The organism is Gordonia sp. IITR100, from assembly GCF_002009645.1.
In the GTDB taxonomy this organism is placed as follows: Bacteria; Actinomycetota; Actinomycetes; order Mycobacteriales; family Mycobacteriaceae; genus Gordonia; species Gordonia hongkongensis.
Genome location: NZ_MVKV01000004.1, coordinates 115,344 through 172,558, shown reverse-complemented (window position 1 = coordinate 172,558; position 57,215 = coordinate 115,344). Strand labels below are relative to the sequence as shown.

53 protein-coding genes and 1 pseudogene (2 of these 54 cut by a window edge) are annotated in these 57,215 nt (G+C 66.9%); 22 read left to right on the top strand and 32 right to left on the bottom strand.

All coding sequences use genetic code 11. The features are described from left to right. Positions 1-287, bottom strand: the 5' end (the start) of a protein-coding gene (locus tag B1818_RS09345; RefSeq protein ID WP_368275486.1) for an aldehyde dehydrogenase family protein. The gene continues 1,255 nt to the left of window position 1, outside the view; 287 of the gene's 1,542 nt are visible here — the first part of the coding sequence; the start codon lies at positions 285-287; its stop codon lies off the left edge, out of view. 213 nt (positions 288-500) lie between these two features. Between B1818_RS09345 and B1818_RS09340 the strand changes: the two genes are divergently transcribed. Genes B1818_RS09340 through B1818_RS09330 form a run of 3 tightly spaced genes read left to right on the top strand, consistent with a single transcriptional unit; the run spans position 501 to position 4,748 of the window. Continuing rightward, a complete protein-coding gene (locus tag B1818_RS09340) occupies positions 501-1,127 on the top strand; it encodes a hypothetical protein (RefSeq protein WP_078112548.1) in 627 nt (208 codons plus the stop codon). Further along, positions 1,124-3,667: a putative PEP-binding protein gene (locus B1818_RS09335; RefSeq protein ID WP_078112547.1), complete on the top strand. Its 2,544-nt coding sequence runs from the start codon at positions 1,124-1,126 to the stop codon at positions 3,665-3,667. Before B1818_RS09340 ends, B1818_RS09335 begins: the two co-directional genes overlap by 4 nt. Positions 3,668-3,677: 10 nt before the next feature. Beyond that, positions 3,678-4,748 carry an acyl-CoA dehydrogenase family protein gene (locus B1818_RS09330; RefSeq protein WP_078112546.1) on the top strand — a complete coding sequence of 357 codons (1,071 nt, stop codon included), beginning with the start codon at positions 3,678-3,680 and terminating at the stop codon, positions 4,746-4,748. Between the two features lie 572 nt (positions 4,749-5,320). On the opposite strand, the gene B1818_RS09325 is transcribed toward B1818_RS09330, so the two are convergent. From B1818_RS09325 to B1818_RS09300, 6 genes are read right to left on the bottom strand one after another with little or no spacing between them, the layout of a single operon-like run. Next, positions 5,321-6,583, bottom strand: coding sequence for an acyl-CoA dehydrogenase family protein (locus B1818_RS09325; protein ID WP_078112545.1), 1,263 nt, complete (start codon positions 6,581-6,583; stop codon positions 5,321-5,323). A gap of 11 nt (positions 6,584-6,594) precedes the next feature. Continuing rightward, positions 6,595-7,746, bottom strand: a complete 1,152-nt coding sequence (locus B1818_RS09320) for a thiolase family protein (RefSeq protein ID WP_078112544.1) — start codon at positions 7,744-7,746, stop codon at positions 6,595-6,597. Beyond that, positions 7,743-8,123, bottom strand: coding sequence for a Zn-ribbon domain-containing OB-fold protein (locus tag B1818_RS09315; protein ID WP_078112624.1), 381 nt, complete (start codon positions 8,121-8,123; stop codon positions 7,743-7,745). Before B1818_RS09315 ends, B1818_RS09320 begins: the two co-directional genes overlap by 4 nt. An 11-nt stretch (positions 8,124-8,134) precedes the next feature. After that, a complete protein-coding gene (locus tag B1818_RS09310; protein ID WP_078112543.1) occupies positions 8,135-9,580 on the bottom strand; it encodes a dihydrolipoamide acetyltransferase family protein in 1,446 nt (481 codons plus the stop codon). Positions 9,581-9,582: 2 nt separating this feature from the next. Beyond that, complete coding sequence (locus tag B1818_RS09305; RefSeq protein ID WP_078112542.1) at positions 9,583-10,623, bottom strand: alpha-ketoacid dehydrogenase subunit beta; 1,041 nt, start codon at positions 10,621-10,623, stop codon at positions 9,583-9,585. 18 nt (positions 10,624-10,641) lie between these two features. Next, positions 10,642-11,673: a thiamine pyrophosphate-dependent dehydrogenase E1 component subunit alpha gene (locus B1818_RS09300; protein ID WP_269434038.1), complete on the bottom strand. Its 1,032-nt coding sequence runs from the start codon at positions 11,671-11,673 to the stop codon at positions 10,642-10,644. A 258-nt stretch (positions 11,674-11,931) separates the two neighbouring features. On the opposite strand from B1818_RS09300, the gene B1818_RS09295 reads away from it, so the two are divergent. From B1818_RS09295 to B1818_RS09280, 4 genes are all read left to right on the top strand, one after another. Then, positions 11,932-13,488, top strand: a complete 1,557-nt coding sequence (locus B1818_RS09295; protein WP_078112541.1) for an AMP-binding protein — start codon at positions 11,932-11,934, stop codon at positions 13,486-13,488. 18 nt (positions 13,489-13,506) lie between these two features. Continuing rightward, complete coding sequence (locus B1818_RS09290) at positions 13,507-14,154, top strand: histidine phosphatase family protein (protein WP_078112540.1); 648 nt, start codon at positions 13,507-13,509, stop codon at positions 14,152-14,154. Beyond that, positions 14,151-14,819 (top strand): histidine phosphatase family protein, encoded by a 669-nt coding sequence (locus B1818_RS09285; RefSeq protein WP_078112539.1) that lies wholly within the window; start codon positions 14,151-14,153, stop codon positions 14,817-14,819. Before B1818_RS09290 ends, B1818_RS09285 begins: the two co-directional genes overlap by 4 nt. A 90-nt stretch (positions 14,820-14,909) precedes the next feature. Next, the gene (locus tag B1818_RS09280) at positions 14,910-15,707 is read left to right on the top strand and encodes a maleylpyruvate isomerase family mycothiol-dependent enzyme (protein ID WP_078112538.1); all 798 of its coding nucleotides are present in this window, start codon (positions 14,910-14,912) and stop codon (positions 15,705-15,707) included. 65 nt (positions 15,708-15,772) lie between these two features. On the opposite strand, the gene B1818_RS09275 is transcribed toward B1818_RS09280, so the two are convergent. Together B1818_RS09275 and B1818_RS09270 are read right to left on the bottom strand one after the other, a co-directional pair. Further along, entirely contained in the window at positions 15,773-16,786 is a 1,014-nt protein-coding gene (locus tag B1818_RS09275) for an NADP-dependent oxidoreductase (RefSeq protein WP_078112537.1), read from the bottom strand. Further along, a complete protein-coding gene (locus B1818_RS09270; protein WP_078112536.1) occupies positions 16,783-18,525 on the bottom strand; it encodes a PEP-utilizing enzyme in 1,743 nt (580 codons plus the stop codon). Before B1818_RS09270 ends, B1818_RS09275 begins: the two co-directional genes overlap by 4 nt. A 159-nt stretch (positions 18,526-18,684) precedes the next feature. Here B1818_RS09270 and B1818_RS09265 point away from each other — a divergent pair, with 159 nt between their 5' ends. Then, complete coding sequence (locus B1818_RS09265; protein WP_058252850.1) at positions 18,685-19,461, top strand: SDR family NAD(P)-dependent oxidoreductase; 777 nt, start codon at positions 18,685-18,687, stop codon at positions 19,459-19,461. A gap of 476 nt (positions 19,462-19,937) precedes the next feature. Here B1818_RS09265 and B1818_RS09255 read toward each other — a convergent pair whose 3' ends face one another. The 5 genes from B1818_RS09255 to B1818_RS09235 all read right to left on the bottom strand — a co-directional run bounded on the left by B1818_RS09255 (position 19,938) and on the right by B1818_RS09235 (position 24,471). Beyond that, positions 19,938-20,708, bottom strand: coding sequence for a ThuA domain-containing protein (locus B1818_RS09255; RefSeq protein WP_058252851.1), 771 nt, complete (start codon positions 20,706-20,708; stop codon positions 19,938-19,940). Between the two features lie 16 nt (positions 20,709-20,724). Beyond that, positions 20,725-22,125 (bottom strand): dihydrolipoyl dehydrogenase, encoded by a 1,401-nt coding sequence (gene lpdA, locus B1818_RS09250; RefSeq protein ID WP_058252852.1) that lies wholly within the window; start codon positions 22,123-22,125, stop codon positions 20,725-20,727. Between the two features lies 1 nt (position 22,126). Continuing rightward, the gene (locus B1818_RS09245) at positions 22,127-22,888 is read right to left on the bottom strand and encodes an SDR family NAD(P)-dependent oxidoreductase (RefSeq protein ID WP_058252853.1); all 762 of its coding nucleotides are present in this window, start codon (positions 22,886-22,888) and stop codon (positions 22,127-22,129) included. 63 nt (positions 22,889-22,951) lie between these two features. Further along, on the bottom strand, positions 22,952-23,659 hold the full coding sequence (locus tag B1818_RS09240) for a histidine phosphatase family protein (RefSeq protein WP_058252854.1): 708 nt from the start codon (positions 23,657-23,659) through the stop codon (positions 22,952-22,954). A gap of 104 nt (positions 23,660-23,763) precedes the next feature. Then, complete coding sequence (locus tag B1818_RS09235) at positions 23,764-24,471, bottom strand: TetR/AcrR family transcriptional regulator (RefSeq protein ID WP_238994969.1); 708 nt, start codon at positions 24,469-24,471, stop codon at positions 23,764-23,766. Positions 24,472-24,561: 90 nt separating this feature from the next. Here B1818_RS09235 and B1818_RS09230 point away from each other — a divergent pair, with 90 nt between their 5' ends. The 5 genes from B1818_RS09230 to B1818_RS09210 all read left to right on the top strand — a co-directional run bounded on the left by B1818_RS09230 (position 24,562) and on the right by B1818_RS09210 (position 28,456). Then, positions 24,562-25,431: a TetR/AcrR family transcriptional regulator gene (locus B1818_RS09230; RefSeq protein WP_058252856.1), complete on the top strand. Its 870-nt coding sequence runs from the start codon at positions 24,562-24,564 to the stop codon at positions 25,429-25,431. Between the two features lie 67 nt (positions 25,432-25,498). Then, positions 25,499-26,245, top strand: a complete 747-nt coding sequence (locus B1818_RS09225; protein WP_058252857.1) for a ThuA domain-containing protein — start codon at positions 25,499-25,501, stop codon at positions 26,243-26,245. Continuing rightward, positions 26,224-26,661, top strand: coding sequence for a hypothetical protein (locus B1818_RS09220; protein WP_238994970.1), 438 nt, complete (start codon positions 26,224-26,226; stop codon positions 26,659-26,661). Before B1818_RS09225 ends, B1818_RS09220 begins: the two co-directional genes overlap by 22 nt. After that, the gene (locus B1818_RS09215) at positions 26,658-28,052 is read left to right on the top strand and encodes an SRPBCC family protein (protein ID WP_078112533.1); all 1,395 of its coding nucleotides are present in this window, start codon (positions 26,658-26,660) and stop codon (positions 28,050-28,052) included. Before B1818_RS09220 ends, B1818_RS09215 begins: the two co-directional genes overlap by 4 nt. Positions 28,053-28,267: 215 nt before the next feature. Further along, entirely contained in the window at positions 28,268-28,456 is a 189-nt protein-coding gene (locus B1818_RS09210) for a hypothetical protein (protein ID WP_223259029.1), read from the top strand. Positions 28,457-28,521: 65 nt separating this feature from the next. On the opposite strand, the gene B1818_RS09205 is transcribed toward B1818_RS09210, so the two are convergent. Together B1818_RS09205 and B1818_RS09200 are read right to left on the bottom strand one after the other, a co-directional pair. Next, positions 28,522-29,745, bottom strand: coding sequence for a S9 family peptidase (locus B1818_RS09205; protein WP_058252861.1), 1,224 nt, complete (start codon positions 29,743-29,745; stop codon positions 28,522-28,524). Positions 29,746-29,787: 42 nt separating this feature from the next. Beyond that, complete coding sequence (locus tag B1818_RS09200) at positions 29,788-31,218, bottom strand: MFS transporter (protein ID WP_223259028.1); 1,431 nt, start codon at positions 31,216-31,218, stop codon at positions 29,788-29,790. Here B1818_RS09200 and B1818_RS09195 point away from each other — a divergent pair. Further along, entirely contained in the window at positions 31,187-32,086 is a 900-nt protein-coding gene (locus B1818_RS09195) for a TetR/AcrR family transcriptional regulator (protein ID WP_223259027.1), read from the top strand. The two genes, B1818_RS09200 and B1818_RS09195, sit on opposite strands and share 32 nt — an antisense overlap. A gap of 182 nt (positions 32,087-32,268) precedes the next feature. Here the strand turns inward: B1818_RS09195 and B1818_RS09190 are convergent. After that, a pseudogene (locus tag B1818_RS09190) lies at positions 32,269-32,856 on the bottom strand (LysR family substrate-binding domain-containing protein); the annotation flags it as partial. 8 nt (positions 32,857-32,864) lie between these two features. Between B1818_RS09190 and B1818_RS09185 the strand changes: the two are divergent. Beyond that, on the top strand, positions 32,865-33,086 hold the full coding sequence (locus B1818_RS09185; RefSeq protein WP_058252865.1) for a hypothetical protein: 222 nt from the start codon (positions 32,865-32,867) through the stop codon (positions 33,084-33,086). An 11-nt stretch (positions 33,087-33,097) separates the two neighbouring features. Here B1818_RS09185 and B1818_RS09180 read toward each other — a convergent pair whose 3' ends face one another. Together B1818_RS09180 and B1818_RS09175 are read right to left on the bottom strand one after the other, a co-directional pair. Then, a complete protein-coding gene (locus B1818_RS09180; RefSeq protein ID WP_058252875.1) occupies positions 33,098-34,378 on the bottom strand; it encodes a nitrate/nitrite transporter in 1,281 nt (426 codons plus the stop codon). Between the two features lie 104 nt (positions 34,379-34,482). Next, entirely contained in the window at positions 34,483-35,655 is a 1,173-nt protein-coding gene (locus tag B1818_RS09175; protein ID WP_223259026.1) for a helicase-associated domain-containing protein, read from the bottom strand. Between the two features lie 336 nt (positions 35,656-35,991). Here B1818_RS09175 and B1818_RS09170 point away from each other — a divergent pair, with 336 nt between their 5' ends. Further along, positions 35,992-36,984, top strand: coding sequence for a hypothetical protein (locus B1818_RS09170; protein ID WP_058252876.1), 993 nt, complete (start codon positions 35,992-35,994; stop codon positions 36,982-36,984). Then, positions 36,977-38,437, top strand: coding sequence for a hypothetical protein (locus tag B1818_RS09165; protein ID WP_058252877.1), 1,461 nt, complete (start codon positions 36,977-36,979; stop codon positions 38,435-38,437). The genes B1818_RS09170 and B1818_RS09165 overlap by 8 nt, the downstream gene beginning before the upstream one ends. A 188-nt stretch (positions 38,438-38,625) precedes the next feature. On the opposite strand, the gene dnaB is transcribed toward B1818_RS09165, so the two are convergent. Next, positions 38,626-40,854, bottom strand: a complete 2,229-nt coding sequence (gene dnaB, locus B1818_RS09160; protein ID WP_058252878.1) for a replicative DNA helicase — start codon at positions 40,852-40,854, stop codon at positions 38,626-38,628. A 569-nt stretch (positions 40,855-41,423) separates the two neighbouring features. Between dnaB and B1818_RS09155 the strand changes: the two genes are divergently transcribed. Beyond that, positions 41,424-42,086 carry a hypothetical protein gene (locus B1818_RS09155; RefSeq protein WP_068972301.1) on the top strand — a complete coding sequence of 221 codons (663 nt, stop codon included), beginning with the start codon at positions 41,424-41,426 and terminating at the stop codon, positions 42,084-42,086. Between the two features lie 279 nt (positions 42,087-42,365). Here the strand turns inward: B1818_RS09155 and rplI are convergent, their stop codons facing one another. The 4 genes from rplI to rpsF all read right to left on the bottom strand — a co-directional run bounded on the left by rplI (position 42,366) and on the right by rpsF (position 44,102). Beyond that, positions 42,366-42,821: a 50S ribosomal protein L9 gene (gene rplI / locus B1818_RS09150; protein WP_058252880.1), complete on the bottom strand. Its 456-nt coding sequence runs from the start codon at positions 42,819-42,821 to the stop codon at positions 42,366-42,368. Between the two features lie 19 nt (positions 42,822-42,840). Continuing rightward, on the bottom strand, positions 42,841-43,098 hold the full coding sequence (gene rpsR / locus B1818_RS09145) for a 30S ribosomal protein S18 (RefSeq protein WP_004020662.1): 258 nt from the start codon (positions 43,096-43,098) through the stop codon (positions 42,841-42,843). Positions 43,099-43,184: 86 nt separating this feature from the next. Further along, positions 43,185-43,706, bottom strand: a complete 522-nt coding sequence (locus tag B1818_RS09140) for a single-stranded DNA-binding protein (RefSeq protein ID WP_058252881.1) — start codon at positions 43,704-43,706, stop codon at positions 43,185-43,187. Positions 43,707-43,820: 114 nt separating this feature from the next. Further along, the gene (gene rpsF / locus B1818_RS09135; protein ID WP_058252882.1) at positions 43,821-44,102 is read right to left on the bottom strand and encodes a 30S ribosomal protein S6; all 282 of its coding nucleotides are present in this window, start codon (positions 44,100-44,102) and stop codon (positions 43,821-43,823) included. A gap of 167 nt (positions 44,103-44,269) precedes the next feature. On the opposite strand from rpsF, the gene B1818_RS09130 reads away from it, so the two are divergent. Beyond that, positions 44,270-45,754 (top strand): hypothetical protein, encoded by a 1,485-nt coding sequence (locus tag B1818_RS09130; RefSeq protein ID WP_078112532.1) that lies wholly within the window; start codon positions 44,270-44,272, stop codon positions 45,752-45,754. Next, positions 45,751-46,323: a GNAT family N-acetyltransferase gene (locus B1818_RS09125; RefSeq protein WP_078112531.1), complete on the top strand. Its 573-nt coding sequence runs from the start codon at positions 45,751-45,753 to the stop codon at positions 46,321-46,323. The genes B1818_RS09130 and B1818_RS09125 overlap by 4 nt, the downstream gene beginning before the upstream one ends. 3 nt (positions 46,324-46,326) lie before the next feature. Here B1818_RS09125 and B1818_RS09120 read toward each other — a convergent pair whose 3' ends face one another. The 5 genes from B1818_RS09120 to B1818_RS09100 all read right to left on the bottom strand — a co-directional run bounded on the left by B1818_RS09120 (position 46,327) and on the right by B1818_RS09100 (position 52,233). Continuing rightward, entirely contained in the window at positions 46,327-46,734 is a 408-nt protein-coding gene (locus B1818_RS09120; RefSeq protein WP_058252885.1) for a hypothetical protein, read from the bottom strand. Between the two features lie 36 nt (positions 46,735-46,770). Continuing rightward, positions 46,771-47,709 carry a hypothetical protein gene (locus tag B1818_RS09115; protein ID WP_058252886.1) on the bottom strand — a complete coding sequence of 313 codons (939 nt, stop codon included), beginning with the start codon at positions 47,707-47,709 and terminating at the stop codon, positions 46,771-46,773. 52 nt (positions 47,710-47,761) lie between these two features. Continuing rightward, positions 47,762-49,303 (bottom strand): glycosyltransferase family 87 protein, encoded by a 1,542-nt coding sequence (locus B1818_RS09110; protein ID WP_254859628.1) that lies wholly within the window; start codon positions 49,301-49,303, stop codon positions 47,762-47,764. A gap of 61 nt (positions 49,304-49,364) precedes the next feature. Beyond that, a complete protein-coding gene (locus B1818_RS09105) occupies positions 49,365-51,713 on the bottom strand; it encodes a transglycosylase domain-containing protein (protein ID WP_078112530.1) in 2,349 nt (782 codons plus the stop codon). 127 nt (positions 51,714-51,840) lie between these two features. Beyond that, positions 51,841-52,233, bottom strand: coding sequence for a DUF5318 family protein (locus B1818_RS09100; RefSeq protein ID WP_065629491.1), 393 nt, complete (start codon positions 52,231-52,233; stop codon positions 51,841-51,843). A gap of 273 nt (positions 52,234-52,506) precedes the next feature. On the opposite strand from B1818_RS09100, the gene B1818_RS09095 reads away from it, so the two are divergent. Both B1818_RS09095 and B1818_RS09090 read left to right on the top strand, forming a co-directional pair. Further along, positions 52,507-53,268: a PadR family transcriptional regulator gene (locus B1818_RS09095; protein WP_078112529.1), complete on the top strand. Its 762-nt coding sequence runs from the start codon at positions 52,507-52,509 to the stop codon at positions 53,266-53,268. Then, positions 53,261-54,352: an inositol-3-phosphate synthase gene (locus B1818_RS09090; protein ID WP_078112528.1), complete on the top strand. Its 1,092-nt coding sequence runs from the start codon at positions 53,261-53,263 to the stop codon at positions 54,350-54,352. Before B1818_RS09095 ends, B1818_RS09090 begins: the two co-directional genes overlap by 8 nt. A 135-nt stretch (positions 54,353-54,487) precedes the next feature. Here the strand turns inward: B1818_RS09090 and B1818_RS09085 are convergent, their stop codons facing one another. From B1818_RS09085 to B1818_RS09075, 3 genes are all read right to left on the bottom strand, one after another. Beyond that, positions 54,488-55,108 (bottom strand): bifunctional 2-polyprenyl-6-hydroxyphenol methylase/3-demethylubiquinol 3-O-methyltransferase UbiG, encoded by a 621-nt coding sequence (locus B1818_RS09085; protein WP_171011644.1) that lies wholly within the window; start codon positions 55,106-55,108, stop codon positions 54,488-54,490. Next, the gene (locus tag B1818_RS09080; protein ID WP_176455905.1) at positions 55,095-56,765 is read right to left on the bottom strand and encodes a M13-type metalloendopeptidase; all 1,671 of its coding nucleotides are present in this window, start codon (positions 56,763-56,765) and stop codon (positions 55,095-55,097) included. Before B1818_RS09080 ends, B1818_RS09085 begins: the two co-directional genes overlap by 14 nt. 119 nt (positions 56,766-56,884) lie before the next feature. After that, positions 56,885-57,215: the 3' portion of a hypothetical protein gene (locus B1818_RS09075; RefSeq protein ID WP_137810158.1), read on the bottom strand. Its footprint extends 1,475 nt past the window's final position; only the last 331 of its 1,806 coding nucleotides appear in the window; its start codon lies beyond the right edge, outside the window; its stop codon occupies positions 56,885-56,887.

Genomic DNA, 57,215 nt, shown 5'->3' with positions numbered 1-57,215 from the left:
TGCGACCAGGTCTCGAAGGCGACCGATGCCGCCTCCACCGCGGCGTCGCAGTCGGCGGTGTCCCCGTCCGGCACCCGGGCGAGGATCTCTCCGGTCGCAGCCTCCCGGACGTCGATCCGGGCGTCGGACGACGACGCCACCCAGCGCCCACCGATGTAGAGCTCGTCCCGATCCGGGACCCGGCCGGCTCCCGGCCCACCTCCGGGGACGGCCCCCGGGTTGCCTGCGATCGTCGCCTCGCTCATGTCGCGCCTCTCAGCCGTCGGCCGCTCAGTGGCGGCGGTCACAGGTGAACTGTAGCGGCAAAAGCGTATGTGGTGTCAAGTAAGTGCCTCAAGGGCTAACTCTGTTCACAGTTTGGCCAACTTTCTTGACATGAACTACTATTTGGGTAGTTTATGAGCAGCGTCACAGCAATGGAGTACCCGGTTGTCCGGTCACCCACCGGTCAGCACAGACCCGCCCCGACCCGGGGCCCGACCCTCGCCTGCAGGAGCACCATGAACGACCTAGCGATCAACATCTCGGCGCCGACCACCGCAGCAGACGCGCTGGTCGGACTCGTGATCAAGGGCATGTACCGCGGACCGGTCAGCGCGGAGCTGCAGGCGGTCGTCGATGCCGGGCAAGCCGTGGCGAAGGGCCCGATGGTCATGCCGACCCCGGCCGGCATCGCCGAGGCGGGCCGCCTCGTGCGCCTCCCGGAGGGCAGCGAGCAGGAGCAGGCGCTGATGGACTTCCTCCGCGCGTTCCTGCCGGTCAACCGCCGACTGCGCGAACTGTGCACCGCATGGCAGTGCCGTCCCGACGGCTCGGCGAACGATCACTCCGACGCCCAGTACGACGCACGGATCCGCGACCAGCTCGAGGACATCCACACCGATGTCTCCAAGCTCCTGCGTCGGGCGGGCAAGACCACGCCCGAACTCCTCGACCACCGGGACCGGCTCCGCGTCGCCCTGGAGCGTTTCGACGACGGGGACACCGCCTCGCTGACCTCACCGATGACGGACGGGTACCACACCGTGTGGATGTGGCTCCACCAGCACGTTCTGATGCTGCTCGGTCTCACTCGCGCGCAGGACGAGGCCCTCGAAGAGGAGCTCGTCGCGGGCGCCGCGGGATGACCCTCTCCGAGAGTGCGGTCCACACGCTCACCCGGATCGCGGTACCGCACGGCCAGGGTCGCGCGCGAGGTCTCGGCGCGGCCGACCTCGGCGTCCACGGCGTCGAGATGGACAACCTCGTCGGACTCGGCCTTCCTGTCGTACCCGGTCTCACCATCCCCGTCGGCGCCGGTGAAGAGCTCGCCAACCGCGAGACCGCAGGCGTCGCCATCGATCTCCTCGAGAAGCTCGCCGTCCGCGGGATCTGGCCGGCCGTGCGCACCGAGCGCCGGCCCATGCTCATGCATCTGCGGTGCAGCGCACCGGTGCCGGTGTCGGCGCTGCCGCCGGCCATCTCGGTGATCGGCCTGTCCACCCGCAACGTCGATGCCCTCGTCGAGGTCATCGGCCGAGACCGCGACATCTTCGACTCGTGGGCGGAGACGCTGCGCTTCGTCGCCGAACACGCACTCGACGTCGATCCCGACGACCTCGACGACGTCGTCGACGACCACCGCGACAGCCGCGCCCGGGTACCCGCCCTCCTGGAGCTGATCGAGGAGTCGACGGGAGTGGCCTATCCCGCCGATCCGGCCGAACAGCTCGGGCTGGCCGCGCGGGCCATGCTCGCGCGCTGGGCCTCGCCGCGTGGTCAGCGAGCCCGTCGGTCGCTGTCGCTCCCCGAGGATCTCGGCATCGCCCTGCACCTCCGTGCCCTCCGCCTGGGGTCGTGGAACGAATCGGGGTACGGATCGGCGACGAGCCGTGATCTCGAGACCGGCCGTTACGCACCTCATGGCGTCTTCCATCTCGGTGTCCGGCGCACCGACCCCGACCCCGGTCCCGGCGAGCCGCTGGGTTCGATGCCGGGTGGGACCGCCATCCTCGACCAGATCTTCGCGACCCTGGAGCCACACCTCCGCGGGGTCCCTCACGTTGAGTTCGAGGTGCGCGACCGCCAGCTGGCCCTGCTCAGCGCCGGAGCCGTCGAGCACCCCGGACCTCGAGCCGTCACCACCCTGGCCGTCGACCTGGTCAACGACCACGCCATCGGCCGCCGCGAGGCCGTCGCGATGCTCGACCCGGATCTGATGCAGGACCTGTTGCATCCGCAGATCAAACTGACCGGCTCTGAACAGCTGCTGGCGCAGGGACTCCCGGCGTCACCCGGTGCGGCCACCGGAGAGATCGCCCTCAGCGCCGACACCGCGCTGCAGTGGGCGGCCCAGGGCCGCAACGTGATCCTCGTGGCGTCGGAGACCAGTCCCGCAGACGTCCCCGCCTTGCTGGCGGCCACCGCCGTCCTGACCTCCAACGGTGGACTCGCCTCGCACGCCGCCGTCGTCGCGCGCGGCGCCGGGCGTCCGGCGGTCTGTGGCGCCACCTCCCTCCGGATCGACCGGGCCGCAGGCACGGTCACCAACGGCGACCTGACGCTGACCGAGGGCGAGATCGTCTCCCTCAACGGCCGCACCGGCCACGTGTACCGCGGCGCCGTGACGATCCGGCCCGCCGAACCGTCGGCCGAACTGGACCGGTTGCTGGGCTGGGCCGACGACATCCGGCGCCTCGGCGTGCGCGCCAACGCCGACAACGCGGAGGACGCGGCGACCGCGTTTCGCCTCGGGGCGGAGGGAATCGGTCTGTGCCGCACCGAACACCAGTTTCTCGGCGACCAACTGCCACTCGTGCAGCGCCTGGTTCTCGCCGACTCCGAGGCCGAGGAGATCGAGGCCATCGCCGCGCTGACCGCGGCGCAGGAAGCGGACTTCACCGAGCTGTTGCGCGTCGTCGGTGACCGGCCGATCACGGTGCGACTGCTCGACGCCCCCCTGCACGAGTTCCTGCCCGCCGACGGGCAGTATCGCACCGAGGAGGAGGCGCGACGCGCCGCCGACACCCACGAGTCGAATCCGATGCTGGGGTTGCGCGGCGTACGTTTCGCGATGGTCCAGAAGCGGCTCTACCCCGCACAGGCCGAGGCTCTGTTCCGGGCCTGGGTCGCCGTCGCCGCCGAGGGCCTGACTCCGCAACTCGAGGTGATGATCCCGCTCGTGTCGCTGCCCGGAGAGCTGGGCCGAGCCATCGCCCAGGTCCACGAGGCGGCCGCGGCGGTCACCGCCGACACGGGGGTCACGGTGCCCTACAAGGTGGGCAGCATGGTCGAGACACCCCGCGCCGCCCTGCTGGCGGGATCACTCGCCGACGACGCCGACTTCCTGTCCTTCGGCACCAACGACCTGACCCAGCTCACCTATGGCTTCTCGCGCGATGACGTCGAGAAGACGATGCTCACGCATTACCTCGAACACGGGCTGTTGACCGACAGTCCCTTTGCGGTCCTCGATCCCGAGGGTGTCGGTGCCCTGGTCTCGCGGGCCGTACTCCTCGCCCGCAGCACCAAACCCGAGATCAAACTCGGCGTGTGCGGCGAGCACGGTGGCGATCCGTCGTCGATCGAGTTCTTGAACTCGGTCGGGTTGCACTACGTGTCGTGCTCACCGCGCCGCGTGCCGGTCGCCCGCCTGGCGGCCGCGCGGGCGGTGCTCAACGCTGACTGAAAGGTCCTTCATGGCAACCGAACTCGACGACCTGCGATTGGCTGTCCGGGACGCCGTCGATTCGCTGGGCGGGCCGGCGCTGTGCCGCGACCTCGACCCCGACGGGCCGGGATGGGATGCCCGGGCGTGGTCGGTGCTCGCCGAACAGATCGGCGTCGCCGCGATCGGCATCCCCGAAACCCTCGGCGGGCTGGGCGGACTCGCCGAACTCGTCGTCGTCGCGGAGGAACTGGGCGCCGGACTGCTGCCGGTCCCGTTCCTGTCGACGGCGCTGGCCGCCCAGGTGCTGATCCGGTCGGGCGGCGCCGACGACGCTCTCGAGCAGATCGCCGAAGGCGCCCCCGCCGCGCTCCTCGGTCTCGACCGGCATGGCTGGTACGACCCCGACGCCATCCCGTTCGAGATCGAGTCGGGCACTGCCGGTGCAACGGTGAGCGGTGTGGTCGCCTCGGCTCTCGGCGCCGCCCGCGCGCGCTGGTTCGTCGTACCCGCGCACACCCCGGACGGACCCGCGCTGTTCCTCTGCGACGCAACCCATCCGGGGTTGTCGGCCACCCCGTTGCCCACGCTCGACCTGTCCCGCGCGCACGCCGCGGTCACGCTGTCCGAGGTGCCGGTGCGCCGGCTCGATTCCGTCGGCTCGCCGGAGGACGTCATCCTGCCCGCCCTCGACGCCGCATGCATCGTCCTCGCGACAGAACAGGTCGGGGGCGCGCAACGGATTCTCGATCGCACCGTCGACTACGTCAAGGAGCGACGGCAGTTCGATCGCGCGATCGGCAGCTTCCAGGCCGTCAAACACACTCTGGCCGACCTCCTCGTCCTCGTCGAGTCGTCACGGTCCGCGGTGACCCGCGCCGTCGATGCCGACGATCTCGCCGAGGCGTCGTCCCTCGCTCGGGCCTGGTGCAGCGATGCCTATCGGACCGTCAGCGCCGAGGCCCTGCACCTCCACGGCGGCATCGGTTTCACCTGGGAGCACGACTGCCAGCTGTACTTCCGCCGGGCCCGCGCCGACGCACAACTGCTGGGGACCAGCACCTTTCACCGCGAGCGCCTCGCGGTCACCCTGGGTTGGTGAGACAGCGCTCCGGAGCTTGCGGAGGGCGCGCCCTTTCCGCTCCCTGATCCGAAAGAAGCGGTCTTCCGTTGCTCCCCAATCGGAAAGAAGCGGTTTCTCACTGCTCCGCAATCCGAAAGACGCGGTCTCCCACTGCTCCCCAATCCGAAAGACGCGGTCTCCCACTGCTCCCTGAGGTGTGAGGAGCGATAGCGACGAGCCACGAAGGGTTTCGCGACGCATCTCACCAGGACCCTTCGTGACGGCCTCCGCAAGCTCCGGCCTCCTCAGGGAGCATGAGTTCGGACGCCCAGGAGTGTTCTTTCGAAGCCCACGACGTCCGTCAGTCCGCGCGGTTACTGAGGAGCGGCCGGAGCTTGCGGAGGGCGCGCCCCTTACGCTCCCTGAGGAGCGCCCGGAGCTTGCGGAGGGCGCGTCACGAAGGGTCTCGCAGGGCGTCTCACCAGGCCCTTCGTGGCTCGTCGCTTGCGCTCCTCGCACCTCAGGGGGCAATGGTTATGTCGTTCTTTCGGATTAGGGAGCACGGGGTGGCGGCGCGGCCCTACCTCACACCCTCGTGAGCGGGTCCCACCTCACCGGCGGTCGCGCGCGGAGAACGGCCAGTCTTTGTCGACCCGTGGTTCCGGCGGGAGTCCGAGTACGCGTTCGCCGATGATGTTGCGCTGGATTTGATCCGTCCCGCCGGCGAGACGGTAGCCGGGACTGCCCAGCAGGTGCTCGGTCCACGCGAACCGGCTCGGGTCGGTGTCCACCGCGATGTCGTTGCCGAGCAGGTCGGCGGCGATCTCGCCGATTCGGACCAGCACGTCCGACGCCATGAGCTTGCCGACGGATGCGGCCGGGCCGGGCGATCGTCCGGCGGCCGCCGCGCGCGCCACCCGGTCAGCCGTTGCCTTGCGGAGTTCGGCCCGGATGTAGACGTCCGCGAGTTGCTGACGGACGACCGGGTCGTCGGCGACCCCCACCTGCTGCGCGAGCTCGACGAGTTCGGCGACGGAGCCGCCTTTCTTGCGGGTGACCGATCCCGACGCCGTCCGCTCGAATGCCAGTGTCGCACCGGCGATCTTCCAACCCTGGCCGATGTCGCCGAGGCGAGCGGTGTCCGGCACCCGCACGTCGTTGAGGAACACCTCGTTGAACGAGGCCCCGCCGCTCATCTGGCGGATCGGCCGGATCTCCACGCCCGGAGCGTCGAGCGGGATGAGGAAGGCCGTGATGCCCTTGTGCTTGGGCAGGTCGGGATCGGTCCGCGCCAGGAGCATGCCGAGGTCGGCGAAGCGGGCTCCGGACGACCAGACCTTCTGCCCGTCGATGCGCCACCCGTCGCCGTCGCGAACCGCGCGGCAGGACAGCGACGCCAGGTCCGAGCCGGCGCCGGGTTCGCTGAAGAGCTGGCAGGCCAGCAGGTCGGTGCGCAGCAACGGCGTCGCGTAGTCCGCGCGCTGTCGCCCGGTTCCGAACATCGCGACCGCGGGGCCGACCAGTCCGGTTGTGACACTGATCAGTTCGGTTGACGGCGGGACCTCGAACTCGAGTTCGGCGCGGGCCACCTCGGACGCGTACGACGCGGGCAGCCCGCGGCCACCGTGCTCCGGCGCCAGGGTGAGGGCACCGTATCCGGCGTCGAACCGCTGTCGTCGATAGTTCCGCGCCGCATCCAGCAGCTGCCGTTCCTGCTCGTCGGACAGGTTGCGGAACACCGCCAGGTCGGCGGGCCCTCGCGCAGTGGCCGAGCGCGGCGCGGCCACCGTGGCGAGCCAGTCGCGGACCTCCGCGCGGAACGCGTCGAGATCCGATCCGGCCGCGTCGACGGCCGTGTGTGCCGGAGCCGACATCGGCTTCCTCCTCAAACAGTCAGGACGGTGCACGCCGAGAGGCCCGGCGCGCCATAGACGTGTGTGAACCCGACTTCTGGACCGCCCGGCACCTGCCGGCCCTCGGCGCGGCCCTGCAGCTGACGCACGACCTCGTGGACCTGCCGGAGGCCGGAGGCCCCGATCGGTTCACCGTTGGCGAGGCAACCGCCGTCGGTGTTCACCGGCATGCGGCCGTCGAACTCGGTTCCGCCGGAACGGATCAGCTCGTCCTGTTCGCCGTGACCACACAGGCCGGTCTCGGCGAGATGGATGACCTCCGAGCCACTGTCGGTGTCCTGTACCTGCGCGACAGCGACGTCGGCAGGTGCGACGCCGGCCGCGGCGAACGCGGCTGCCGCGGCGTCGATGCTGGGACTGTGCACCGGCCGTGGAGCCAACCACGGCGAGAACACGTCGAACGATCCGAACCGTCGGGTACGCACCTCCGCCGCGGCCAGTCGCACGGGCTGGTCGCAGAGATCGCGAGCACGCTCGCCGGACGCGAGGATCAGGGCGACCCCGCCCTCGCCGGGCGAACAGAACATGAACTGGGTGAGCGGACTGTTGACCGGAGCCGCGGACAGGATCTCCGCCTCGGACAGCGGCTTTCGACGCCACGCCATCGGATGCGCGGCACCGTTGGCGAAGGCACGTTCGGCGACGGCGCCCAGCAAGGATTCGTCGAGACCGTGTTCGGCGAAGTACCGGCGGGTCTTCATCGCGAAATACTGGGTGGTGACCATCATCCCAGACCGGGCGTACCACGGCCCCAGACCGTAGGCCGCCGGGTCGGAACCGAAGGCACCGCGCTCGTGTTTGTCGAAGCCCACGACCGCGACGATGTCGGCGCGACCGGAACGGATCATGTCCGAGGCGGTCGCAAGCGCCACACCACCGGTGGCACAACCGTTCTTGACGGTGACGAACGGGATCCCGGTGAGGCCGAGACGGCTGACCAGCGAATCCGGTTTGCCGGAGACATTGCTGCCGCCGACCGCGGCGTCGACGGACCCCCACCCCAGCCCGGTGTCGGCGAGCGCGGCTCGCAGGGCGTGTTCGCCCATGTCCATGCCGCTGATGTCCCCGTGCCGACCAAAGGCGTGCATCCCCGCGCCGACGACGTACACATCCGCCCGCGTCATGCCGTCACCTTCTCGAACGCGAAGGTGGTGCAGTCGTCGAGTTTCGACAGCCGCAGCTCGACCTCATCACCGATCGCGACGTCGGAGAGCACCCGCGACTCCACCAGCACCGACCCCAGGTCCACATAGGCGACCACGAACGGCTCGAAGCCCGACTCGGGCACTCGAAACGGTGGCTTCGGTGCGAACGCCTGCTCTGTCCAGGTCCACACGGTGCCGCGGCGCGGCAGAGCCACACGTGACACCGCGGTGCCGGCGCAACCGGGGCAGCGGGTGGCGGCGGGAAAGACGACGACATCGCAATCCGCGCAGTCGGAACCCGCCAGCACCGGCGGATCGAGCTGCGCGAACAGCGACTCGTCGACGAGGGGTGTCATGGATCCCACGGTCAGTTCCCGGACAGCAGGGTGAGCGGTCGTCCCAGGATCTGCCCCACCGTCCGCAGGTACTCGGCCGCCGGCGCCCCGTCGACCGCGCGGTGGTCGAACGTCAGGCTGAGCGTGAGCACCTGGGTGCGCACCGGAGTATCTCCGTCCCAACGGAATCCGTCCTTGACGCGGCCCACGCCGAGGATCGCGACATTGCCCGGGTTGATGACCGGGGTGAAGAAATCGACCCCGTACGCCCCGAGCGTGCTGACCGAGAAGGTGGCCCCTTCGAGATCATCGAGTCCGAGCGTGCCGCCGCGCGCCGCGTTCGCCAACTCCCGGGTCCGCTCGGCGATCGCGGTCACCGACAGACGGTCCGCATCACGGACGACCGGAACGACGAGTCCGCCGTCAACGGCCACGGCGAGACCGACGTCGACGCGTTCGGCGAGAACGATCTGGCCGTCGATGATTCCCGCGTTGAGCAACGGGTGCTCACGCAGGGCGAGGGCCGCGGCCCGGACGATGAAGTCGTTGAGACTCGGTGCGCCGCTGCCGGTGTCGGCCGCCTCTGCCTTGAGCGCCGCACGTGTGGCGACCAGTTCGGTGACGTCGACCTCGTAACCGTGGGTGAGCTGCGCCATCGAGTGCAGGCTGTCCATCATGTTCCGGGCGATGGCGCCTCGCATGCCGCGCAGGGGGATCACGTCGCCGGGCCGTGGCCCGTCCGGTGTCCGGGCGGTTCGCGGCGCTGTGGCCGGAGCGCTCGAACGGCCGGCGGCGGACCTGGTTTGGCCCGCAGCGCGCTCGACATCGGATCGGGTGATCCGTCCGCCGATTCCGCTTCCGGTCACGGTCGCGAGATCGACACCGAGGTCGGCGGCGAGCTTGCGCACCACGGGACCGACGAATCCGGCTGTCGCGCCGGGTTCGACGGGAGCGGACGGCTTCTCGGCCGCGGATTCCAGCGGTTGCGGCCGCGCCAGGAAGTCTTCGATGTCCTCGGACACGATCCGACCGCCGGGGCCGGTGCCGGTGAGCGTGTGCAGATCGACGCCGGCCTCCGCCGCGACTCGTCGAGCGTTCGGTGAGGCCTTCAGGCGTCCGCCCGTAGAGCCGACCCCGTTCACCGGCACGGCCGCCGGTGTCGGTGTCGGGGCCGCGGTCGAAGCGGCTGACCCCTGTCCCGCATCACCGTCGGGCGACGCGCCGCCCTCGGGCACGGACTCACCGTCGGCGAGCAGCCATCCGACGACGGCACCGACAGGCAGCACAGCACCCGCCTCCGCCGCGGTGGCCAGCACCCCCTCGCTCTCGGCCTCGACGTCGACGTCGACCTTGTCCGTCTCGACCCGGAACAGGGTGTCGCCCAGGGAGACCCGCTGACCCGGGGTGGCCACCCAGCCGCCGATCACACCTTCCTGCATGGTGAGACCGAGTTTGGGCAGCACGATCTGGAAGGCCACGATCAGTTCCTTTCCAGGAGCCGACGGGCTCCGGCGACGATGCGGTCCGAGTCGGGGACGTAAGACTTCTCGAGCGGGGTGCTGAACGGCACCGGTGTGAAGGGCGCACCGATGCGCAGCACCGGGGCGTCGAGATGATCGAACGCCTCTTCCTGGATCTGGGCGGCGACCTCGGCCCCGATCCCGCCGAAGGTCACGGCCTCGTGGACCACCAGGATTCGGTTGGTCTTCCGGGCGGACTCGACGATCGTGGCGGTGTCGAGGGGCTGCACCGACCGGGGGTCGATGACCTCGGCGGAGATGCCCTTCTCGGCCAGCGCATCCGCGGCCTTGAGCGCCTCGGCCACCATGCGGCCGAACGCCACGATGGTCACGTCGTCACCGGTGCGCGGCACGGCCGCCTCGCCGATGGGGATCTCGTAGATCTCCTCCGGAACCTCACCGCGCGAACCGAGCAGCACTTTGTTGAGCATGAACACGACCGGGTTGTCGTCCCGAACCGCGGACACCAGGAGACCCTTGGCATCCCGCGCATTCGACGGCATGACGACCTTGAGCCCCGGAGTATGCGCGAGCCACGACTCCAGGCTCTGCGAGTGCTGCGCGCCGGCGCTGACGCCCGCACCGTAGGCCACGGCGATGACCATGGGCACCTTGACCTCACCGCCGTACATGAACTTCATCTTCGCCGCCTGGTTCACCACCTGGTCCAGGGCGACGGCGAGGAAGTCCATGAACATGATGTCGACGATCGGCCGCAGACCGCGGGCCGCCGCTCCGACGCCCAGACCGATCAGGCCCATCTCGGCGATGGGCGTGTCGACCATGCGGCGTTCGCCGAACTCGGCGAGCAGGCCGTCGTACATGTGGAAGACGCCACCGTAGGCGGCCACGTCCTCACCGATCACGAAGACGTCGTCGTTCTCGCGCATCACCTGCGCGACGCCCTCATTGAAGGCCTTGACGTAGGTGGTGGACCGCGCTGCCGGGGCCGCGTTGTCTGAGCCGGATTCGGTGGCGATGGATTCTGTTGCAGTGGACATGTTCTCGGCTTCTCCGGGTCAGACGCTGTAGACGTTGAGCGCGATGTCGGCGGGATCGGGATACGGACTGTTCTCGGCGAACGCGACGGATTCGACGATGTCGGCGTCGACCTCGGCCCAGATCTGGGCGAACTCGGCCTCGGTCGCCACGCCTTCGGAGACGGCGCGCGCTTCGAGCAGCTTGATCGCGTCGCGCTCCTTCCAGGCTTCGACCTCCTCCTGGGTCCGGTAGGTCTTGCGCAAACCCTTCACGCCCTGGTGGTCGTAGTAGCGGTAGGTCTTTGCCTCGACCAGCGACGGTCCGCCGCCGTTGCGGGCCCGTTCGACGGCCCGACCGACTGCCGCGCGCACCTCGATGGCGTCCATGCCGTCGCAGATCTCGCTCGGCATCGCGTAGGCGGCGGCGCGGTCGGCGACGTTCTCCAGCTTCATGTGGTTACGCAGCGCGGTGAATTCGGCGTATCCGTTGTTCTCGCAGACGAACACGACCGGCAGTTCGAGGATGCCGGCCAGGTTGGCGGCCTCGTGGAAGGCGCCGATGTTGCTCGCGCCGTCGCCGAAGAACGGGATCGCGACCGAGTCGTCGCCGCGGTACTTGGCCGCGAACGCGGCTCCCACCGCGATCGGGATACCGCCGCCGACAATTCCGTTGGCGCCGAGCATGCCGATCGAGAGGTCGTTGATGTGCATCGACCCGCCACGGCCCTTGCAGTATCCGTCCACACGCCCGAACAGCTCGGCGAACATCTGCCGGAACTGCGCGCCCTTGGCGACGGCGTGACCATGCCCTCGATGGGTCGAGGAGATCTGGTCGTCGTCGCGCAGGTTGCTCATGGCACCGGCGGCGACAGCCTCCTGGCCGACGTAGAGGTGAAGGAAGCCGGGCAGCTTGCCGCCCTCCATCAGCTTTCCCGCCTCGGTCTCGAACTGCCGGATCCGCACCATGCGGCGGTGGAGGTCGAGGACGACATCCCGTGCGGGCATGGGCTCCGGGGGCCGGGTCGGCCGGTCGGTCGCGGCCGCGACGCTGGTCTCGGTGGTGGTCACCATGACACCTCTCTGTGCTGACTGTGCAGGTGGGGCGGCTGATGGAACTGCGCGCAACCGCGGACTTAGTTGATCTCGCCTGCAGTATGTGTCACCACTGTAGACGATTGTTAGTAGAATCACTATCAAGTTAGTCGATCAGATCCGCACGGTGCAGACTGTTACTTGACTTGGTCTCCAGTTAACCCCACGATGATTGCGCAGGACAACATGTTCAGGCCGCGCCCGGAAAGCGGGCCGACGGAGAAGGAGTGGTGATCGATGCTCGACCGGATCCGCGATCGGGCGTCGGCCGATCCCGACGGCCTCGCACTGGCCGACGACATCATCACCCTGACCTGGCGAGACGTTCGCACAACACTCGAACGGCTGACCGGTGCGCTGCGCTCGGTGGCCCCCTCCCCCGATGATCGCGTGGCCATCATCGGAGAGAACCGGGTGGAGACCCTGCTCGCCCACGTCGCCGGCATCGGGGCCGGCGTCGGTACCGTCGCGGTGTCCCGCCAGCTCACGGCACGCGAGATGGCCGACCAGTTCGCCGATGCCGGGTGCGTCGCCGTCATCACCGGGCCGGCCGGCCTCGACGCCGCCGCCGAGGCCGCAGTCGGGCCGCTGACCACGGTGATCACCCACAACGTCGACCGGCCGGTCCGCGTTCCGGAGAACGCCGCGCACCTTGACTGGCAGGACCTGATCGCGACGTCGGCCGACCCCCCGACCGATCTCACCGAACGTCCGGCACGGCCGCCGCTGGTGTACACCTCCGGGACGACCGGCCGGGCGCGCGGCACCGAGGTCCGATGGCTGCCCGGCCGGGCGCCGGATGCGGCCGCGCTCCAGTCCGCGGTGGCCGCGCGGTCGGGCTACCCGACCGGCCCCCATCTGGTCGTCGGGCCGCTGCAGCACAACGGGCCGCTCACCTCCATCCGGCACCTGCTGTCGGGCGAGCCGGTCGTCATCCTCGGCCGCTTCGACGCCGAGCGGGTACTGGAGCTCATCGACACGCACCGCGTCGCCTCGACACTGATGGTCCCGACACATTTCCAGCGTCTTCTCGCACTGCCCGCGGAGACCCGGTCGTCGTACGACATCGGGTCCCTCCGCTATGTGGCACATACCGGTTCGGCGTGCCCGGCCGAGGTGAAGCGCGCGATGATCGACTGGTTCGGACCGGTGTTGATCGAGTCGTACGGCGGGAGCGAGATCGGCACCGTCTGCAAGATCGACTCGCACGAATGGCTCGCCCACCCGAGTTCGGTCGGTCGCGTCGTCGACCCGTTCGAGGTCGTGGTCGTCGGTTCGGACGGGGAGGTCCGGGGGCCGGGCGAGACCGGAATCCTCGGTTTTCGCACACCTGCCGGACGTGAGGTCACCTATCACGGGGACCCGGAGAAGACCGCCAAGGCCTACATCCTCCCCGGCGTCGCGACGCTCGGCGACGTCGGGCATGTCGACGACGACGGCTTCGTCTTCATCACCGACCGGGTGGCCGACATGGTGGTGTCCGGTGGCGTGAACCTGTACCCGGCAGAGAGCGAGCAGGTGCTGCGCGGGCACCCGGACATCGCCGAGGTCGCGGTGATCGGGGTACCGGACGCCGACCTCGGCGAGGCGCTGCTCGCACTCGTCGTGCCGACCGCGGGCACCGAGCCCGACGTCGACGCGATCCGGGCCTTCGCCAGGGAGTCGATGGCGTCGTACAAGTGCCCGAAACACTATGTCGTCGTGGATGATCTGGCGCGCAACGCGATGGGCAAGCTCGACAAGAAGGCGCTGCGGCGTCCGTACTGGGACTCCGACCGGACCATCGCCGGCTGAGCACACCGAGAGGCATACATGATCGAGATCCTGTTCGTCCGGCACGGCCAGCCGGTCTCCGGAATCCGCAACCCGGAACTGGCACCCGCGGGCATCGCCGATGCCCGACGACTGGCGACCTGGTTGCGGCACGACGAGATCGACCTGATCGTCGCGAGCCCGTACTCGCGGGCGCTGCAGACCGCCGAGGTGATCGCCGCGGAACTCGGCCGCGACGTGGATCATGTCCTCGAGGACCTCCGCGAGTGGGACGACGACATCTCGCCGGAGGACTACACCGCGGTCGAGGACATGGCAGCCGACGATCCGAGGCTCCTCGCCGTCAGTTCCGGACGGTACGAGGAGTATGTACCGTCCCTCGATCTGCCCTCCTTCCGGCGACGCGCACGTTCCGCGCTCGAGGAGATCCTCGCGCTCCGGGAGAGTGGACGGATCGTCGCCGTCGCGCACGGCGGGATCATCAACGCCGCGCTGGCAGATGTGCTGGAGATGCCGAAGACGTTCTGGCACAACCCGGCCTACACCAGCGTCGCGCGGGTGCGCCGACTCGACTCCGGGGTCCTCGTCGTCGATTCCGTCAACGACACCGCACATCTGCGCGGCGTGCCGTTCGACTCCGACTCCCGGATCACGGATGCCGAACTCGACGGCGAGCTCGCCCGATGACCGCCATCTCCTCACCGGATGTACCGGGACGCGATGCCACCGAGACCATTCGCCCCGCGACCCTCGACGGCCACGAGACGGTGGCCGCGGCCAGCAAGATCATCCTCGTCCGGCATGGGTTGCCGGGCGGGCCGGCGGGCCCGGATCCCGGCCTGGGACCCGAGGGCGTCGACCAGGCGCGGCGACTCGGCACCTGGTTGCGCGGACTCCCCGTCGTGCAGGTGGTCGCGAGCTCGTACATGCGCGCACACGAGACCGCACGGCATGCCGCCGAACCGCTCGGACTCGACGTCCGGGTCGACGAGCGGTTGCGCGAATGGGACAGCGACCGTGCGGTCTACGCGACCCCGGAGGCCATCGCGGCCACTGAGCGCGGCCGCGCGTTCGCCGAGGGCCGGTACGACGACTTCGTCCCCGACTACGACCGCGACGCCACGGCAGCCCGGATGCGTTCGGCGGTACTCGATGCCGCGGCGGCCGCACCGGGCGAGCTGTCCGTCCTGGTCTCCCACGGAGGCGTCATCAACACTCTCCTCAGCGATATCCTCCGGGCGCCGTCGCCGTTCTTCTTCAACCCGGGCTACACGTCGGTGTCACGCATCGCGGTCACCCTCTCCGGCCGCCTCGTGGTGCAATCGGTCAACGAGACAGCGCATCTCGGCTGATTTCTGGGTTTCTTTATACGAAACCCTGTTACTCTTCCGGTATCGCAGTGATGTGCAACACATCCCGATCAACGATTCCAGGAGAACCTCATGAGCCATGCCGGCGTGGCGGCGAGCCGAACACTTGCCGACGAATATGCATCCCTCATCCGAGGTCTGACCCCCGCCGAGTGGTCGGCACCCAGCCGGTGCGCCGGCTGGTCGGTCAAAGATCTGGTGGCACACACGGGTTCGAACTTCGCCGCGATCGTGAACCCGGCCGAACCCGATCCGTCCGCCCCACCCCCGACGACCGCCGAGGAACTCCAGAACCGTCTCGTCGACGCGCGACGGGACTGGACCCCTACCCGGGTCGCCGACGAGTTCCTGTCCACGGTGGGCCCCGCCATGGACGCACTCGCGGCCATGCAGGACCCCGCCATCGCGTCCGCGCCGATGACGCTCACCGACCTCGGAACCTATGAAACGCATCAGCTCTCGGATGCCTTCGCCTTCGACATGTGGTGCCACATGTACGTCGATCTCCTCGCGCCGGAGGGCCCGGTGACCCGCCCGCTCGACGGTGGCCAGGAGGCTCTGCTCGACGCGGCGATCGGCTGGATGCTCGCCGGGCTGCCGCAGATGTGCCCGACGGTGAACACCGCACTTGACGGACGCACGATCGGCCTGCGCCTCACCGGGCCGGGGGGTGGTGAATGGTCGCTGCGCCCCGGCGAGAAGCTGCTCTCGGTCGACTCCGGTCTCGAGCGCACCGACACCGTGATCACCTCGTCGGCAGCCGATTTCGTCCTCTGGGGAACAACCCGGTCCCCCTGGCGCGACCACGTGAGCATCCACGGCGACGACACCCATGCCGCACGAGTCCTCGACACCCTCGACATCGTCTGAGCGGTCAGCACGACGAGAGAGCCCGGAACGCATCGCGTTCCGGGCTCTCTCGGCATCAGGGTCGGTCAGTTGAGTTCGACGAGCATCTTCCCGACGTTGCCGCCGTCCAGCATCGCCAGGAACGCCTCGACCGCGTTGTCGATGCCGCGATGGATCGTGGACTCGGCCACGAGGTCACCGGCCGCAAGCCAACCGAGGACGCGCTCCTCGAACTCCGCACGGAGATCCTCGTGGTCGCGAACGATGAACCCGGTCAACGTGATCCGCTTGAGGATGGCCTGCATCAGGTGATCGATGGGCGGCCGGTCGTCGCCGACGGCCGAGATCATGCCGCACATGGCAACCCGACCGCTCATCCGAAGACTGTGCAGTGCGGCGATCAGATGATCACCGCCGACGTTGTCGAAGTAGAGGTCGATCCCCTTCGCCACCCGACGCAGACCCTCGGCGATCGGTTCGGCCCGGTAGTCGATCGCCGCGTCGAAACCCAGCCGCTCGGTCAGTAGCGCCGCCTTCGTCGACCCACCGGCACTGCCGATGACGCGACTCGCACCCAGCAGTTTCGCGAATTGCCCTGCCGCACTGCCGACCGCGCCCGCGGCCGCGGACACGAACACCTCATCGCCTTCACGTAACCCACCGGCCCGCAACAGGCCGCAGTAAGCCGTGAACCCCGTTTGCCCCAGGACGCCGAGCCAGTGATGCAGATCCGCTCCACGCGGATCGATCACGGTCGCGGCGTCGACATCGACGACGGCGAGTTCGCGCCAGCCGAGGCGGTGCCGCACACAGGCGCCCGCCGGGATGCGGTCGTTGCCGCGGATCACCACGCCGATCGCCGAACCATCGAGTGGCGCATCCTCGGCGAAGCTGGTGGTGTAGTGCATCTCCGAGGTACCGAGGCGGCCCCGCATGGACGGATCGACACTCATGTACCGGTTCTCGACGAGGATCTGATCACCACGCAGGGGACCGACGTCGGTCTCCCGAACCTCGAAGTTCTCCGGTCTCGGCACACCGTCGTCGGGTCGCTTTCGGAGGAAGACCGCCCGGGTCGTGGTCGCCACGCCGCTGGTCATGAGTTATCCGCCGCGGCCGGCAGTTCGAGGATGGTGACGGTGCCCTTCGACCCGTCGACCTCGACCAGCGTGCCGTCGGGAATCCGGCGGGTCGCGGCGGGAACGCCGGCAGCACAGGGAATACCGAGCTCGCGGCTGACGATCATCGCATGTGACCCCATCGCGCCGACGTCGGTGATGGCGGCGGAGGACACCATGAACAGCGGCGTCCAGGACGGATCGGTCTGGGGCGCCACCAGCACTTCGTCCACCTCGAAACTGTCCAGATCTTCCATCGAGGTGATGGTGCGGGTGCGTCCCCGAACCACACCGGGCGATGCCCCGGACCCCTGCAGGACCTCGCCGGAGGTCACCCCATCCACCTCGACCTGGTCCTTGCGACGCAGACTCGACAGCGGCGGCAGCGGCTCTCGGGTGTCGAGGAAGGTCGGCAGGTCCAGACCGAACAGGCCCTTCCACCCGCGATGCCGTTCGGCGAGGGTGTCGGTGAGGGCGGACGGTTCACTGGCCAGGAGATCCAGCTCTTCGTCGACCGCCATGAAGACGTGGTCGGCAGAAGCCAGGTGTCCCTGTTCGTGGAGCCGTCGACCGAGCTCGGCCAAGGGCACCCGCGCCTCGTGCAAGACCTTGATGCAGTTGGTCTTCGCCCGTTCGCGCCAGGCCGCGAACCGACGTGCCGAGGCAAGCGCGGCGTCGAGCGTCGCCCGGGCCTCCGCGTCGTCGCCGACGATCGCGCGTGCCCGCTCGAGCGCGGCATCGGTGTCTCCCGCATGCTCGGCGAGGCGGGCGGTCGGTGAGGCGGAGTCGTCCTGCAGGCGCAGACGGTCGACGAGCCCGAGCACCAGTTCCGGCTTGGTCTCCCACGATGTCGAACCGAGGTCCCATTCGTTCGGCCCCCGGTAGCCGAACTCGGCGAGGAAGTCGGCGAACGAGGCGTCGAACTTCGGGTCCACCCCGGCCACCCGAGCCGCGAGGCCCTCGATTCCCTGATCGAACGCCGCGGTCAGGCGCTCGTCGGCGCGAACCATCCGTCCCAACTCCCAGAGCGCGAACGACGGCAGAGCCGAATCGACGTCACCCGCCGAACCCACGAGGGTGACGACGAGGTCCTGGTTGTCGGGCCCGAGAAGCTGACCGAGCACCGACGGGCCGACGGCCGCACCGTTGGTCGCCGCCACTTCACCACGCCATGCGGCGCGCTCGAGCGGCATGACCGAACGTGCGCGTGCGACGAGTGCAACCGGGGTCAGACTCGACAGATCGGGGCGTTCCGTGCGCAACTTGTCGGCCAGTTCACGGTCCTCGTCGAGTTCGGGGAAGGTCTCGGTCGACATGATCCAGGCATTCCGAGCGGCCAACCGGGCGCTGGCATCGGCATTCTCGTCATCGGGATGCCCGACGTACTCCGGGATGTTCGGATCGCCACCGTAGAAGAGCTGGTCGACGAGCTCAACCGACAGGCCACCACGTATACCCACGAGCCGCGACATCGACAGATTGATGTACAGGTGTCCGTAGAAGATCCCCGACGATGCCGCCACGTCCGGCTTCTCCACCAGCGAGTAGCTGCCGTGGAAGGCGTAGCCGGCGTTCCACCCGGGCAGGATGTTCTGAATCCACCCGAGGTCGGCGCCCAGTGGTGTGATCGGATCGGACAGCACATCGCTGGCGTTGAGCCGCGTGTAGATGGGCAGACGTGCACTCGGTTCGGTGTCGACCAACCAGCGCTGTTCGGACATGTCGTTCTCGTCTCTCCTGGGACCGCTCGGGATAGGCGGCCATAGTTTCTTTACAGGGTATACACGTGGGCTGTGATGTGTGACACTCTACCTGCAAGACTGTAGGCGTTGGCAAGTAACTCGTCTCGGTCTCTCGTTCAGGAATCAAGGAGACGTTCGATGAAGTTGCAGGACAAAGTAGTTGCCGTCACCGGCGGGACCCAGGGAATCGGCCGCGGGATCGCCGAGGCCGCCCTCGCGGAGGGCGCGAAGGTCGCCCTCAACGGCCGATCCAAGGAGAAGGGCGATAAAGCTCTGGCCGATCTCGGCGTCGGCGACCGGGCCGCGTTCTTCCAGGGCGACGTGACCGTGCAGGCCGATGTCGAGGACTTCATCGAGCAGACGGTGGCGACTTTCGGCCGCATCGACGTCCTGGTGAACAACGCCGGCGGTGCGAACGATCTGCAGCCCACCGCGCAGCTGTCCGACGAGGAGTGGAACCTCGTGCTGAACTGGAACCTGAACTCGAACTTCTGGGCGACGCGGCGCGCACTGCAGCACATGATCCCCAACTCCTACGGGCGGATCATCAACATCTCCTCGGTCGAGGGCAAGCAGGGCAAGCCGGTGTTCACCGCTTACGTCGCCGCCAAGCACGCGATCAACGGGATGACGAAATCCATTGCGCGCGAGGTGGGTACACAGGGAATCACGGTCAACGCGATCTGCCCCGGGCTCGTGATCACCGACATCATCAAGAACAACGGCCCGCAGACGGCGGCGGCGATGGGCATGAGTTTCGACGAGATGGTCGACCTGTTCTCGCAGGAATCGTCCATCAAGCGCCCCAACACCGTCGAAGAGGTCGCCGCAATGGCGATGCTGCTCGCCTCCGATGCGGGCGCCGGCATCACCGGTGCCATCCTCAGTGTCGACGGTGGTACCGCGTCGTACTGATCGAGATCGTTGCTCCCTTATCCGAAAGAGCCATACACCCCTTGGTCCCTGAGGTGCGAGGAGCGCTAGCGACGAGCCACGAAGGGCCTGGTGAGGCACCTTGCGAGGCCCTTCGTGGCTCGCTTCGCTCGCACCTCAGGGAGCATGGAGTTTTGGCGCTCACGAGCGTCTTTCGTGGTCCACGACGGCCGCCAGGCCGCGGATGCTGAGGAGCGAGCTTGCGACCGTCACGAGGGGTCTCACCACCTCGGTCGCCGGACCCTTCGTGACGCGCCCTCCGCAAGCTCCGGGCGCTCCTCAGGGAGCGGAGGGTTGGACGCGCCCTCCGCAAGCTCCGGGCGCTCCTCAGGGAGCGGAGGGTTGGTCGGGCCCGTGACCGGCAGACCTCAACTCGACCGATGGACTTCGATCGAGGTCTAGGAGTCGAGTTGAAGTCTGCCGGTCACGAAACGGGGCACTGGGGAATGCTCTGAACCTCAGAACGTCCCGCGTACCGCCCACGCCACGCAGCGGCCGAGGATGGTCCGGTACTCCGGCACCTCCCAGCTCCCCCGGTCGACCCGTCCGAGATCGTCGATACCCAGGTCTTGGACATCGAACCGGCCGCGGCAGTGCCCGAGCGTGAAGTAGCAGACGGTTCCGGCGTCATGTCTCTTGAGATAGAGCACCGGCAGCGGATCGTCGGAGGTGGTGTGTCCCTCCGCGAAACCCGTTGACTCGCCGACAAACCGGGTGTGCGCGAGAACCTCTATCGGCTCGAAGAGTTCGCTGACGTAGAGCTCGTCGACGGCGTCGAAGGCCTCGACACCGTCGACAAGCGGATGGTCGGGGTCCGTGATCTCGACCCGGTACGGCGCGATCGGCGGATGACCCAGGAACTGGCTACCTACCAGCTGCGGCAGCACGCCCATGGTGCGTGGGGTGACGTACTTGCTCGGCGACCCCGGTGGCGTCGGCTCGATCGCGGAGTTGGTGGCGTGCAACGCCAGCCATCGACCGCCGCGTGCGAGGAACTCGGTGAGCGACCGCTGCGCGGCCTCGTCCGGAATCCGGTTGCACGTGTAGGTGATCAGCAGATCCGCGTCGTCGATGGCCGGGATCGCACCCGCGTAGTCGTCGAAGACTCGCGTTCGCACCACTTCGTGATCGGCCAGCAGCGTGAGGATCTGCAGTCTCGCGTAGTCGAAGTCGTGCCATTGCCCACCGCAGATGACGACCGCGTCAAGGCGGCCGGCGGGTCCGGACATGTCGCTCCTCGAGATCTCAGGCGTGTGCGTGCAGGGGTTTGCCCGCCAGCGCGAGGTGGGCTTCGCCGAGCGCCTCGGCCTGGGTCGGATGCGCGTGCACCAGGTTCGCGACGTCGTCGGCGGTCGCCTCCCAGTTGTAGATCAGCTGTGCCTCACCGATGAGCTCACCGACCCGATCACCGACGAGATGGATTCCCACGACGGGTCCGTCGGACCCGGCGCGAACAAGCTTCACCCCACCCGACGTCTGGAGGATGCGGCTCTTGCCGTTGCCACCCAGGTCGTAGACGGCGGTGGTGACGTCCCCGTACCGGTCGACGGCTTCGGCCTCGGTCAACCCGATCGACGCAACCTCGGGGTGGGAGTAGGTGACACGTGGAATCCCGCTGTCGGCGACCGGCACACAATCGAGGCCGGCCAGTTGCTCGGCCACGAAGATACCGTTAGCGAAGCCGCGATGGGCGAGCTGCGGACCCGGCACGATGTCACCGACCGCGTAGACCCCCGGCACAGTGGTCTGCAGCGCATCGTCGACCTCGACGAACCCGCGGTCGAGTCGGATGCCCGCCTCCTCGAGCCCGAGACCGGACGTCCGCGGACCACGCCCTACCGCCACCAGCAGGATGTCGGCGTGCAACGGTTCCGACTCGCCGGCGAGATCGACGGCGACCCCGGCATCGGTCACGCGCGCGGCGGACAGCATGGCCGCAGTCCGAATGGTGATGCCGCGCTTGCGGAACGCTCGGGTCAACTGCTTCGACGACCACTCGTCCTCAGTCGGGACCAGTCGTGGTGCCGCCTCCACGGTGGTGACCTCGACGCCGAGCGACGCCCACAGACTGGCGAACTCGCAACCGATCACGCCGCCGCCCAGGACGATCGCCGACCTCGGGATCGAATCCAGCTCCAGCGCACGGTCGCTGGTCATGATCGGACCGCCGATATCGATGCCCGGCAGGGTCCGCGACTGCGATCCGGTGGCAAGGACAAGGGCCTCACCCCGGTGTCGCGAGGTCCCCCCGTCCGCGAGATCGACTGCGACCGTTCGGTCCCCGACGACGCGGCCGTGACCACGCACCACGCGGATCGCCCGCGAGGCGATCAGTCCCTCGAGGCCGCGGTACAGACCGTCGACGACCTTCTGCTTGTACGCGTGCACCGCGGTGATGTCGACACCGTCGAGCGAGGCCTTGATTCCGAAATCGGCCGCAGAGCGCACGGAGTCGACGATCTCCGCGGCATGCAGCAGCGCCTTGGTGGGGATACAACCGTTGTGCAGGCAGGTACCGCCGAGCTTGCCGGACTCCACCAGGACGACCGACATGCCGAGCTGCGCGGCGCGCAGAGCACACGAGTATCCGCCCGAACCGCCGCCGAGGACGACGACGTCGGCGGTCTCGGTGGAGTCCGCGCTCATCTCAGAAGTCGAATCGGTTGGTGAAGCCGCCGTCGACGACCAGGTTGGTGCCCGTGATGTGACCGGCGGCGGGCGACGCCAGGAAGGTCACCGCGTTGGCGACATCCTGGGCGGCGGCCAGCTTGCCCAGCGCGGCGGACGACAGCGCCGCGTCATAGAGTTGCGGGCGCTGCTCCTTGATGGTGTCCCAGGGTCCGCCTTCGAAGTAGACCGGACCGGGCGACACCGCGTTGACGCGAATCCCCTTGGCTCCCAAGACACGTGCCTGCGCCGAGGAGTGTTGCAACACGGCGGCTTTGAGCGCGCCATAGCTGTTGGCGGTGGTGATCGGGCCGGCCTCGATGGCCGATGTCGTACTGATCGTGACGACCGACGCGGCCGAGCTCTTCTCCAGGTGCGGTGTGGCCGCCTCGATGAAGCCGACCAGGCTCATCAGATCGACGTTGAAGCTGTTCTCCCACGCCTCGCGCCCCTTGCCGGTCATGGCCGATGCGTTCACGATGACGATGTCGATCCCGCCGAGCGACTCGGCCGCGTCGTCGACGAAGGACGTCACAGCCGCGGAGTCGCCGACATCGACGGACTTCCAGAACACCGTGCCGGACTCGGACAGCTCGTCGGCGACGGTCTTGAGTTGGGCTTCGCCGCGGGCGCAGATGCCCACCGATGCACCCTCGGCGAGGAGCGTCTTGGCGATGGCGAGGCCGATCCCCTTGCTCGCGCCGCTGATGAGGGCGCGCTTTCCGGTGAGGTCGAGATCCATGTCGGGTCCTTCTTCTTTCGGTCGTGCTGGCGGTTCGGGGCTGGTTGTTCTGGCGGGGTCGGACTAGAGGTTCATCGCGCCGACGGAGGTCTGGAAGTCGAGCACGTGTGTGAAGTCGTTGACGGACTGCACCGCACGGCGGGTGTCCGCACCGCGCAACACGTTGACCGACGTGTGGTGAACGCGGACCGGCATGTCGAAACCGCTTCCGAGCGCGTCGGCGAGCACGGCATTGATCACCCCGCTGTGGCAGGTGACCACCACGCGCTCGCCGAGGTGCGCGTCGACGATCCGGCCGATCTCGCCGAGCACTCGCGCACGGAAGGCCACCGGGTCCTCGGCGTACGGGAACGGTTCGTAGCTGCGGGTCCTGATGTGTTCGCGGAAGATCCGGGATATCTCGTCGTGCGGAAGGGTCTCGAACGGCGATTCGTCGGCCGGGAAGGACTGCCACGGCTCGTACTCGGTCAGGGTGTCGCGGACGATCGGTTCCAGACCGTGATGGGCGGCGATGGCCCGGCCGGTGTCGAGGGCCCGGCGCAGCGGCGAACTGTAGACGACATCAACGGTGTGGGTGGCGAGCCGGTCGGCCACGGCGCGCACCTGTCGCTGCCCGAGGCCGGACAGAGGCGGATCGACGGTCTCAGCTGCGCTGAGCTCCTTGCTCAGCGCCTGCTCGCCGTGGCGGATGAGCACGAGTTCGCACAGTCCGGCCAGCGGCGCGAACGGGTTGTCGAGATCGATCGAGCGCGCACGAGTCTGGTTGGGCACGGCTCCAGTGAACCACAAACTAGGTTCTCTATAAAGATACTATCGCGAACCGCCTGCTCAGGTGAACGATCAGACGTCGAAGCTATAGGTTCGAGGGTGTCACATCACACGCTGGCGATGTCGGCGGCGAGCTCACGCACTTCGTCGGAGAAGCGCCGGCGCCCCAGGTTCGCGAGGACGACGTCCTCGGTGAGCCACGACGACGCGGACACCTCGAGGAGGCTGGACAGTGCCGTTGCCGCAGCGGCCTGCTTGGCCTTGGACGTGATGCGGTCCCGCGCCCGCAACTCGGCGGAGAAGATCGCGAGCATCTCCAGACGCACCTCCCGGCGCAGCGCCTCGATCGACAGACTCCATCCGGGCGACCGCACGAAGTAGACCAGCGACGCCGCCCGGTGGGCGTCGGTCCACTCGAGAACCGAGATGATCACGTCGCCGAGCGAGGCGTCGGGATCGGCGTCGATCTCCGTGCGCAGTTGGGTGAGCATCTGATCGGCGAAGATCCGCAGTCCGCCGAGGAGTACCTCCTCCTTGGAGGGATAGTGGTAATACACTGCCGCCGAGGTCATCTGCGCCTCAGCGGCGATGTCGGCGACGGTGACGTCCTCGATCGACCGCATCGAGTACAGGTGCATCGCCGCCTCGACGACGACGTCGCGTCGAGACGGCCGGTGCGCGGCCCGCTTCGCGCCGCTGCCGCCACTCGGAGCGCTCGCCGACGCGCGCCCGGCGTTGCGTCGGCCGGAAGTGCTTCGTCCTGAGGGATTCTTGCCCGCCATGCGATAGATCATGACAGCATCGGGGGCTGCCACGGGCTGTGCCATCCTGATGGCACGCCGTGAACGGAACCGGGAGGTCTGCGCCACGGCGGATCGGAACGGGGAGCACGGCGAGGAGGACGTATGGCGAGATCGAGGCGAGACAACGCCCGGCCGGCCGACGGCATGTCGGAGTCGGACGCCGACTGGCTCGGCTGGGATTCGACCCCGGCTGCCGACGACATCGCACTGGCGGCCGCGGACCCGGGGGCGGGCAGCGGCCCACAGGAGGACGTCGATCCTGACGCCGCACCCGACATCTCGCCGATGGAACACGAGGCCGGCGCCGAGGGCGCACCGCCGGACTCACCGGTCCAGAACGGATCGGGCGCAGGCAACGGCACGACCGCGCACCGTCCGTCGCGGCGGCATCTCATCGTGAAGGCCGCGGTTCGCGTGTTCTCGCGAAAGGGGTTCGCGGAGGCCTCCATCCAGGAGATCGCCACCGAGGCGGGAATGGTCCCGACCGCGGTCTACTATCACTTCGCCAGCAAAGAGGAGCTCTTCGAGAGCGCACTCGGCTATGCGATGGACGCGAGTTCGGCCGCGGCGCAGTCGGCTCGACCGGACGATGTGTCCGCGAGCGCGGACTCGTTCAAGGACGTCGTCGCCGCGGTCTGGGACTGGACCGCCGAGCACCCCAATTCCGCCCGCATGCTGTTCCTGCAGATGGCCGGCGGCGCGACCCCCGGGACCCGGCTGCTGACGAAGGAGTACGAGGAACGGCACATCCGACGTGCGTTCGACTACTTCCCGGCCGGTGAGGACCCGCCCAACCGGCGTGCGGCCACCGCACAGCACGCGGCGCGCACCCTCCGGGTCCGGACGATGATCGCGATGACCATCGCCATCCAACCCCTGCGTATCGAGGGTGGGCCGCTGTCGGACATCCCGGTACCCAGTCTGCGCACCGCGACGACCGACGTCTGCACCAAGATGATCGAAGGCCGCTGACCCGAGCCGAGCCCGTCGAGTAACTTTAATTCCGAAACAGTTACTCCGATGCAGGTTGGACTCGAACATGCGCATCCTCGCGATCACCGGCGGCCACTCCTTCGACCGAGCCGCCTTCGCCGATCTCCTCGACGCCCTTCCCGGTGAGGTCACCTGGCGCGAACATCCCGACGCCGCGATCGGGCCCGACGACCTCGCCGACCACGACGTGTCCCTTCACTACGACATGCCGGGCACCCTGCCCGAACCGTACGACCCGCCGGAGTCGTTGCGGGACTGTCTGCGCGCGGCCCGCGAGACGGGGCACGGATACGTCGTCCTGCATCATGCGATCGCGAGCTGGGCCAACTGGGACGAGTGGTCGGAGTTCGTCGGCGGCCGCTACCTGTACCAGCCCGGAACCGTGCGCGGGGCACCGCGCCCCGACTCCGGCTATCGGCATGCGGTGGAGCAGCGGATCACCATCGAGGACAGCACCCACCCGGTGACCGCGGACCTGCCGGCACATCTCGACCTCGTCGACGAGACCTATCTCTGCGAGGTGTTCGAGGACTCCGTGACGCCGTTGCTGCGGACGAACGCACCGATGACCGACGACGTGCACTTCTCCACCGCACTGGCCATGTCCGGGCGGCGGGATGAACGAGAGGGGTGGCAGCACGCCGAGGGATCGTCGCTGGTCGGCTGGTGTCGCACCAACGGTGCATCCCGCCTCGTCTACCTCCAGCCCGGCGACACCGCGGCCACTCTCGCCCACCCGGACTATCGGTCCCTGATCGCCAACTCGCTCCGGTGGGCAGCCCGTTCCATCTGAACTTTTTTTACAGCGAATACAGTTCGATGTGTTGCCGCTCACTCTCGGTGCTACAGTTAGTGAATACGCTGCCAAGTAAGAGGCGCGCCAGCCCCACCGAGGAGAACCCGATGCGTCAGATCCAGCATCCGATGAGTCGAGCCATCTACGAATTCGATGAGGACTTCAACGTCCTCGTGACCACCAAGGACGGCAAGACCGGCACCTTCGACCCCGAAGGCCGGTATCTGCACGGCGAAGTGAAATCCGTTGACCCGGAGATGGCCCGCTGGGTCGGTCTCGGTCCGCGCGAGCCCGTTCCCATCACCCAGAACCGTCGCTTCATGGGCGCTGCCAAGCTCCTGGAGAAGATGCAGGCGGACCGACTCGCCGACGAAGCCCGCAGCAATCGCCTGGCCGAAGGAGGCAAATTGTGACCGAGATCGACACACGCACCCCCGGATCGTCGGCATCCGACGACGAGCAGGCCGACTACGTCGCCAGCTACCAGCGACTGCTCGACACCGACACCCACCCGGTCCCGCAGGTCCTGCGGGAGGAGACCCACGACCTCTACGAGGATCAGAACTTCATCCCGGTCTCGCGGTACATCAGCCGCAAGTATCACGAGCTCGAGCGAGATCGTATGTGGTACAAGGTCTGGCAGATGGCGTGTCGTGAAGAGGAGATCCCCGAGCCCGGCGACACGCACATCTATGAGATCTGCGACAAGTCGATCCTCGTCGTGCGCGGCAAGGACATGTCCATCCGCGCGTTCTACAACTCGTGCCTGCACCGCGGCCGGATGCTCCGCGAGGAGAGCGGTCCCGCGGGCAACGACCTGCGTTGTCCGTTCCACGGCTTCTGCTGGAACCTGGACGGATCGCTGAAATCCATGACGTGCGAATGGGATTTCCCCCACGTCGACAAGGATGCAATGAACCTTCCGCAGGTCAAGGTCGACACCTGGGGCGGCTTCGTCTTCATCAACATGGACCCGCAGTCGGAGTCGCTTGCCAGCTTCCTCGGCGACCTGGGCAAGCACTTCGAGGCCTGGCCGCTGGAGGATCGCTACATCCAGGCGCACGTCGCGAAGGTCATCGACGCGAACTGGAAGATCGCCCAGGAGGCGTTCTCGGAGGCCTTCCACGTCATCACCACCCACCCGCAACGTGTTGTGGGAACGGGGGATTCGAACAGCCAGTACGACTCGTGGGGCAACTTCAACCGCGGGATCACCGCCAACGGCGTGCCCAGCCCGCACATCAAGTTCACCCCGAGCGAGCAGGAGATGTTCGACTCGATGGTGGATGCGCGCATCGACGAGGACCCGATGGTCACCCTGCCCGACGGTGTCACCGCGCGCGAGATGTCCGGCCTGCTCGCCCGCGAGGGGCTCCGCGAGGTCATCGGTGATGTGAAGGCGGACAACATGTCCGACGCCGAGTCACTCGACAGCATCTACTACACGGTGTTCCCGAACTTCCATCCGTGGGGTGCTTACCAGCGCATCGTCTACCGGTTCCGGCCGAACGGCGACGACCACAACACGTCGATCATGGACGTCTACCTGCTGGCGCCGTTCACCGGGCCGCGTCCGCCGGCCGCGAAGGTGCAGTGGCTGACGCCCGAACAGACCTGGATCGACGCCACGGTCCTCGGCAGCTCGGCCCGCGTGTTCGACCAGGACGCGTACAACATGCCGAAGGTGCACCGCGGCCTGAAGACCACCACTCAGAAGTACCTGCCGATGGCGGCGTACCAGGAACTCAAGATCCGCCACATGCACCACCTGCTCGCGAAGTGGGTGGGCGAGGAAGTCGACTGATCCCCCCGTCGTCGATGATCTCGACTCGGCGCTGCGACTTCGGATGAAGCCGCAGCGCCGAATTCGTTCGTCGACTGTGCGTCGGTTTGCGTCGACTGTGCACCTCCGCTGGTTGAGCTTGTCGAAATCACCCCGCGCCGACCATTGTGCGATCACGACCTTGCGCAGCCGACGGCACGGTTTGCGAATTCATCGGCATGATGGGTGGTGTGTTGATGCTGACGCTGGTGATCGTCGTCGGGGCCGCCGCTGCCCTGTGCGCGATGACGGCGGCCTTCGTCTACCTACGGCCCGGTGACGATCACGTGCGTGCAGAACGCCTAGCGCGCCGCTGGCTGATCGCGACCGGGGTCCTCGGTGTTACGGCGCTCGGCCTCCGATTCGGATGGCTGCTGCTGAGCTGACACGGGCTTTCGCCCCCCAGGCAGGGTGCGGGATTCGTAGCGGTTTCCGGTACGAATCCCGCACTCTAGGAGTTCGCCGCCGAGGCGAGGGTCTCGTCGAGCCAGTCAAAAATGCGACTGTCGGTGAGCGCCCGTGCCATTGGCTGGCAGTGCCAGCTCGCACCTTCGGCAGCGGTGAACTCGACCAGTTCGGTTGCCGCGCCCGACATCTCGGCGAGCTGTGCCGACTGACCGGGCCAGAACTGTTCGTCTTCCGGTGAGGTGATCAACATCGGCGTCCGGATCTGCTCCGCGACTTCGGGTGTCAGCGTATACTCGGCAACGGCTCTCATCGTCTCCGCGTAACCGGCCTCGCCGTACGGGCGCGCCCGCCAATCCCACAGCTTCTTGGTCGACTTGCTCAGCTTCATGCCGATGGCCATCATCTGATCGAAGTCGTGATCCTTGCCCTCCTCGAGTTTCTTCGCCAGCGACGTACCAACATTTTCCAGCCACGACGTATCGACCTTCACCACGCCGGGATCGGCGATCGCGGCGGCATGACGATGTTCGAAGGCGATCGCGCGCGGAACCCAGTAACCGGCCTGGCTGATGCCGTAGACGGCGAGGCGCCGGGCGTCGACACCACCGAGTCCGACGACGACTTCGGTGACCGGCGTCAGCACGGCCTCCCAGTCGGGCCGGAAGTACGTCCCGTGCTCGAAGAGCATCGACTGTTGCCCTGGTCCGTCGAACATCACGACACGGTAGCCGCGCTCGAGCGCACCGTGTGCCGCTGCCGACCACTGCGCCGAGACCGACCCATCGCTGCCGTTCACCATGACCAGGGTGGGCCGGGGTGCATCGCCGGCGTCGGTCGGGGAAAGGTACCAGCCGGGTAACACGGTGTCCTCGTACGGGATCGACAGTCGTTGCGCGACGAACGGACCGTGGTCGACGAATTTCTCCCATGCGGCCCGATGTTCGGCGAACACCGGCATACGCTCGTCGTCGGCGATGCCGTCGAGTGCGTCGAACGCCTGCGAGAGGTACGTGGCCGCACGGAGATAGGTGAAGGCGGCGCTGTGGGAATGATCCGCCGCGGCGCTCGCGTCCGCTTCGGCGACGAGCCTCCGGCCGAGTCCGTGCCAGGCGTCGAACCAGTCACGGTCGTGGCCGTCCCCGACGGCGTCGATGGTCGCGAAGATCTCGCCGGCGTCGGCCGCACCCGAGTTGCAAGAGCCCAGGAGGAGCCGAACTTGGGACTGTCGCTGATTCGGTGTAAGTGGTTTTGATCGCCCGGTGCCCATTCCGCGGGTCTGGGCACCGGGCGTGTTGCGAGATCGGCTCGATCAGTGGGCAATCGCCGGAGCGGCATCCGGATCCGTGCGCGGGATGGCCCGTGGATACAGAACGGCTGCGAGTGCCGCGCCGACGAAGAAGAAGCCGGCAGCCCACCAGAATGCGGTGTGGAAGCTGGCGAGTTCCGCGCCCTGCTTCATCGCGTGCACGGCGGCCTCCGGAATCGGACCAGATGTCGCCACGGATCCGGGGGTGTTGTCGTTGATGTAGTTCGTCGCGGCCGTCGCCGCAAAACTCGACAGGAGCGAGATACCGATCGAGCCACCGATCTGCTGGGCGGTGTTGACCATGGCCGATGCGACACCGGCATCCTCGGCCTGCACTCCGATGGTGGAGAAGCTCATCGCGGTGGCAAAGACGACACCCAGACCAACTCCTGTGATGATCAGGCCGGGAAGGACGCCGGAGACGTAGTCACTGTCCGCCTGGATCCTGGTGAGGACCATCATGCCGACACCGGCCAGGCCCATGCCCGTTGCGACCAGAATCTTTGGACTGATCCGGGTGATGAGAGCGGCACCGACCACGGCGCCCGTGACAGCGAGGGCGCCAACCATGGGGAGGAATGCGACTCCGGTGATGACGGGGCTGTAACCGAGCGTGGACTGCAGGTAGTACGTCAAGAACAGGAACACCGCGAACATGCCGATCGCACAGATCAACATCACCAGGTACGAGGTGCCGCGAACACGATCGAGGACCACCCGCATCGGCAGCAACGGGTGCTCGACACGCGTCTCGACGACGACGAACGCGGCGAGCAGGGCGATACCGACCACGATGAAGGTGACCGTCCAGGTGTCGGACCAGCCGTTGACCTCGGAATTCGAAAGGCCGTACACGAGCGAGAAGAGGCCCGCGGTGACGAGAATCGTGCCCGGCCAGTCAAGCCCGGAGCCGCCGCTCCCGGTGCGGTGAGACGGGACAAGCCACAGCGCTCCAACCAACGCGACAACCGCGAACGCAACGTTGACGTAGAGGCACCAGTTCCAGGACACGTACTCGGTGAGTACTCCACCGAGCAGCAAGCCGATGGCGCCACCGGCTCCGGAGATCGCGCCGTAGATCCCGAAGGCGCGGCCTCGGTCGGCACTTCCGGCGAAGGTCACGGTCAGCAGGGACAGTGCCGCCGGCGCCAACAGCGCACCGAACACGCCCTGGAGAGCACGTGCAGCGACGAGTACCTCGAACGAGGGGCTCCAGCCGCCCAGCGCTGAGGCGGCAGCAAAACCGGCGAGGCCGATCACGAACGACTGTTTGCGTCCGAAGAGATCGTTGATTCGCCCGCCGAGCAACAGGAGGCCACCGAAGGTCAGGGAGTACGCGGTGATGATCCACTGTCTCGACTCGTCGCCGAACCCGAGGTCGTACTGGGCGGCCGGGAGCGCGATGTTCACGATCGTGGCGTCGAGCACAACCATCAATTGCGCCGTTGCCAGCACGACAAGGATCGCCCATCGGCGACGTGTGTCGGGTGGTGAACTCGCCGCCAAGTCCACTGTCTTCGTTGTCATCACGGGTTCCTCTCATCCAGGAAGCGGAATCATTAATTCCGTTTATTCATCGACTACCCTAGACCGCGAAACGGAACATGTCATTCCGTTACGAGAGGATGTGACGACCATGACAGCTGGCGAGGCGGAGCGGGACCACGCTCCACTGCGACGCGACGCCGCCCGCAATGTCGAGAAGATCTCCACCGCAGCAGCAGCGGCATTCGCGGAGCGCGGACTGGAAGTGACGATGGCCGATGTCGCCGACCGGGCCGGGGTCGGCGTGGGAACGGTCTATCGACGCTTCGGGGACAAACACGGTCTGATCACCGCGTTGTTCGAGGACAAGGTCCACGAGGTGGCTGAAATCGCGGAAGCGGCGAAGGATCGATCCGGCCCGACCGAGGCCCTCGTCGAACTCCTGGTCCGTTGTAACGAGTTGCTGGCCGCCAACAAGGGCCTGCGACAGTTGCTTCTCTCCACCGCCGGCGACTTCGAACCCCGCGCCGATGCACTGGCCCGACTCATCGCCGTCGTCGACGGGTTGGTCGCTGACGCCAAGCGCGCAGGGTGGCTTCGAGACAGCTTCGCGCCCAGTGACTTTCCGATCCTGCTCGTCGCTGTACAGGCGGTTCGCGGTCTCGGGGGTGACACCCACCCCGAACTCTGGCGCAGAACTCTCCAAGTTCTGGTCGACGGCATCCGCAGCGACTCCAGGAAGCCCATCGACATGATTACCCCACCTGCACTCTCCGAGGAACAGACTCAGAGCCTCATGCGAGATCACAAACGGTGAGAACCAGCAGTGACCCTACCCGGACCCGGCAGTGATCCTCAGCTCGAAGCAGAGGCCGACCAGCAGGTCCGGATACAGGATGGCGGCGGCGACAGTTGCGGCGGTCCGACCGTCAGTGGCGACTCGTTGCGTTGACGTCCACGCACAACTGGCGCCAAGGTTACTCCCCTGCCGGACGCCACTCAGGCAATGGCACGCAGAACGCGAAGTGCGTGATCGACCGGCGGGGTGCGGTTCGCGGCATCACATGCGACGACGAGATCGATCTCGCCGACGTCGGACAGCGGGCGGTAGACGACGCCGGCGATGCCGAGTGCCGCAGTGGGTTCAGGGACCACCGCTACGCCGACGCCCGCAGCGACGAGGGTCACCAGGGTGGAGGTCCCCTCTACCTCGTGCCTGGCCTGCGGGACGAACCCGGCCCGTGCGCACACCGCGGCGACCACGCCGTTCATGACGGACTTCCCACCGCCGGTGTGCGTGATGAAATCGCTGTCTCGCAGGCGGCCCGCGTCGATCGGCGAGGTGAGATCGGCGGCAAGTCGGTGGTCCGCCAGCAACGCCACGAACAGTCGGTCCCTCCGCACCGTCTCAACGTGCAGCCCCGGGGAGTTCTCCGGCGGGCGCAGGAGTCCGATGTCGATCTCCCCCGACGTCAGCGCGTCGACCTGCGCCGGCGCAAGCATTTCGCCGCGCACGCTGACCTCGACGTCGGGCAGTTCCTCCCGCATTGCTCGTACCAGCTGCGGGAGGAACGAGTAGGTGGCGGATCGACGCGGTGGCTGATCGGATCCGCACGATCGACCGGTTCTGCCAGGAGAGCGGACGGGACCGTTCTGATCTCGACATCGCTGTCGCGCTGCGGAATCCGGCTCCCACGGACCGCGCCGGTCTCGACGCTCTCGGCGTCGACGAACTGGTGCTGGTGGAGTCACCGCCCGCGAATTCCGATGCGGTGCCGGGATGGTTGGACGAGCTGGCGGACCGCTGGGCGGTCTGAGGCGGACGGAACTAGCGCGACCACCGTTCCGGCTCCTCGCCTAACAGACGCGCACGCCCCTTGCGGCGATAGCGGTAGATCTGGACCGCGCCCAGCCCCCAGAGCATGAACTGCGCCGACATCGCCCAGGTGAACGCCTCCGGCGGATATCCCTGGACCCCGTCCGGGGTTCGCCAGTCGAGGATGAGACCGATGAGCCCTGCGAGGATCAAGCTGGCAATGAACCCCGCCTGGTTGATGATCCCGGTGGCCGTGCCCGCCCGCGATGCCGGATTGGAGGTGCGGCCGACATCGAAACCGATCATCGACGCCGGACCGCCCATTCCACAGACCACCACCAAGAGCACGAGGAGCGCGAACGGCGCGCCGCCGGGCCACGCCAGTACCACCGTCCAGGTGGCCGCGATTCCGGCGAGCACCGCCAACACCAGCGTCGACCTGTGCCACGGCCACCGGGTGATCAGCCACGCGAAGATCGGGCCGAACGCCATGATGGCGAACACCATGATCGTCAGGAGCAGACCCGCCGCACCGGCGCTCATCCCCTCGCCCTCGACGAAGAAGGGGTAGCCCCACAACAGGCCCAGGACGGTGGCGCTGAAGTGGGTCGAGAAGTGCATCCAGAAACCCAGTCGGGTGCCGGGGTGATCCCACGACGCGCGAAGGTTTCGCCGGATTCCGGCCAACCCCAGCATCGGTCCCGACACCGACCGGACCGCCGCGGAATCGCGCACGACGACCAGTGCGACCACGAGCAGAACGGCGCCGATCCCAGCGGTGGCCAGGTACGCGCGACTCCATCCGAAGGTGGACAGTGCCCAGGTCATCGGTATGGCGGCCGTGACCGCGCCGAGTTGGCCGAGCACGCCGGTGAGCTGCGTGATCAGCGGGATCCGCCGCGCCGGGAACCAGCTCGTCACCAGTCGCAGGACACACACGAAGGTCATGGCGTCGCCGACCCCGACGAAGAACCGCGACGACAGCGCCCACGTGTAGTTGTCCGCGAACGCGAAGCTGATCTGGGCAAGCGTGAGGATCAGCGTTCCGCTGAGAAGTACCCGACGCGGACCGAACCGGTCGACGACGAGCCCGACCGGCACCTGCATCAGCGCGTACACCAGCAGCTGGAGCACGACGAAGGTCGACAGTTGCGAAGCGCTGATCTCGAAACGCTCGGCAGCCAGCAGGCCGGCAACGGCCAATGAGGAGCGCTGCAGCACCGCAACGAAGTAGACCGCGACCCCGACGACCCAGATGGTCATCGCCTGTCGCGAACCGACCGGCGAGGTCACCTGTGGACCTCGCCGTCGGGCCGAACCCGGGAAACTCTTTCGATCACCTAACTATTGTCGGGCACGGCGCGAACAGATCGCGGGCGCCCTCGGAACTGCCGCCATCACTCCGCGGGTAGGCCGAACCCGAGCTTGAGCAGAGCGGTCCGGAACTTCGACTCATGCTCGGGTTGGACACCCAAGAATCGGTCTCCGAGCAGATGGCACAGCGGGCGGAGCCTGCGGTCATGGGCGATGAGCATCGCGGTGGCCGGATCGACGCACTCGATCACGCGAAGAGGTCCGCGGTCGATGAGTTGCGCTCCCCGCCGGCGGACATCTTCTATCAGAGTGGTGAGCGTCGAAGGCAGTTCGTGTTCAGCGCGACGGTGTAGGTAGTCGGTGAACTCGGTGAGGTCGCGCCCTGCCCCGAGGGCTGCGGTCAGGGTGGTCGGCGACACGTTCCAGGTGTGGTCGGCGGTTTGGGTGGCGAAGGCGGCGAGGGTGAGTCTCTCGGTGTGGGTGATGCCGCGGGCAACCACGATGTCGAGGTTCGGCAACACCGTCAACGGTGAGATCTCGTCGAGATCCTCAGTCGGCGTGAAGGTGTCGGTGAGGCCCAACGCATAGGCGCCGAGCGGTGTCAGCCGGATTCGTCGCAGACCGTCGTATCGGCTGAGGGAGTCGAGGTCGTCGCTTCCCCAATTGCGGTGGTAGTCCGTGCGGGCGCCGACGGGATCTCGGTAGTCGAGATCGAACAGGCCCAGTGTGCCGGCGTACTCGAAAGTCACCGCCATCGTGTACCGGCCTTCGAGCAGTGACCAACCGTGGTGCCCGTCGTATCCGAAGCTCCCGTACTCGGGATCGAGAATGTGGAGCCGCCACAGTGCCCGTTCACTTCTGGCTATGGTCGGGCTGAGTCGCTTGCGCCGCATGGTCGCGAAGAGGTCGTCGATCTCGATCCACTCGCCCGGAGGGCAGGTGGCCAGTCCATCAGCGACGGTCGTACGGCGCCGCTTCGCCGCACTGAGCACATTGGTGCCGCGCTGCCCCTTGACCGCCTCGATTCGGCTGAACTCATCGATCGCCCCGTGCGTGAGCCATCTGCGCCACACGCCGAGGATGACCTCCTCCGGAGAATTACGCAGCGCTGCACGACCTTTCGGTGTCAACGTGAGGCGAGTGCCGTCTAGTTTGGCCAGCCCGGCGGACTGGACAAGTAATGGCCAGGCGAAAGCGGCGATCGCCTCGTCGCCATAGAAGTCTCCGTTGACAAGGTGGCCGGCGACTGTCCTCACCGTTGCCGCCGATGGGCGCGCTGTCTTCGCGCTGCATTTGAGTTGCCCCGACGCGCACAACTCCAAGACCGCGCGCACATTGGCAAGCGCTTCCTGTTCGGTCAATCGAACTTCAGTGCCGACATCAGTGCCCACGTCCGCCACTTTTCACACCTCTCCGGGTCAGGTCGAAGGACTCTCATCATTCTGCCGGTGTGGCCTGTCACCGATAGCCGAGGGCGTCCCACCGGTCGGGGATCGGCCGGTGTCGACCTGCGTTCGAGTAGGACCACCTTGTCAGTGGCGGCCGATACTCTTCTGTGGTGAGGGTGAACGTGTGCGGAGGGGGAAGTACCGATGGTTGAACCGCCGAGGATCGACGAAGGTAGGCAAGGGTTTGGGAGGGCTGTCGACGACTTCGGCAATTTTGCGCGGGGTCGCTCCAAGCGAATCGTCGCGCAGACCGGCGACTTCAGGGACGCCGCGGCGAATTCCTTCGAGAACCTGACCGCGAAGAAGCTCGACCCGTACGAGGAAGCCATCGCCGCGTACAACGGCGCGTTCACCGCGATGAACGATACGGGTGTTTCTCTCCTGCGCCAGCGAGAACGCTCGACGGACCTGATCGAGTTTGTAGAGCTACTCGTGAACAGCATCGTCAACACACCGAAATCGTTCGCGACCGACTTCGACGAGATCGACTTCCACAAAGCGGAGTTCTTGGCGGCGGAAGAGTTCGCTCGCAAGGACCTCGAGGCCGCGCGAAGGTCAGCGGCCGGCGCCGGCACCGGCTTCATGACTGGTGCTGCCGTAGCCAGCATGGCTCCGACAGCTGCGATGTGGGTGGCGACCACCTTTGGCACGGCCTCGACCGGCACTGCGATCTCCACACTTTCGGGGGCCGCCGCGAGCAACGCAGCTCTTGCATGGCTCGGCGGCGGAACTGTTGCGGCCGGCGGCGGCGGAACCGCTGCGGGCAGTGCACTCCTCGCACTTGCCGGGCCCATCGGCTGGACGGTGGCAGGAGCCACGCTCCTTGCGTCAATCGCGCTTTTCGCCAAGAACAGATTCGAGAACCGCGAGGCAAAGCAGGAGGCCTTGACTGCGGTCAAACACAACACCGCGCTCGTCGAAGGCATGGACGCCCAAGTTTGCGACATCCTCCAGCGCACCACTTCCCTCCGCGAGTTGCTCGCGACGAGTTATGGCGAAGCACTGCGATGCTACGGCGCTGACTTCCGCGGGCTGCCTGTGCTGTACCAGTCCCAGCTTGTCGCGTTGGTGAACAACACCAAGGCGTGCGCGGCACTGTTGAGCAAACGCGTCGAGCAAGGCCCGGACGGTGAGTGACGCAACAAGGCTCAGCAAGAGCAACCAGGAACAAGCCGTCGCCGCCTGGGTGAACCACCTGAACCAGCTCCGGCTGGACAACCTGCTGAATTCTCTGAGCCAGCAGAACACGAACTTGAAGGACGCTCTGACCACCGTCGACGAAGCGATCCGGAAGATCGATCTCGAAGTGATCGCCGCCAACCGCGGTGGTGTCAAGGGCATTCATGGCTTCATCGCCGAAGTTGCCGAGGTGGGCGTCGGCAATGCTCGGAGCCAGATCCGCGGTGGGGACGCTGTCTACCAGTGGGTCAACGACAACGGCCCGGTGGACCTGGTTCGCAGTGGCGTCGAGATCCAGCAGAAGTTCGTCGCTGCCGGTGGCCGCTTGGGCCTCGGTGCGATCGCCGACCACCTTCAGAAGTATCCCGACTTCGTCGAGAACGGCGGCAAGTATCAGATTCCTCGCGACCACTTCGAGCTGATCAAGAAACTGCACGCCATGCCGCGCGAGGAAGCAGGCAAGCTCCTCACGCTCGGCGCCGACGGGCCGTCGTTCAAGGACTGGAAGCGAGTCCACGCCTTCTTCGAGGAAGGCTCTGTCGGAATCGAGTCCATCGAGCCCTCGCACCTGGACTACTCCGAGGTTCAGAGGGGCGCCTACGGCTCGACGATGGAGGCGGAGAAGGACTCGCTGCGCGCCACCGACAAGTCCCGGCGGGCCGATGCCTACCAGGAGAGTCGGCCGACGCTGCGCGAGGGTACGAAGGTCCCGCTCACCGCCGCCGCAATCGAAGGCGGTACAGCTTTGGTGTTGGCCGTGGTCGAGAAGCGCCGTACCGGTAAGCAGCTCAGACACTTCACTGGCGAGGACTGGGCGGAAATCTCTGCCGAGACAGGCTTCGGCGTTGTCAAAGGTGGTGTCCGAGGGCTCAGTGTCTACGGACTCACGAACTTCACCGCGACATCGGCGGCCGTCGCCAGCTCAATCGTCACGGCTTCGTTCGGTGTCGCGGAGCAAGCGAACAAGTTTCGACGTGGCGAGATCGACGAGCTGGAGTTCATCGAGAACGCGGAACTCGTTTGTCTCGAAACCGCAGTCAGTGCGCTGTCTTCCTTTGTCGGACAGGCTCTTATCCCAGTGCCGGTCCTCGGCGCCGTGATCGGCAACACCGTAGGCATGATCATGTACAAAGCCGTCTCGTCGTCGCTCTCCCAGCGGGAGGCGTCGCTGATCGCGCAGTACGCCGAAGAGCAACGGATGCTCGACAAGCACCTGGCCGCCGACTATCAGGAACTCATCGACCAGCTCGATGCAAGCATGTCCGACTTCCTCGAGGTGCTCGAGCGGGCCTTCTCCCCCGACGTGGAGGTCGCCCTACTCGGCTCCGTCACCCTTGCGCTCGAGCTCGGGGTGTCGTCCGAAGAGGTGCTGAATACCAACGAGAAAGTCATCGCCTATTTTCTCGACTAGTTCCAGTCCTGTCACCCGCGTTCCTGCGGTCCGAGGACGACCTCCTGGGCGATGGCCTTTCTCTTCGAATTGATCGAAGAGAACATCTAGATCCCCGGAGGGGACGAAGACCGCGAGTTGCGGTGGCTTGAGTTGGGCCGGGCGTTCTGCGCGAGGTTTCCACTCGCGGCTCACCAGGAGCGATTCCCTTACCCCCGCGCCATGTCCACGAACCGGCTCAGGTGCAGCTGGTGCGCAACGGTAATGGTGGCGGTCGGCCCGTTACGGTGCTTGCCGACGATGATGTCGGCCTCGCCGGCGCGCGGGTCGTCGCGCTCGATGGAGTCGGGGCGGTGCAGCAGGATGACCATGTCGGCGTCCTGCTCCAGCGAGCCGGACTCACGGAGGTCCGACACCTGGGGCTTCTTGTCGGTACGTTGCTCGGGACCACGGTTGAGCTGACTGATCGCGATCACCGGGACCTCGAGTTCCTTGGCCAGCAGCTTCAGCTGGCGGGAGAACTCCGAGACCTCTTGCTGGCGGGACTCGACCTTCTTACCCGACGTCATCAGCTGCATGTAGTCCACCGCAACGACTTTCAGGTCGTGCCGCTGCTTGAGACGGCGCGCTTTGGCGCGGATCTCCATCATCGTGAGGTTGGGTGAGTCGTCGATGAAGAACGGCGCCTCCGAGATCTCGCCCATTCGACGTGCGAGCCGTGTCCAGTCGTCGTCGCTCATCGTGCCGGCACGCATGTCGGCGAGCTTGATCTTCGCCTCCGCCGACAGTAGGCGCATGACGATCTCGGTCTTGCTCATCTCCAGCGAGAACATGGCGGCGGTCAGGCCGTGTCCGATGGCCGCAGATCGCAGGAAGTCCATCGCCAGGGTCGAATTGTGCGTCGGGACCATCGCTTCACCCGCGAGATACAGGTGGTCGGCGTTGTCGACCTGCACGCAGCGCACCGGGACCGGATCGACGGGGCGAACGGCGACGACGCGTCGGACACCGGCCCGGCGACGCAGCTCCTTGTGCCGAATCGCCTTGTGGTGCACGGTGAACACGTCTTCGTCGGCGTCGACGCGCAACCACCCCGTGGCCGACCGCTTGTAGTTGAAACCGAGCCCGGCCACGAGGTCGGCGACGACCGCCGTCATGTGCCGCGTCGCGGCGGGCACGGTGATCCAGCCGTCGTCGTCCACCGAGGCACGGGCATCCAGCAACCCCGCGAGCAGGGCACGACGCTGCGCGATCGAACCACGGAGATACTCGTACGGAATCCGGCCACCGAGGTCCGCCATCAGCGTCATGACGTCGACCGGGCCCTCCGCGTCGATGCGCATGCTGATCTCGGGATCGTCGAAGGCCATCCCGGCCAGCGCCGCCACCGTGTACGGGCCGTACGCGAACCGCTTGCGCGGCAACTCGAGCGGCGCGGTGTTGCGCACGACCGCGCAGCCGACGTGCGCCCGCAGGCCGGCGGTCGTGACGACCCGCCGCTCGCCGTCGATCTCGGCCGCCCACTGGTGTTGCTCGTCGGCGACGATCGTCGCGCCGTCGTTGAATTCGATTTCGTAGCAGGGCCGTTCGGTCATCACCTCGGTGGCGGCGACGACCCGGGTGGGCCGGCCGTGGGCATCGAGCAGGAGATCGCCGACCCCGACCTTGCCCATCGTGGTCCAGCCGGTGGGCGTCGGCAGCGGGGTGTCGAGCGCGAGCGCCTTGCCGACGCCAGGACGTGCGGCGACGATGATCATCTGACCTGGGTGGAGCCCGTTGGTGAGCTTGTCGAAATCGGCGAAGCCGGTCGGGACACCGAGCGAGATGCCACCTCGCGACGCGATGGAGTCGATCTCGTCCATCGTCGGCTGCAGGAGATCCTCGAGCGGGACGTAGTCCTCGGCGGTGCGCTTCTCGGTGACCTCGTACACCTCGGCCTGGGCGCGGTCGACCACCTCGGCGACGTCCTGCCCGTCGGCGCCGGCGTAGCCGTACTGGACGATGCGTGTGCCGGCCTCCACGAGTCGACGCAGCAACGCCTTCTCGGCGACGATCTCGGCGTAGTAGCCGGCGTTCGCCGCGGTGGGCACCGTGGAGATCAGCGTGTGCAGGTACGGCGCACCACCGATGCGCTTGAGCTCGCCCGCCCGCTCGAGTTCCGCGGCGACCGTCACCGCGTCGGCGGGCTCGCCTTTCGAGTACAGGGTGAGGATCGCCTCGAAGACCGCCTGATGGGCCGGACGGTAGAAGTCGCCGGTGCGGATCTTCTCGACGACGTCGGCGACCGCGTCCTTGGACAGCAACATGCCACCGAGCACCGATTGCTCGGCGGCGAGGTCCTGCGGGGGCTGCCTACCGAAGTCCTCGGCAGGGATCTCGTCTTCCCGGCCTCGCCCTCCGGCGGCGGGGCCGCGCCCGCGGTCATCCACAACAGCCACGCGTGTCAAACCTCTCGCAACGTTCGATCCCACCCGACATCGAATGAGTACGACCCTGAGTCTGGTGTCGGCCCCGGTAGGCCACGTCGCGAGTCCCCGGTGTCGACGTCGTGTTCTGGTCAGTCTCTTCCTATCGGGTGGCACCGACAGCGAAGTGTCGTGTGCGCCGAGACGGACGGAGACGCTGAGGCGTGACACTAGGACGTCTGCGACCGCTACTCAAACCGACCTGTTGACGGATCTGGGGAACACTTGTGGACGGTGTGTGAGTTGCGGGGGGACGAGTTGTGCAGGCTTTGTGGACAACCTGAGGAATCAGGGTGTGAACAACACAGTTTTCGCAGGTCAGCGCCCTCACTAATTTCCACAATCAAGTAATTGGAAATCCTTTGGACTTCTTCGGCGCGTCGTCTTGCGGGCGTGTTGCGGACACCTGTTCAACTCCCCGTGGCGAATATTCGGGTGAACATCCGGTGTGGTCTGCGTTACACCTGGCCAGACGGGCGGGCGACGCCGGTTCGCACGATTCTGCGGCGATCGCCGAACGACGCCCCTGTGGGTGTGATGCAATGTCGATCGTGTCGAGGTTGGGGTTGAGGTCCGTCGTCGTCCGTCGTGCGGTCACCGTGCTGGCGGCCGTGACCGCTGCCGCCGGGCTGGCGGCGGCCCCGCCGACGTCCGCCGCGCCAGGTCCCTCGATGCCCGTCGAGTTCGATCTGTCGCGCTATCAGCCGGTCGCCCCGACGACGTTCCGATCGCTGGCCTATGTCGACAACGGACGGTCTTTCTTCACCACCGGTAGGTGGGTGTGCGAGATCGGTCCCGGCTACCGCTACGTCGGTTGCGCGGGCCGTCCCGCGACCGCCCCGCCGAACGCGACCGGCGCGGTGATCTCCGATGATCAGCAGGGCCCGTGGTGGGCGCGTGCCGATCAGACCTACCGGTTCGGCCCGGAGAGCGGCTTCCGGCCACCGATCCTCGGTGTCGGCAAACGGGTCACCATCGAAGGCGTCACGTGCACCGTGCCCCGTCGCGACACCGTCGCCTGCCGCACCGGCGACCGCGCTCTCATCTTCACGCCCGCCTGGCACAAGTTCTTCTTCCCGTCCTGGGACACACTCGGTCCGGGCAACAACGCGGTCGACCACAGCGCCAACCCGGCACCGCAGTACCTTCCGCCGCGACTGCAGTACTGGAACCAGCTGCCGGCCAGTCCGCCTGCGCCGAAATAGATTCGGGGGCTTCGAGGCTCGCTACGCCCGCACCCCGGTCGCCGGACCCTTCGTGACGCGGCCTCCGCAAGCTCCGGCCGCTCCTCAGGGAACAGAAACAGACACCGGCCCCTCCGCAAGCTCCGACCGCTCCTCAGGGAACAGAAACAGACACCGGCCCCTCCGCAAGCTCCGGCCCCTCCTCAGGGAGCAGAAACAGACACCGGCCTTCGCCACTCCGGACACGACAAGGCCGGGTGGAGGATCTCCACCCGGCCTTGTGTATGTAGAACGCTGAGGTCAGCTCGCGGCGACGACGGCGAGCTGGACGGTCGCCGAGACCTGCGGATGCAGGTTGACGACGACCGGGTAGCTACCGGTGGCCTTGATGTGCCCCTTGGGCAGCTCGACGCTGCGCTTGTCGAGGGTCGGACCGCCCGCGGTCTTGATGGCACCGGCGACGTCTGCCGCGGTGACCGAACCGAAGAGCTTGCCCGAGTCGTGGGTCTTGACGTCCAGCGAGACGTCGGCGAGGCCCTCGAGGGCCTGCTTCAGCTCGTTGGCGTGCTCGAGACCTCGGACCTCGCGGGCCTCCTGTGCCCGACGGATGCCTTCGACCTGCTTCTCGGCGCCGCGGGTGGCCTTGATGGCCAGGCCGCGGGGCAGCAGGTAGTTGCGGCCGTAGCCGTCCTTGACCACGACGATGTCGCCGGCTTCGCCGAGGTTCTCCACGGCGGCGGTGAGGATGAGCTTCATGTCAACTGATCCTTTCCGCTTATCGGCTGGTCGAGGTGAAGGGCAGCAGGGCCACCTCACGCGAGTTCTTCACTGCCACAGCGACGTCGCGCTGATGCTGCACGCAGTTACCGGTCACGCGACGCGACCGGATCTTGCCCCGGTCGGACAGGAAACGACGCAGCAGCGCGGTGTCCTTGTAGTCGATGACGGCCTTCTTGTCCTTGCAGAAGCTGCACGCCTTGGTCTTGGTGACCTTCTCGACGCGAGGCTTCCGGCTCGGCTTTGCCTTTGCCATGTGTGTGTTGCTCCAGTCAATGCTGTCGGGGACGGTCGCTGCCGTTCCCGGGCTGTTCGGGGCGGATCATCGTGCCCCGACCGATATCAGAAAGGTGGTTCGTCGTCCCCGCCGCCGAACGATCCCCCGCTGTTGCTGGCAGGCGCGCTGCCCCAGGGATCGTCGGCAACCTGCTGGTTCGAACCACCGCCGCGGCCACCGCCGCCGCCCGATCCGAATCCACCGCCGCCACCGCCACCGCCGCGCGAGGCCCGATTGACCTTGGCGGTGGCGTAGCGCAGCGAGGGGCCGATCTCGTCGACCTCGAGTTCCACGACCGTGCGTCGTTCACCCTCTTTGGTTTCGTAGGACCGCTGCTTGAGCCGTCCCTGCACGATCACCCGGGAGCCCTTGGTCAGGCTTTCGGTCACGTTCTCCGCGGCGTCGCGCCAGATGTTGCAGCGGAGGAACAGCGCTTCGCCGTCCTTCCACTCGTTGGTCTGGCGGTCGAAGGTGCGCGGGGTGGAAGCCACCGTGAAGTTGGCAACCGCTGCGCCGGACGGCGTGAACCGCAATTCCGGGTCGGCGGTCAGATTGCCGATGACGGTGATGACCGTGTCGCCTGCCATGTGTGTTTCCCCTCGGGTCGTTGGTGGGCACTCGCTGATCGACATGCACCGGATTCTGGGCTCAACCCTAGAACCCGGTACCGACGTCTTCAGACGATCAAGAAACCCTGTGGATTACTTCCGCAGGACCTTGGTGCGCAGAACCGACTCGTTCAGCTTCAGCTGACGATCGAGCTCGGAGACCGTGGCGGGCTCGGCATTGAGATCGATGACGGCGTAGATGCCCTCGTTGTGCTTGAGGATCTCGTAGGCGAGTCGGCGCTTGCCCCAGATGTCGACGCCGTCCACCGAACCGCCGTCCTTACGGACAACGTTGAGGAAAGTATCGAGTGAGGGTGCGACGGTGCGCTCGTCCAGATTCGGATCGAGGATGACCATCAATTCGTAGTGACGCATAAGACCACATCACCTCCTATGGGCTAGGTCGGCCACGGACTGTCCGTGGCAGGAGGGTCGCCTGCGTCGGCAACCGGTCCAAGATACATGACCTGCCCGTTCGCAGAGAAATCCGTGGTCGCGGGCCGCCTCGGCGACACATCATGAGACCACCTACGCTGTTGCCCATGTCGGAGCGGCGGACAACCCCGGGCCGGTGGTCGGCGCGGCTCTCCGGCCGTGGTGAGACGGCCGTGATCGTCCTCGTCTCGGTGTTGGCGACAGCCGCGACGATGTTCTGGAGTTTCCAGGCGAAGCTGCGGTGCGGCGGCGCCCCGTTCGATGCACTCGGACGTAGCGACAACTGGCCGACCGGCGATCCGGACGCGGTGATCCCCTGCTATTCGGACCTGATGTATCTCTGGCTCGGTCGCGACATCAACACCCACGTCTTTCCCTACATCCACGGTGGAATCACATCGGACGGCACCCTGTTCGGTGGCGTCGTCGAATATCCGGTGCTCTCCGGCGTGCTCATGTTCGTCGGTGCGGTCGGCGCCGACACCGACACCGAGTTCTTCACCCAGTCGGCGCTCCTGTTGGCACCGTTCGGTTTCGCGATCACCGTGCTGCTCGCATCGATGGTGCGCTGGTGGGCGTTGCTCTGGGCCGCAACACCTCCGCTGGTGCTGTACTCCTTCCACAACTGGGAGCTCCCGGTCGTCGCCACCGCCGTCGGGGCCGTCGCCGTGATGGCATGGGGCGCGTCGGTCCACCCCGTAACCCGTCGACGACGACTGCCGCTTCGTACGAGCGCGGTGATCGCGGCGGTTCTGCTCGCGATCGGATTCTGCCTCAAGCTCTACCCGGGGATCTTCGTATTGCCGTTGGCGGCATACGTTCTCACCCGCGGAGCCGGCGGAGCGCGCATGGTCGAACGACGACGAGACGCCCGCGGCGGTCTCGACTGGACGGGCGCCGGTTGGGTAGCGGGCGCTGCCATCGTCACCGTGGTCGCGATCCAGTTGCCGTTCATGGTGCTCGGATTCGACGGGTGGAAGGCGGCGCTGTCGTTCCAGAGTCGACGACGAGCCGACGTCGACACCAATTCCATCTGGTACTGGGGGCTGCGCTATCTCACCGGGACCGGTGACACCTACCACTCGCTGGTCAGTGTGCTGTCGCCGCTGCTGATCCTCACGACGTTCGCGGTCGCGATGTACCTCGGGTGGCGCCGCTTCGACCGCGTCGGCACCTTCCCTTGGATCGGCGTGAGCGGCGCGATGCTCGAGGGTTTCATGCTGTTCCACAAGGTCCACTCCCCGCAGTACACGCTCTGGATCCTGCCGTTCTTCGTTCTGATGAAGGTGCGGTGGTCGGTGATCCTGACGTATCTGCTCACCGACCTCGCCCTCGACCTGACGATTTTCCGGCTGTTCCCGATCCGCGATGCCGGCGAGCCGCTGCCGTGGTGGATCGTCACCGGCGTCGCCGGTTCGGTGTGGGTGCACGCCGCCCTGCTGGCCTACCTGATCGTGACCCTCCCGCGGACCCCGCTCCGGGAACCGTTGGCCTCCCGGGTGGCCGCACACGTGCACGATGCCACCGATCAGGGGTCCGCTGACGCACCCCGGCACCCGCCGCGAGACGCGATGGCGAGAGGCTCGTCATGAGTTCCTGGTTGGCGACCGGCCCCCTGGTGCACGGACGAGTCACGTTGCGACCGATCAGCATCGAGGACATCGGACCGTTGGCGCGCGTGGTCGACGACCCGACCCGATTCCGGTGGGTCCCCGGAGTGCCGACGGACGAGGACAGCGCCTGTCGGTTCGTCGACTCGGCGCTCCGTTCCCGGGTGGCGTTCGCCGTGGTCGACAACACCGACGGCAGTGTCGTCGGGTCGACGAGTTTCTACGACATCGACGAGGCCAACCGGGCCGCGTGCATCGGGTACACCTTCTACAGCGAACGCGTCCAGGGAACCGCGGTGAACCCCACCGCCAAGTTCCTGCTGATGCGCCATGCGTTCGAGGAGCGCGGCGCCGTCCGCCTCACCTGGCACACCCACGAGAACAACACCCAGTCCCGCGCCGCGATCACCAAACTGGGTGCCAACTTCGAGGGTCTGCTGCGCAAGCACCGCCGATTCGGCGACGGCTGGCGCACGACCGCCTTGTACGCGATGACCGACGACGAGTGGCCGTCGGCGAGAGATCGCCTGTTACAACGAATCTCTGTCTGAGATTCAGGGATTCGCGGTGTGCTCGGGATGGCCCTGGGTGCGCCGGTCCTCTTTCATCCGCGCCTCGTGCACGTGTCGCTGGCCGTCGGTCAGGTCGGCTCGAACCCGGTTGACGTACTCGCGCAACGGGCCCCAGTAGGTGTCGTCGAATTCCTCGACGACCTGGAATGTCCAGCGCCCCTCGAGAACGTTGCGACCCACCAACTCGGTGGACAGCTCGTCGGCGAACTCCCCGTGTCCGGCCTTTCGTAATTCGTCCACTGCTTCCCCGAGCAGCAGATCGCCGCGTCCGATGAGTTGGTGGAACGAATAGAGGTGGCCGCGGGCGCGCTCGATGTACTCGAGCGCCTCCCCCACCTTGCCGACCGCTTCCGCGGTGTCGTCCGAGATGTGTGGTGCGGTATCCGACATGATCCGTCATTACCCACCGGAGCGGTCACCCAACCGTCAGTACTCCCCGTGGTAGGAGTGCCGGTAGCGATCGCCCTCGAGCGACGCCCTGATCTCACCGACCTCGCCTCCTAGTGCGGTGTTGATCTTGTGCCCCAGCCGCTCGAACTCCTCGTGTGCGGCAGCCGATCTGGAGGTGAGCGCGGCGAGCGTGGACAGCCAGCGGTGTACGGCGCGCAGGTCGTCCGTCGTCAACGGTCCCCTCACCCAGTTCTCGCGTTCCCACGTCTGTCGTTCCCATGCCTGCCACGGATGATCCCAGCCGCTCGGCGGCGAGATGGCGAAGAGGCCCCGCACGATGACGTCGTTGCGGTCGATGCCCGCATCCGCACGCCACCCGTCGACGACCTTCGAGTAGGCGACGTAGTCGGCCGCTGTCCACGTCGACTCGCGAAGGTCCCGCCAGCCGGCACGGCGCAGCGACCTGGCCACTTTGCTCTCGAGGACCGGACTCGGATGTTTCGGCTCCCCGGCGCCCGCGAAGTAGAGAAACCAGGTGAAACCGGCCGGACCCAGACGCTCGATCATGTTGCCGCCCTTGTCGGGCCGAAGCATCGCATACGCCGCGCCGGGCTCCTCGCGGCCCGTCTCGGCCGCGTCTCTCAGCAGCCCGCCGAGGTACTTCCGGTCGGCGGACACCGCGGCGATCCGCTTCTTGCCGTCGGAGGTGCGGCGGCCGAGACAGAACGCGACGACGTTCCACAGCAACGCAATCGCGTCGTCGGGCGAGTCGGTGGCCCGAGACCCCAGCGCGAACAGGTCTGCTCTGCTGATCTTGTTGCCGAGCAACGAATCCGGGAGTCCGTGTTCGGCGAGCGCGTCCGTCCACCACTGCCGGTCGACGGCGACGGTGTCGGAGTGCAGTTCGGCGGCCCGGTCGCCCGCCGAGAGCCAGTCGGTGAGATCGTCGGGGAGTGCGAGTGTGGTGTGCTTCATGGTCGTTTGGACGCAGCGGGGCCCGGTTCGGTTCCGTCGCGTTCGGTGACCGTCATCCGCCCACCGGGGCCGGTTCCCGAGGACCATCCGCGGTGCCGAGCGTCCTCGCCCGGCGGCCGATTCGGTCGGGAGCGCCGTCGAGGACACCACCGGCAGGGTCGTCGTACCATCGGCCGTCGTTCCCGCGGCGGACGAGGTCGTCGCGCGGATGCCAGATCTGCCAGAGGACGACGGCACAGAGGACCAGCACCATCAGTCCGCGGAGCACGACGGCTGCGGTGAACCACTGGTCGGGAAGCCAGCGACGTTCGGCCTCGAGGAACAGACTCATCCGCGGCACCCAGATCAGGGCGTCGAGCGTCATCCAGGCCAGCAGCAGTCGAGTATGCGGGAGGGCAAGCACGGCAAGCGGAACCAGCCACAGCGAGTACTGGGGACTCCACACCTTGTTCACCAGCAGGAAGCCCGCCACCGCGAGAAAGGTCAGTTGGGCCACGCGGGGTCGGTGCGGCGCGAGGATTCCGATCGCGGCCACCGCCGCGATCACGGCGACCGTCAGACCCACCGACAACGCGTTCAGATAACCGATGTTCCATGTGAAACCAGCCGAGTCGGCCACGATCCGGTAGATGGTGTCGGGGTCCGCCGACCGATCGCCGTTGAATCGGAAGAACTCCCACCACCCCGTCGGGTACGGGATCAGGATCGGCAGGTTGACCGCCAGCCAGGCGCCGATCGCCGTCGCAGCCGTGATCCCGAACTCGCGGACTCTCCCGCTGCGCAGACAGAGCGCACCCAGCACCACCAACAGCAGTGCGGGGTACAGCTTCGCGGCCGCGCCGAGCCCGATGAACAGGCCGGCCACCCAGAACTTCTCCCGCGACCAGGCCAGCAGGGCCACCGCGACGGCCGCGGTGGCGATGGCGTCGAAGTTGGTGAACGCGTGGACGACGACGAGGGGGGACAGCGCCACCAGCCATACCGTCCACATGCGGGTTCGCGCGGTGAGGGCCGTCGCCCAGACGGTCACGAGCCAGAACGCCGCCAACGCCAGGGCGGCGATGGTGAAGAACAGCACGACGTCGAGCGCGCCGGGGACACCCCAGTTGGCCTCGGCCCAGACCCAGCCCTGCGTCAGCTGCGCCGCGCCGTACATGAACATCCCGGTGACGACCGGATACTCCATGTACCGCTTGATGGTCTCGCCTTCGGAGCCCTCCTGGAACCAGAAGTCGCGGTAGGGCAGCGCTCCCCGGTTGAGGCGTTCCGCCCCGAACAGGCTGATCACGTCGGAGTAGCAGAGGTTGGTGAACTGGCGCTGATCGTCCCAGTCGAGTCGCATCTCGGCGCTCGCGCCGTTGGCCCCGGAGTCGGCCGGCGCCTGCTGCAGACACCCGGCCTTGCCGAACCAGCCGAGCGCGAGTCCGCACAACGCGAGCGCGAACAACACTCGCAGCGGTGTCAGACGCCGACTCCGCCCGATGACGGCGTGTGCCCCGACCGGCCCACCGACGAGCGAACTCGCTTCTCGCACCAGACTGTCCGTGCGCGTCGGGAGGACGCGCGCGTCATCGACGCGCTGATCGATCGCCAGTGGTGCAGGGCTGTCCCAGACGGGTTCGGAGCCGCTCGCCGCGGAGTCGGCCGGGTCCGGGTCAGCCGATGGGCGGTTCAGGGACTCCTCCCCCACCGTCTCCACCGCCGGGTATGCCGCCGAGGTCGCCACCGTCGCCACCGCCGGCGTCGCCACCACCGTCGCCACCACCGGGGCTGTTCCCGCCGCCGGCGCCACCACCGCCGCCGTTGCGCGGAGCGCCCGGGATCGGGATCGTCACGCCTGGTGCGAGGGTGAGGTTGCCGTCACCGCCCTGGTCGGGGATGTCGAAGTTCGGTATGGAAGGCCCACGTCGGGGCTGCGACGGCGCGTACGTGGTGGCCGGCGCCTCGTACGGCACGCCGGCCACGCCGCCGACCGATTCCGGCTCGGGGAACTGCTTGATCTCCTTGCCCTCGAGCGCGGCATCCATCGCCGACTTCCAGATCGACGACGGCAGGCCGCTGCCGTAGATCGACGCGCCGTTGTAGTTCGTCAGGGCGGTGCCGTCGCTGGTGCCGACCCACACCGCGGTCGACAGCTGCGGGGTGTACCCGACCATCCACGCGTCCTTGTTCTGCCCGGTGTCGCCGAGCTGGACGGTGCCGGTCTTGGCCGCCGACGGCCGCGAACCGAGCGAGGAGTCGTAGAGCGAGTTGCCGTTGGAGTACGCCGCCACCGGTTCGAGCGCCGCGCTGACGTTGTCGGCGACCTTCGCGGGGAAGACGCGCTTGCCCTCGGTCTTGCGCTCGTAGAGGACCTGCCCCTCGGCGTCGACGACCTTCTGGACGAAGTGCGGCTCGTGGTAGACACCCGAGGCCGCGAGCGTGGCGTAGGCCGAGGCCATGTCGATGACCCGGGACTGATACTGACCCAGGACCACACCGCCCTCGGGCTCGCCGTTGGCCTCCTGCAGGGTGTGCTCGATGTTGCCGAAGGACTCGGCCACACCCGCGCGGTGCGCGGCGTCGGCGACCGCCCGGGCACCGCCGTCGAGGTCCATCATCAGGCGGTAGTACACCGTGTTGAGGGACATCTTCATCGCCGTCGCGAGGTTGCAGGTACCGCAGCTCTCACCGTCGGAGTTCTCGACGGTGAGTCCGCCGCTGGCCTGGAACGGCGCGGAGCTGTAGGTCTTCGACAACGGGATGTCCTGTTCGAGCGCCGCGACGAGCGCGAACACCTTGAACGACGACCCGGTCTGCAGGCCCGCCTGGGCGAGGTCCCAGCCGCCCGGGTTGTCGCCGCCGTAGTAACCGCGCACCCCGCCGGTCTGCGGATCGATGGATACCACCGACGCAAGCAGATCATCCGGTTCGCCGTTCAGCTCACCTTCGGGGCACTTGTAGATCCGGTTCTTGCGGCAGGCCGCCTGGACGACGCCGTTCTGGACCTGCGGGTCGATCGTGGTGCTGATCTTGAGACCGCCGGTCCGCAGTTGCTTGTCGGTGATGCCGATGCGGTTGAGCTCGGCGAGGACCTGTCGCTTGATGAGACCGTTGGGCCCGGGGGTCTCGTCGGAGTCGCTGACACGCGCCTTGACGGTCTTGGGGAAGATCGCGTTGTCGGCCTGCGCGCGGGTGATCGCACCGGTCGCGACCATGCCGTCGAGGACGTAACGCCAGCGCGCTTCGGTGACCTCACGGTTGGTATCCGGGTCGTAGTAGGACGGTGCGCGGATGACCGCCGACAGCAGCGCGGCCTCTTCGAAGGTGAGCGGGTTGCGCTCGGCGCGACGCTTGTCGGTGATCGACTTGTTGAAGAACTTCTGCGCGGCCACCGCGACGCCGTAGGCGCCCCGGCCGAAGTAGATCGTGTTGAGGTATGCCTCGAGGATTTTTTCCTTCGACCAGCCGTGCCGGTCGTTCATCTTCGCGGCGATCACGAGCTCTTTGAACTTCCGGGAGTAGCTGACCTCGTCACCGACGATCGCGTTCTTGACGTACTGCTGCGTGATGGTCGAGCCACCGCCGGCGGTCTGGTTGCCGGTGATCTGACCGATGGCGGCGCGGGACAGGCCGCGGGGCGAGAAGCCGTTGTTTGTCCAGAACTCACGGTCCTCGGCGGCGACGATCGCCTGCTTCATCGTCTCGGGGATCTCGTCGAACGGGACGACCGTGCGGTTGCCGTCGGGCGAGGTGACGTCTGCGAGGGTCCGCCCGGACGTGTCGACGATGGTGGCCTTCTGGCTCACCTCCGGTTCGGGGATCTCGGCAGTGAAGTAGGTGGCCGCGAACGCGATGATGAGCACCAGCACGATCGCCGGGACGATGGCGCCCACGATCCCCAGCGCCCACGCGAACCGTCGGTGTCGTGTCGCTGTCTGACTTCTGTTCTGACCGCCGCCGCCCGGACCGGGTCGGACTCCGGTGCGTCGCGGCGTGGGCGAAGAACCACGTGCCTCGCTCATCGTCCACCTTCCTGCCGGGTCGCACGGACATTCGTCATCCGGCGAGCACGGTCAACTTCTCTGGCCTCGTGCCGCTCCACTGTGACAGCAGGCCACCGCCCCGGGCAAAAAACCGCAGGCCGGCGCGCTACTTGGCCACGCGTCGGGAGCGACGCGTGGTCTGCGGCGGCAGCCCGGCAACGTACGACTGGACCAGATGGTTCCAACTGCAGGTCCGGCACACCTCGACCACGTGCACCGAGAACTCCTCGGCGGTCGTCGCGAGCCGGGCGATCTCCTCGTTGCTGCGCGCCGACCCGCTCACCTGACCGAGCCGGTCGCCGAACACCCAGGAAACCAGCGTGACCTGCTCTTTTCGGCAGATCGGGCACATCGTGGTGCTGGGCCGACCATGGAATTTCGCGGCGCGCAGGAGATACGGGCTCGCATCGCAGACCTCGGCAACGGCGGTCCGGCCCGCGTGGACCGAGGACAGCCGAGCGCGCCGCTGCAGGGCGTAGTCGACGATCTGGCGTTGCACGGTTCTCAGGGTACGTGGTCTCTGCCGGGGCGTCGGGCCGACGGGGTCCGGCACGCGGGTCCGACGGACCCACACCCGGGATGGTCGATCGCCGCGTGGTGGCGTCGTCGCGTGTCCGTCCTCCCGCCGACCGACCGCTCGTGGACACGGTTATATCGGTGCGATACATTGGCAAACACATCGGAACGAGGTGTCGGCTCGTCAGAGCGTGCCGGCACATCGATCCGAGGAAGTAGTGACAGTCATCGGCAGGACCGCGAAGGGGGTGGCGAAGTGCTCGAGTTGGCCATTCTCGGACTGCTTCTCGAATCCCCCATGCACGGCTATGAGCTGCGCAAGCGGCTCACCGGCCTGCTCGGCGCCTTCCGTGCGTTCTCGTACGGATCGCTCTACCCGACGCTGCGTCGCATGCAGGCCGACGGCCTCATCGACGAACCGGAGACGCCCCTGGGCGTGAAGGTGCGGCGAGGCCGGCGCGTCTACCAGCTCACCGACGCGGGCCGGGAACGGTTCGCGGAACTGGTCGCCGACACCGGACCCCAGAACTACACCGACGACGGTTTCGGTGTGCATCTGGCGTTCTTCAGCCGCACCCCGGCGGTCGCGCGCATGCGCATCCTCGAGGGACGCCGGCGGCAGGTCGAGGAGCGTCGAGAAGGGTTGCGGGAGATCGTCGGGCGGTCCAACCGGGCCGTCGACCGGTACACCCGTCAGCTGCATCAGCTCAGCCTCGAATCCAGCGAACGCGAGGTCCGCTGGCTCAACGAGCTGATCGCGGCCGAGAGCTCCCAGCAGGACGGGTCGCCAGACCCGTTCGACGGACAGTTCGACGACGACCTCGCCGACGGCGAACGGTCACCGTTCGATCCGGGGCGGCCCACGGCCTCCACCGGACGAGCCGATGACGAACATCAAGACCCGGACTCGACGCCGAGCCGGGACGAACAGCTCGACGAACCCGAGCAACGGAAAACACCGGTTGCGCAGCGAACGACTGCGATGCCGCGAGAAGAAGGAGAACCCGACCATGGGTGAGCCCAATAAGGTGCGCGTTGCCATTGTGGGCGTAGGAAACTGCGCTTCATCCCTGGTGCAGGGCGTGCAGTACTACAAGGACGCCGACGAGAGCTCCACCGTTCCCGGCCTCATGCACGTGAGGTTCGGCCAGTACCACGTCCGCGACGTCGAGTTCGTCGCCGCGTTCGACGTCGACGCCAAGAAGGTCGGCTTCGACCTGTCCGACGCGATCTTCGCGAGCGAGAACAACACCATCAAGATCGCCGACGTGCCGCCGACCGGCGTCACCGTCCAGCGCGGCCACACTCTCGACGGCCTCGGCAAGTACTACCTCGAGACCATCACCGAGGCCGACGGCTCCGGTGTCGACATCGTCCAGGCCCTCAAGGACAACGAGGTCGACGTCCTCGTCAGCTACCTCCCCGTCGGCTCGGAGCAGGCCGACAAGTTCTACGCCCAGTGCTGCATCGACGCAGGCGTCGCGTTCGTCAACGCCCTGCCGGTGTTCATCGCCTCGGACCCCGAGTGGGCCCAGAAGTTCGCCGACGCCGGTGTCCCGATCGTCGGCGACGACATCAAGAGCCAGGTCGGCGCCACCATCACCCACCGTGTGATGGCGAAGCTGTTCGAGGATCGCGGCGTCACCCTCGACCGCACCTACCAGCTCAACGTCGGCGGCAACATGGACTTCAAGAACATGCTCGAGCGTGAGCGTCTGGAGTCGAAGAAGGTCTCCAAGACCCAGGCCGTGACCTCCAACCTGAACGGTCCGCTGGCCGGCAAGATCGCCGACAAGAACGTCCACATCGGCCCGTCGGACCACGTCGAGTGGCTCGACGACCGCAAGTGGGCCTACGTCCGCCTCGAGGGTCGCGCCTTCGGCGACGTGCCGCTCAACCTCGAGTACAAGCTCGAGGTCTGGGACTCCCCCAACTCGGCCGGCATCATCATCGACGCCGTGCGCGCCGCCAAGATCGCCAAGGACCGCGGTATCGGCGGACCGGTCATCCCGGCCTCGGCCTACCTGATGAAGTCCCCGCCGAAGCAGCTCGCCGACGACGTCGCGCGTCAGCAGCTCGAGGAGTTCATCATCGAGGCCTGAGTCTCGTCTAGAGATTCCACTGAACGTCCCCGTGTGCCGGAGTTCCGGCCGCACGGGGACGTTTCTCATCTGCTCGTCGCGAACCACCCCCGGCGGGCATCCGGGTTCCCACAGGTGGTGAGCCCGAGTGCACACTCACTGTGAAACGTCGATCCAAATGGCGAGTTCATCCGGTGACTGCGGATTCTGAACCACACTCTGGAAGCGGAAACCACACGTCGACAAGGCATCTAATTTGGCGCGATTCGCCGTCGGCGATTCGTAGAACCCCATCACAAATCTTCCGCCCGGAGCGGTGAGCGCGTGGACGCTCCGCAGCCACCGCTGGTTCGCGGCTTCAGCGAAGTCGATGTTGTCACCGACTGCCCAATAGACCAGATCGAACTGGCGGGGGAACCCCTCACCCACCACATCGCTCTGGCCGACCAGACCAAAGTTCTCCGGAACCTCTGAGAAGATCCGACGCGCCTCCCGGAGACGGGCGGCATCGATATCGACGCCGAAAGGGACGATGTCGTGCGGGGACCAATTCTGAAGGCATTTGAGGAGAAACCCGTTGGCGCAGCCGTAATCCAGCAGCGTGCCGGGCCGCGGAATGAGTCCGGCGAGGAATCGCCTGCTGTACTCCCATGCCTGCAACATCTCCGATCCGCTCTCTGGCAAGGAGATCCCGCTTCCCTCCAACAAATGGCGTAACACCTCGTCGTCGGAGACGAGGGACGCGAACGAATCGGTCGACACGTCAGCCCGACTCACCGGGCATCTCCTCGAGTGTCCGACACAGCCGACGGGCCGGCTCGACCCACATCCGGTCTCCGCTGGTGGTGGCGTGGGCATCGTGAAAGTAGTCCAGATTTCGAAGAACCCAGTTGCATCTGACCTCAGCCGGGGGATGGGGATCGTAGGAGAGGCGATCATCGCGTTCGACATCGGTCGCGACTGAACGCATCATGGTGGCGTAGCCCCGGAAGAACTCACGCATCGCCTGCTGCCCAGGCGATGCATGACTCGTTGCGACCGCCGCAGCCCACACCCCGAGGTGGTCACAAAAGACCTCGTTGAGTGCGCGACCGGCGTCGATTGCGTACTCCAGCCGGGACATCGGATCAAAGAACGCCTTGTCACTCTGGTCGATCAGACTGTGCAGCCAGGCGGCCACCCGCCGGAGGTCTGACACCGTCATCGTTGATTGCGAGTCATCTCCGAAGTCGACCTCGGTGTGAAGGTCGATCGAATGGGCGAGTTCGTGTCCGACTATGCAACCGAACGTCCCAAAGCTGGCGCCCGGCGCACCGTTGTCGGCGAGGAAGGGTTCGTCGAGCAAGCCCCACGGAAGCAGGAGTTCCCCGCGACCCCGGTGGTAATACCCTGTTGCGCTGTACGCCCTCGCCGGGTCCCAGGCGGCGGCTTCCCGCCAATGCCGAGTTGCTCGCACGGCGGCAGCTTCAGTTCGAAATGCGTTGCGCACATTCTCATACGGGTTGTCCGAACACCGAAACTCCGCGGCAACCGGTCTCGCCTCCGGGAGACCGACTCGGATGGTGACCCGCTCGATCTGTTCGGCCAGATGGCGTCGGCCACCGTCTGAGAGCGGAAGATGACAGAGAATTTCCAGGAGAGCATTCCGGACATCGAGCGCGATCGACATCGCCTGCTCGACTCGGGATTCAGTGACGAAACGTTGTCGATACCTCTCCAGAATCTCCTTGGCGTAGAAGCGTTCCGTCAGCCGTTGACAGGCGAGCAGTCGTGCATCGGGGCTATCGCCACCCCGCAGTTGACCGTAGCGGCACCGGATCACTCGTGATCGCAACCACTCCCGAACGGCGGCGAGCGGGTGCGCGGTGAGTGCGTTCGCCACTGTCTCCACCGCTTCGACGTCCACGACCTGCACGTTCAGTTGTTCGGTCAATGCGACGCCCTGGATGTCGAGCCATCCGGTCCAGTCGAAACACGGGGCTCGATCGCAGAGGTCGAGGACAGAAACCCTCTCAGTTCGGTCCGCACTCCGGGTCCGGCATGCGTGAGCGAGGTCGAGCGAGAGGGCACTTGCCTGTGTGTCATCACAAGTAAACTGGTTCTGCGCTACGCCCGGGCCCGACCCACGGTCGTCCGTCTCGCCGGGAACCGTCCTCACGATCAGACGATTTGGCTTTTCCCCCGATTCGAGAATTGGTTCCGTTCGGACCGTGAGTTCCAGCGCGGCGGTCACACCCATCTCGTAGAGCTCGGCGAGCACACGGGGAAGGTCGGACGGCTCCCGCAGGGTGGATACAACCTGCAGCTCCTCGGCGCACACGATGTGCGGATCGACCAACGGATCCGATGCACTCATCGCTGCGGACCAGAATGTGAAGACAGGCGTGTCCTTCAGCTCGCACGCGATGGTATCTCGCACACGACTCTCGGCCATTCTCCATGCGTCCCTGAATGATCCGTCGATCGACACGTTCGGCGGCATCACGTGCTGATCGATCCAATCACCGTTCACATGACAGTAGAAGTCATCTCGCGGACCCACGCCCACGACCTTCACAACGCGGTCTCCGCTGCCTCCAGAAGCGATCGGTACGCTCGGGCCCTCGCTTCCCCATGCAACTCTGAAAGCTCGATTGCCATCCGCGCATACACATCACGGCGATAGTGGAAGCCGGTCGGATCATCGGGCGAGGCGAGTTGACCGACGCCGTCCACCATCGCACTCATATCGACAAAAACCAGGTTCGAATGCTTACGCACCTCAGCCGCCACGGCTTCGTTCAGTGTCTTATTGCGACGGTACTGGTCATCACCCGATGGATAGCTGACATCCCGGCACAGCTCAGGACCACCGATCAGAGCGACAGTGGTGTCGGAGCAGAGC

What these genes read in the sequence shown, in the direction of transcription:
- B1818_RS09090 (WP_078112528.1), top strand. Translation starts at nt 53,261, where the DNA reads ATGGGTGAGCCCAATAAGGTGCGCGTTGCCATTGTGGGCGTAGGAAAC.
- B1818_RS09140 (WP_058252881.1), bottom strand. Translation starts at nt 43,706, where the DNA reads ATGGCAGGCGACACGGTCATCACCGTCATCGGCAATCTGACCGCCGAC.
- B1818_RS09195 (WP_223259027.1), top strand. Translation starts at nt 31,187, where the DNA reads ATGTTCACGATCGTGGCGTCGAGCACAACCATCAATTGCGCCGTTGCC.
- B1818_RS09265 (WP_058252850.1), top strand. Translation starts at nt 18,685, where the DNA reads ATGAAGTTGCAGGACAAAGTAGTTGCCGTCACCGGCGGGACCCAGGGA.
- rplI (WP_058252880.1), bottom strand. Translation starts at nt 42,821, where the DNA reads ATGAAGCTCATCCTCACCGCCGCCGTGGAGAACCTCGGCGAAGCCGGC.
- B1818_RS09170 (WP_058252876.1), top strand. Translation starts at nt 35,992, where the DNA reads ATGGTTGAACCGCCGAGGATCGACGAAGGTAGGCAAGGGTTTGGGAGG.
- B1818_RS09155 (WP_068972301.1), top strand. Translation starts at nt 41,424, where the DNA reads ATGTCGATCGTGTCGAGGTTGGGGTTGAGGTCCGTCGTCGTCCGTCGT.
- B1818_RS09205 (WP_058252861.1), bottom strand. Translation starts at nt 29,745, where the DNA reads ATGGGCACCGGGCGATCAAAACCACTTACACCGAATCAGCGACAGTCC.
- B1818_RS09130 (WP_078112532.1), top strand. Translation starts at nt 44,270, where the DNA reads ATGTCGGAGCGGCGGACAACCCCGGGCCGGTGGTCGGCGCGGCTCTCC.
- lpdA (WP_058252852.1), bottom strand. Translation starts at nt 22,125, where the DNA reads ATGAGCGCGGACTCCACCGAGACCGCCGACGTCGTCGTCCTCGGCGGC.
- B1818_RS09290 (WP_078112540.1), top strand. Translation starts at nt 13,507, where the DNA reads ATGATCGAGATCCTGTTCGTCCGGCACGGCCAGCCGGTCTCCGGAATC.
- B1818_RS09280 (WP_078112538.1), top strand. Translation starts at nt 14,910, where the DNA reads ATGAGCCATGCCGGCGTGGCGGCGAGCCGAACACTTGCCGACGAATAT.
- B1818_RS09255 (WP_058252851.1), bottom strand. Translation starts at nt 20,708, where the DNA reads ATGTCCGGACCCGCCGGCCGCCTTGACGCGGTCGTCATCTGCGGTGGG.
- B1818_RS09125 (WP_078112531.1), top strand. Translation starts at nt 45,751, where the DNA reads ATGAGTTCCTGGTTGGCGACCGGCCCCCTGGTGCACGGACGAGTCACG.
- B1818_RS09320 (WP_078112544.1), bottom strand. Translation starts at nt 7,746, where the DNA reads ATGACGCGGGCGGATGTGTACGTCGTCGGCGCGGGGATGCACGCCTTT.
- B1818_RS09285 (WP_078112539.1), top strand. Translation starts at nt 14,151, where the DNA reads ATGACCGCCATCTCCTCACCGGATGTACCGGGACGCGATGCCACCGAG.
- B1818_RS09325 (WP_078112545.1), bottom strand. Translation starts at nt 6,583, where the DNA reads ATGTCGGCTCCGGCACACACGGCCGTCGACGCGGCCGGATCGGATCTC.
- B1818_RS09275 (WP_078112537.1), bottom strand. Translation starts at nt 16,786, where the DNA reads ATGACCAGCGGCGTGGCGACCACGACCCGGGCGGTCTTCCTCCGAAAG.
- rpsF (WP_058252882.1), bottom strand. Translation starts at nt 44,102, where the DNA reads ATGCGTCACTACGAATTGATGGTCATCCTCGATCCGAATCTGGACGAG.
- B1818_RS09210 (WP_223259029.1), top strand. Translation starts at nt 28,268, where the DNA reads ATGCTGACGCTGGTGATCGTCGTCGGGGCCGCCGCTGCCCTGTGCGCG.
- B1818_RS09335 (WP_078112547.1), top strand. Translation starts at nt 1,124, where the DNA reads ATGACCCTCTCCGAGAGTGCGGTCCACACGCTCACCCGGATCGCGGTA.
- B1818_RS09315 (WP_078112624.1), bottom strand. Translation starts at nt 8,123, where the DNA reads ATGACACCCCTCGTCGACGAGTCGCTGTTCGCGCAGCTCGATCCGCCG.
- B1818_RS09270 (WP_078112536.1), bottom strand. Translation starts at nt 18,525, where the DNA reads ATGTCCGAACAGCGCTGGTTGGTCGACACCGAACCGAGTGCACGTCTG.
- B1818_RS09080 (WP_176455905.1), bottom strand. Translation starts at nt 56,765, where the DNA reads ATGGCCGAGAGTCGTGTGCGAGATACCATCGCGTGCGAGCTGAAGGAC.
- B1818_RS09200 (WP_223259028.1), bottom strand. Translation starts at nt 31,218, where the DNA reads ATGGTTGTGCTCGACGCCACGATCGTGAACATCGCGCTCCCGGCCGCC.
- B1818_RS09115 (WP_058252886.1), bottom strand. Translation starts at nt 47,709, where the DNA reads ATGAAGCACACCACACTCGCACTCCCCGACGATCTCACCGACTGGCTC.
- B1818_RS09225 (WP_058252857.1), top strand. Translation starts at nt 25,499, where the DNA reads ATGCGCATCCTCGCGATCACCGGCGGCCACTCCTTCGACCGAGCCGCC.
- B1818_RS09330 (WP_078112546.1), top strand. Translation starts at nt 3,678, where the DNA reads ATGGCAACCGAACTCGACGACCTGCGATTGGCTGTCCGGGACGCCGTC.
- B1818_RS09295 (WP_078112541.1), top strand. Translation starts at nt 11,932, where the DNA reads ATGCTCGACCGGATCCGCGATCGGGCGTCGGCCGATCCCGACGGCCTC.
- B1818_RS09105 (WP_078112530.1), bottom strand. Translation starts at nt 51,713, where the DNA reads ATGAGCGAGGCACGTGGTTCTTCGCCCACGCCGCGACGCACCGGAGTC.
- B1818_RS09305 (WP_078112542.1), bottom strand. Translation starts at nt 10,623, where the DNA reads ATGTCCACTGCAACAGAATCCATCGCCACCGAATCCGGCTCAGACAAC.
- B1818_RS09245 (WP_058252853.1), bottom strand. Translation starts at nt 22,888, where the DNA reads ATGGATCTCGACCTCACCGGAAAGCGCGCCCTCATCAGCGGCGCGAGC.
- rpsR (WP_004020662.1), bottom strand. Translation starts at nt 43,098, where the DNA reads ATGGCAAAGGCAAAGCCGAGCCGGAAGCCTCGCGTCGAGAAGGTCACC.
- B1818_RS09120 (WP_058252885.1), bottom strand. Translation starts at nt 46,734, where the DNA reads ATGTCGGATACCGCACCACACATCTCGGACGACACCGCGGAAGCGGTC.
- B1818_RS09340 (WP_078112548.1), top strand. Translation starts at nt 501, where the DNA reads ATGAACGACCTAGCGATCAACATCTCGGCGCCGACCACCGCAGCAGAC.
- B1818_RS09300 (WP_269434038.1), bottom strand. Translation starts at nt 11,673, where the DNA reads ATGGTGACCACCACCGAGACCAGCGTCGCGGCCGCGACCGACCGGCCG.
- B1818_RS09230 (WP_058252856.1), top strand. Translation starts at nt 24,562, where the DNA reads ATGGCGAGATCGAGGCGAGACAACGCCCGGCCGGCCGACGGCATGTCG.